The 57,671-nt window shown below is 44.9% G+C and carries 37 protein-coding genes (2 of these 37 running past the window's edge); 21 read left to right on the top strand and 16 right to left on the bottom strand.

All coding sequences use genetic code 11. The annotated features are described in order from the left end of the window. Positions 1 to 164 carry the end of a YjhT family mutarotase gene (locus GVO60_RS01235; RefSeq protein ID WP_159650754.1) on the top strand. Its footprint begins 904 nt before the window's first position, so 164 of the gene's 1,068 nt are visible here — the last part of the coding sequence; its start codon lies off the left edge, out of view; it ends in the stop codon at positions 162 to 164. Between the two features lie 72 nt (positions 165 to 236). On the opposite strand, the gene GVO60_RS01230 is transcribed toward GVO60_RS01235, so the two are convergent. Together GVO60_RS01230 and glgX are read right to left on the bottom strand one after the other, a co-directional pair. Further along, positions 237 to 1,940 (bottom strand): sensor domain-containing diguanylate cyclase, encoded by a 1,704-nt coding sequence (locus GVO60_RS01230; RefSeq protein WP_225874883.1) that lies wholly within the window; start codon positions 1,938 to 1,940, stop codon positions 237 to 239. Positions 1,941 to 2,153: 213 nt separating this feature from the next. Continuing rightward, positions 2,154 to 4,103, bottom strand: coding sequence for a glycogen debranching protein GlgX (gene glgX / locus GVO60_RS01225; protein ID WP_159650750.1), 1,950 nt, complete (start codon positions 4,101 to 4,103; stop codon positions 2,154 to 2,156). 442 nt (positions 4,104 to 4,545) lie between these two features. Between glgX and GVO60_RS01220 the strand changes: the two genes are divergently transcribed. Together GVO60_RS01220 and GVO60_RS01215 are read left to right on the top strand one after the other, a co-directional pair. Beyond that, positions 4,546 to 5,958, top strand: coding sequence for a carbohydrate porin (locus GVO60_RS01220; protein ID WP_159650749.1), 1,413 nt, complete (start codon positions 4,546 to 4,548; stop codon positions 5,956 to 5,958). Positions 5,959 to 6,039: 81 nt separating this feature from the next. Continuing rightward, positions 6,040 to 6,879 (top strand): MalM family protein, encoded by an 840-nt coding sequence (locus tag GVO60_RS01215; protein WP_159651410.1) that lies wholly within the window; start codon positions 6,040 to 6,042, stop codon positions 6,877 to 6,879. A 77-nt stretch (positions 6,880 to 6,956) separates the two neighbouring features. Here the strand turns inward: GVO60_RS01215 and GVO60_RS01210 are convergent, their stop codons facing one another. The 3 genes from GVO60_RS01210 to pulA all read right to left on the bottom strand — a co-directional run bounded on the left by GVO60_RS01210 (position 6,957) and on the right by pulA (position 16,028). After that, positions 6,957 to 9,731 carry an amylo-alpha-1,6-glucosidase gene (locus GVO60_RS01210; RefSeq protein WP_159650747.1) on the bottom strand — a complete coding sequence of 925 codons (2,775 nt, stop codon included), beginning with the start codon at positions 9,729 to 9,731 and terminating at the stop codon, positions 6,957 to 6,959. A 237-nt stretch (positions 9,732 to 9,968) separates the two neighbouring features. Further along, positions 9,969 to 11,417, bottom strand: coding sequence for an endonuclease/exonuclease/phosphatase family protein (locus GVO60_RS01205; RefSeq protein ID WP_159650745.1), 1,449 nt, complete (start codon positions 11,415 to 11,417; stop codon positions 9,969 to 9,971). 252 nt (positions 11,418 to 11,669) lie between these two features. After that, a complete protein-coding gene (gene pulA / locus GVO60_RS01200) occupies positions 11,670 to 16,028 on the bottom strand; it encodes a pullulanase-type alpha-1,6-glucosidase (protein ID WP_159650743.1) in 4,359 nt (1,452 codons plus the stop codon). A gap of 391 nt (positions 16,029 to 16,419) precedes the next feature. Here pulA and GVO60_RS01195 point away from each other — a divergent pair, with 391 nt between their 5' ends. Next, the gene (locus tag GVO60_RS01195; protein ID WP_159650741.1) at positions 16,420 to 17,034 is read left to right on the top strand and encodes a fumarylacetoacetate hydrolase family protein; all 615 of its coding nucleotides are present in this window, start codon (positions 16,420 to 16,422) and stop codon (positions 17,032 to 17,034) included. A gap of 191 nt (positions 17,035 to 17,225) precedes the next feature. Here GVO60_RS01195 and GVO60_RS01190 read toward each other — a convergent pair whose 3' ends face one another. From GVO60_RS01190 to GVO60_RS01180, 3 genes are all read right to left on the bottom strand, one after another. Next, on the bottom strand, positions 17,226 to 17,534 hold the full coding sequence (locus GVO60_RS01190) for an AzlD domain-containing protein (protein WP_159651409.1): 309 nt from the start codon (positions 17,532 to 17,534) through the stop codon (positions 17,226 to 17,228). Next, complete coding sequence (locus tag GVO60_RS01185) at positions 17,534 to 18,250, bottom strand: AzlC family ABC transporter permease (RefSeq protein WP_174855857.1); 717 nt, start codon at positions 18,248 to 18,250, stop codon at positions 17,534 to 17,536. Before GVO60_RS01185 ends, GVO60_RS01190 begins: the two co-directional genes overlap by 1 nt. Positions 18,251 to 18,344: 94 nt before the next feature. After that, positions 18,345 to 19,172, bottom strand: a complete 828-nt coding sequence (locus GVO60_RS01180) for an AraC family transcriptional regulator (protein WP_159650739.1) — start codon at positions 19,170 to 19,172, stop codon at positions 18,345 to 18,347. A gap of 235 nt (positions 19,173 to 19,407) precedes the next feature. Between GVO60_RS01180 and GVO60_RS01175 the strand changes: the two genes are divergently transcribed. The 6 genes from GVO60_RS01175 (at position 19,408) to GVO60_RS01150 (ending at position 24,405) form a co-directional block, all read left to right on the top strand. Beyond that, positions 19,408 to 20,040: a LysE family translocator gene (locus tag GVO60_RS01175; protein WP_159650737.1), complete on the top strand. Its 633-nt coding sequence runs from the start codon at positions 19,408 to 19,410 to the stop codon at positions 20,038 to 20,040. 78 nt (positions 20,041 to 20,118) lie between these two features. Beyond that, positions 20,119 to 20,538 (top strand): GNAT family N-acetyltransferase, encoded by a 420-nt coding sequence (locus GVO60_RS01170; RefSeq protein WP_159650735.1) that lies wholly within the window; start codon positions 20,119 to 20,121, stop codon positions 20,536 to 20,538. Positions 20,539 to 20,689: 151 nt separating this feature from the next. After that, positions 20,690 to 20,995: a hypothetical protein gene (locus GVO60_RS01165; RefSeq protein ID WP_225874882.1), complete on the top strand. Its 306-nt coding sequence runs from the start codon at positions 20,690 to 20,692 to the stop codon at positions 20,993 to 20,995. 90 nt (positions 20,996 to 21,085) lie between these two features. Next, complete coding sequence (locus GVO60_RS01160) at positions 21,086 to 23,185, top strand: protein-disulfide reductase DsbD family protein (protein WP_159650731.1); 2,100 nt, start codon at positions 21,086 to 21,088, stop codon at positions 23,183 to 23,185. A gap of 2 nt (positions 23,186 to 23,187) precedes the next feature. Further along, the gene (locus tag GVO60_RS01155) at positions 23,188 to 23,688 is read left to right on the top strand and encodes a protein disulfide oxidoreductase (RefSeq protein ID WP_159650729.1); all 501 of its coding nucleotides are present in this window, start codon (positions 23,188 to 23,190) and stop codon (positions 23,686 to 23,688) included. Positions 23,689 to 23,697: 9 nt separating this feature from the next. Further along, on the top strand, positions 23,698 to 24,405 hold the full coding sequence (locus tag GVO60_RS01150; protein WP_159650727.1) for a DsbA family protein: 708 nt from the start codon (positions 23,698 to 23,700) through the stop codon (positions 24,403 to 24,405). A 76-nt stretch (positions 24,406 to 24,481) separates the two neighbouring features. Here the strand turns inward: GVO60_RS01150 and GVO60_RS01145 are convergent, their stop codons facing one another. Further along, positions 24,482 to 26,185 carry a phospho-sugar mutase gene (locus GVO60_RS01145; RefSeq protein WP_159650725.1) on the bottom strand — a complete coding sequence of 568 codons (1,704 nt, stop codon included), beginning with the start codon at positions 26,183 to 26,185 and terminating at the stop codon, positions 24,482 to 24,484. 354 nt (positions 26,186 to 26,539) lie between these two features. On the opposite strand from GVO60_RS01145, the gene coxB reads away from it, so the two are divergent. From coxB to GVO60_RS01125, 4 genes are read left to right on the top strand one after another with little or no spacing between them, the layout of a single operon-like run. After that, on the top strand, positions 26,540 to 27,685 hold the full coding sequence (gene coxB, locus GVO60_RS01140) for a cytochrome c oxidase subunit II (RefSeq protein ID WP_159651407.1): 1,146 nt from the start codon (positions 26,540 to 26,542) through the stop codon (positions 27,683 to 27,685). Continuing rightward, positions 27,682 to 29,334, top strand: a complete 1,653-nt coding sequence (gene ctaD, locus GVO60_RS01135; RefSeq protein ID WP_159650723.1) for a cytochrome c oxidase subunit I — start codon at positions 27,682 to 27,684, stop codon at positions 29,332 to 29,334. The genes coxB and ctaD overlap by 4 nt, the downstream gene beginning before the upstream one ends. 9 nt (positions 29,335 to 29,343) lie before the next feature. Further along, positions 29,344 to 29,952, top strand: a complete 609-nt coding sequence (locus GVO60_RS01130) for a cytochrome c oxidase assembly protein (RefSeq protein WP_159650721.1) — start codon at positions 29,344 to 29,346, stop codon at positions 29,950 to 29,952. Beyond that, complete coding sequence (locus tag GVO60_RS01125) at positions 29,949 to 30,833, top strand: cytochrome c oxidase subunit 3 (protein ID WP_159650719.1); 885 nt, start codon at positions 29,949 to 29,951, stop codon at positions 30,831 to 30,833. The genes GVO60_RS01130 and GVO60_RS01125 overlap by 4 nt, the downstream gene beginning before the upstream one ends. 27 nt (positions 30,834 to 30,860) lie before the next feature. Here the strand turns inward: GVO60_RS01125 and GVO60_RS01120 are convergent, their stop codons facing one another. Beyond that, complete coding sequence (locus tag GVO60_RS01120) at positions 30,861 to 31,097, bottom strand: DUF2909 domain-containing protein (protein WP_159650718.1); 237 nt, start codon at positions 31,095 to 31,097, stop codon at positions 30,861 to 30,863. A gap of 67 nt (positions 31,098 to 31,164) precedes the next feature. Here GVO60_RS01120 and GVO60_RS01115 point away from each other — a divergent pair, with 67 nt between their 5' ends. From GVO60_RS01115 to GVO60_RS01095, 5 genes are read left to right on the top strand one after another with little or no spacing between them, the layout of a single operon-like run. Beyond that, a complete protein-coding gene (locus GVO60_RS01115; protein ID WP_307761760.1) occupies positions 31,165 to 31,836 on the top strand; it encodes an SURF1 family protein in 672 nt (223 codons plus the stop codon). Then, positions 31,829 to 32,377: a redox-active disulfide-containing membrane protein gene (locus GVO60_RS01110; RefSeq protein WP_159650714.1), complete on the top strand. Its 549-nt coding sequence runs from the start codon at positions 31,829 to 31,831 to the stop codon at positions 32,375 to 32,377. Before GVO60_RS01115 ends, GVO60_RS01110 begins: the two co-directional genes overlap by 8 nt. Positions 32,378 to 32,417: 40 nt before the next feature. Beyond that, a complete protein-coding gene (locus tag GVO60_RS01105) occupies positions 32,418 to 33,452 on the top strand; it encodes a COX15/CtaA family protein (protein WP_159650712.1) in 1,035 nt (344 codons plus the stop codon). After that, a complete protein-coding gene (gene cyoE, locus GVO60_RS01100; protein WP_159650710.1) occupies positions 33,449 to 34,345 on the top strand; it encodes a heme o synthase in 897 nt (298 codons plus the stop codon). The genes GVO60_RS01105 and cyoE overlap by 4 nt, the downstream gene beginning before the upstream one ends. Positions 34,346 to 34,403: 58 nt before the next feature. Further along, positions 34,404 to 34,823 (top strand): VanZ family protein, encoded by a 420-nt coding sequence (locus tag GVO60_RS01095; protein WP_225874881.1) that lies wholly within the window; start codon positions 34,404 to 34,406, stop codon positions 34,821 to 34,823. Here the strand turns inward: GVO60_RS01095 and GVO60_RS01090 are convergent. The 4 genes from GVO60_RS01090 to GVO60_RS01075 form a co-directional block, all read right to left on the bottom strand. Continuing rightward, positions 34,811 to 35,695: an amino acid ABC transporter permease gene (locus GVO60_RS01090; RefSeq protein WP_159651405.1), complete on the bottom strand. Its 885-nt coding sequence runs from the start codon at positions 35,693 to 35,695 to the stop codon at positions 34,811 to 34,813. The two genes, GVO60_RS01095 and GVO60_RS01090, sit on opposite strands and share 13 nt — an antisense overlap. 78 nt (positions 35,696 to 35,773) lie before the next feature. Then, positions 35,774 to 36,613, bottom strand: a complete 840-nt coding sequence (locus tag GVO60_RS01085) for a transporter substrate-binding domain-containing protein (RefSeq protein ID WP_159650708.1) — start codon at positions 36,611 to 36,613, stop codon at positions 35,774 to 35,776. A gap of 12 nt (positions 36,614 to 36,625) precedes the next feature. Further along, positions 36,626 to 37,420, bottom strand: a complete 795-nt coding sequence (locus tag GVO60_RS01080; RefSeq protein ID WP_159650706.1) for an amino acid ABC transporter permease — start codon at positions 37,418 to 37,420, stop codon at positions 36,626 to 36,628. A 2-nt stretch (positions 37,421 to 37,422) separates the two neighbouring features. Continuing rightward, positions 37,423 to 38,139, bottom strand: a complete 717-nt coding sequence (locus tag GVO60_RS01075) for an amino acid ABC transporter ATP-binding protein (protein ID WP_159650704.1) — start codon at positions 38,137 to 38,139, stop codon at positions 37,423 to 37,425. Positions 38,140 to 38,444: 305 nt separating this feature from the next. On the opposite strand from GVO60_RS01075, the gene aroG reads away from it, so the two are divergent. Further along, positions 38,445 to 39,500: a 3-deoxy-7-phosphoheptulonate synthase AroG gene (gene aroG / locus GVO60_RS01070; protein WP_159650702.1), complete on the top strand. Its 1,056-nt coding sequence runs from the start codon at positions 38,445 to 38,447 to the stop codon at positions 39,498 to 39,500. A gap of 57 nt (positions 39,501 to 39,557) precedes the next feature. On the opposite strand, the gene GVO60_RS01065 is transcribed toward aroG, so the two are convergent. Both GVO60_RS01065 and GVO60_RS01060 read right to left on the bottom strand, forming a co-directional pair. Further along, positions 39,558 to 41,594 carry an alpha-amylase gene (locus GVO60_RS01065; RefSeq protein WP_371862428.1) on the bottom strand — a complete coding sequence of 679 codons (2,037 nt, stop codon included), beginning with the start codon at positions 41,592 to 41,594 and terminating at the stop codon, positions 39,558 to 39,560. A gap of 299 nt (positions 41,595 to 41,893) precedes the next feature. Further along, positions 41,894 to 43,495, bottom strand: a complete 1,602-nt coding sequence (locus GVO60_RS01060) for an EAL domain-containing protein (RefSeq protein ID WP_159650698.1) — start codon at positions 43,493 to 43,495, stop codon at positions 41,894 to 41,896. Positions 43,496 to 43,853: 358 nt separating this feature from the next. Between GVO60_RS01060 and GVO60_RS01055 the strand changes: the two genes are divergently transcribed. After that, positions 43,854 to 57,671 carry the 5' portion of a retention module-containing protein gene (locus GVO60_RS01055; RefSeq protein WP_159650696.1) on the top strand. Its footprint extends 1,863 nt past the window's final position, so 13,818 of the gene's 15,681 nt are visible here — the first part of the coding sequence; its start codon is at positions 43,854 to 43,856; its stop codon lies beyond the right edge, outside the window.

Genomic DNA, 57,671 nt, shown 5'->3' with positions numbered 1-57,671 from the left:
ATGTTTGGCGATTCGATGGCAAACGTTGGCACCATGCAGGAAGGCTATCTACTGGGCTAGCTTATGGTGTCGCAATTTCAAATGGACAGAGTATCTATTTACTAGGAGGTGAAGATTCGACAGGAAACGCGCAACAAGCTTGTTATTTAATGGATTGGCAATAATCATCTTCCCCTATAGTTGGTTGGTGCAATCATGATGTGAAAAGGGAAGTGACGACTCACTTCCCTTTCTTTTTAAGCTTTAAATGTATTGAGCACCACTTGGTTTCTACCAAGCCCTTTGGCTTGATACAAGGCTTTATCTGCACGGCCAATGGTAATGTGTTGGCTGTCTTGAGCTGAAGTTATGCCAACACTCACCGTGTACTGAACTGAATACTCTTCATAGTCGACGGTTGCTTGTTCCACCATCTGTCTAAATAACTCGCATTGCTCATAAGCGTCGTTTTCATCATTAGCTTTAAACAATACACAGAACTCCTCACCGCCATATCGTGCAAGGCTCATGGCTCCTGGTTTAGGGAAACATGTTTTCATCAATTCTGCTGTATGTAAGATCACTTGGTCACCACATTCGTGCCCGCACGTGTCGTTGATTCGCTTGAAGTGGTCAATATCAAGTATGGCTAAGTAGACGCCATCTCTTCCTAGTTGAGAGTCGATTTTTTCACGTATAGTGAGTTTGTTGTCGAGATGCGTCATGACATCTTTGCTACGAAGCTTTTTATGCAGCAACAAGTTTGACAAGGCAACTTCTGAATAATCGCGAATCATTCTTAGAATACTGCGATAGGTTGGAAAATTGGCTTTCATATAAATCACAGCAATCAAACTATCTTTGTCAAACAAAGGAATCGTGTAGTGACGAGAATTGACGTGCAGTTTTTTAGCCAATGGATCGGCATAGCGCTTGCCGGTGTAGCTCAAAGAACTTGGTGAAAAGCGTGTTGCGAGCGCTTTGTCTTTTAAAATTATTTGGCTGTTGCCGTGGTAATCAATTGTCGTGAAATGGCCGTAATCGGCATCGTAAAAACAGAGTTGAATCCCTTTGTGATGGCAGAAACGATCTAAGATGGCACGTAGATTATGTTTAAAGTCCGCCAGTTCATCTTTGCTATTTAATTCCGCAAGAGACTTATTGAGCTGATAGGTGACGTAATTGAAGACCATTGCCAATAGTAATAAGGAAGCAATGACTATCGCCGTCAGAGAGAATTGGTATGTGCTAGCAAGGATATCTGAGCGGTCTGTTCCAGAAATAAAGACCCAATTGTATGGGTTGTCATTATCAAATACAGAGACTTTAAATTGCCCCTTGTAGTAGTACTCATGTTTACCAAAACGTAAGCCATTACTGATCTTTTCACTAATACCAGCATGGTAGCTGACAGATGGTGAGCCAATACGTTTTGGGTCGGGATGGAATACTAAGCGCCCTGTTGTGCTATCAACAACAAATACATAGCCATGTTCTAATGTTTTTAGGCCACGTAAGCGTTGGGTTGTGTACTTGAGATCAAATTCAATCCAGATTTCGTTTAAGTTTTCTTGGATGTATCGAACGGCAAACACCCATTGGTTTGGCAGTTTTTCGTAGATTGACGATACGCTGAACTGTGGGGCCATGCTATTGAGCGGACTCCAGATGATATCAAGACTCTGTTCAGCTCGAATAGGATTGAGCAACATTGAGCGATACTGATGAGTCTCATGGTTGACGGTGATGATATCGCTATATGCGGGAGAAAAGTCGAGAATTTTTTTTGCGGTATTGTCGAAATCTAGAAGTGAATGTGCATCATCTAAAAGGTATAGCTTACTGGTCGCGGCTTCCACTTGAGAGGAGATAAGGTCTGACGCGGTTTTTAGGTTAGCGAAAGATTGTTGATACGCTATTTTTTCTGATTTCTCGAGTTGCTGAAAAGCGGCGTATATCATGGCTATAGCCAATAGTATGATATACGGTCTCAGCGTTCGTATAAGTATTTTTGGTAACGCCATTATGTGCCAACTGATGTATATAAGGGGATATAGTAATTATGTCCGGTATACTAAACGCAATTGCAAAGCACATCAATGCATATTAATCCAGCGTATGAATCGGTTTTGTTTGAGAAATGAGCGACATGTCACCATGTCGCTTTAATTTGATTATATTTTTGCGTGGAAGATAGCAATTGAGGTTGGGGCAACCAACACTTGTTTGTGATCGATGGTCTGGTGCAACTCATGGGAGTCGGTATTACAAATCATGGTCCAATTTGTTTTGCTACTTGTCGGAAGCGTAAATCTCGCAGGGGCATTGGTTTGATTGATGCAGTAAAAAAGTTCTTCTCCCTGTTCACCTATGCCAAGGTGAAGCGCTACAGAGCTCAAGCGATTCCAATCATCGTGCTCCATATAGCTGCCATCGAGCCTGCGCCAGAAAATTCGGTTTTGATTGCGGTTCTCTCCACTGAAAGCGCGAATGAATGGAACCATATAGGTCTGTCTTGCGCTGATCATATCCGCTAGCCAAGTTTTGAAATCTTGTTTGCGAGAATCAATATGCCAATCTAGCCAACTTAGATTGTTGTCTTGGCAGTACGCGTTGTTATTCCCTTTTTGAGTGTGAGAGAGAACATCGGCTGTAAGAATATGTGGAATACCAAAGGCAAACAGCAGACTTGCCATAAAGTTACGCTTCTGCTTTTCGCGTTTTTCTACAATGGTTAGATTTTCTGTTTCACCTTCAAACCCATAGTTGTCAGAGCGATTATCGCCATGGCCATCTCGGTTGTGTTCACCGTTGGCCTCATTGTGTTTTTGCTTGTAGGAAACCAGATCCTGCATGCAGAAACCATCATGGTAGGTAATATAATTAATGGTTAGCTTATATGGCCAATTCGCTGCACTATATAGATCTCGCGATCCCATAATACGAGTAGCAAACTCTTTAAGGAAACCTTGGTCACCACGCCAGAAGCTGCGCGTAATATCACGTAGACGGTCGTTACACTCGTTCCAGCCAAATGGGAAGTTGCCGACTTGGTAGCCGTTAGGGCCAATATCCCAAGGTTCAGCAATGAGTTTAACTTCACGCAGTACAGGATCTTGAGCGACGGCTTTAAAGAAACCAGCCTCCGGGCTGAAGTTATCACCATTGCGGCCTAACGTTGCTGCCAAATCGAATCGGAAGCCATCGATCTTATATTCTGTGACCCAGTAACGTAAGGTATCCATCACTAGATTCAAACTAGGTTGGTAGGATAGGTCAACCGTATTTCCGCAGCCAGTATAGTTAGCGTAGTGCTCACCGTGTTTAATGTAGTAGCGTTTATCTAGGGTTTTCAAATTGAAAACAGGCCCATCACCACCACCCTCTGCAGTGTGGTTATACACTACATCCAAAATGACTTCGATGCCATTTCGGTGCAGTTCACGAATCGCGGTTTTCAGCTCGTTTACGGCGTCGGATTCAGCATAGCGCGGATCTGGCACCATGAAGAGGTATGGGTTGTATCCCCAGTAATTGACCTTCTCCATCTTCAGAAGATGAGGTTCGTGCATACAGGCTGCGACAGGTAACAGCTGCAGCGTGTTGATATTCTGTTCTTTATAGAAGGCCAACATCGCATCACTCACGAGCCCTAAATAGCGGCCTTGTGTTTCCGGAGCAACATTTGGGTTGAGTTTCGACACACCTTTGACGTGTGTTTCAAACAGAACCATCTCTTCTCTTGGTCTTTTAGGTTGTGTGACCCCCTGCCAATCAAAGTTATCATCCACAACGACACAGCGCGCAAGTTCAAAACTTTTTTCTGAGCTAAATGGCAATGTATAGGTGAGTGGTTTGGCAATGGCTTTGGCATAAGGGTCGGAAATGAGGTGAGACTTACCTTTAGATTCGACTATGTAGGCATAGTGAGTACCAGCACAAATATTGGGAATAAAGGTGAATTTAATTCCAGCGTATTCGCCATCAAGTGAATGAGTGGTGAATTCTCCGTTGTCATCAAATAAGGCTAACTGAATATTTTTTGCATCTGGTGCATAGATAGAAAAATTACATCCATCTTTATTTGGAGTCGCGCCTAAAGGGTATGGCTGAGAGCTCTGCATGGTCACTTCTTTTTAATATTGTGTTCTTTATCGCTTGTCGTTTAGTAAATAGTTTTGTTGAAGTTTGGTCAAGCGCCTTGGATAAAAATTGTATATGTAATTTTATTTCAAAATTATTTCAAATTTCAGTAAAAGAGTGAGCAGTTTCGCGTTTTGATCTGATGATTGTGACTAGTTCGTTGCCTACTCCTCCTAGAATGTGTGATTTAGTGCACTAATATATCATGCGGTTATTTTTCTCCTCCTTTCTCATCCCCCCAAAATTAATTTTATCTGGATGAAGTCGGTTTCCTACTCCCTATGTAATCTGTCAGCAGTTGAAACGAATGAGAGCAAGGCGTAAAGCCAAGTTCTATCTTACCTCTCTTTTTATTGCCTGTTCTGCCTTTCAGGAACTGTAAAAAGATAGATATAAGAATAAAAACCCTAAATGGAGTTAAAAATGAAAAAAGTAAGTGTAATCGCTGCTGCAGTGGCTTCTGCCCTTTTTGCTGGCTCAGTTGCGGCTGAGTCAGAAGTTGCTTTGGATGTAACGTCTGGTGATTCCGCAATGGAAGTGGAAGTAGCAAACCCAACAGAAGTTCTTTCTGATGGTTGGGAAGTCCATGGTTATGCATCTATGAATTTCCGTATGGTTGATGGTGAGTCGGTCGATACAGAATTTGGTAAACCAGATTACAAAACAGCCGGTACTCACGGTAAGAGTACTAACCAAGTTGAGTTTGTAATTAAGAAACACACAGAGCATGCCAACGGTGTGTGGTCTGACTTTGTTGTGCGCTCTGAATATGGTAACGGCAACTCATATGCTTATACGTCATCTGGTAGTCAAAAAGATAACACAACAGCTCAGTTTGAAGTAAAAGAAACGTTTGTTGAAATTGGTGGCTTGTCTTACCTAGGTGAAGATACTTCGATTTGGGGTGGTCAACGCTTTTTAAACCGTGCTGCGGGTCTGTTATCAGGTGAGTTCTGGAAGCAATCTTCAGGTGTAGGCGCTGGTCTACAAACTAAACTAGCAGGAAATACAGCAGGTATTGCTTATGTAACTGCAGATCCGGATGCTGGCGCTGCGGATTCTTACGCTCTTGATTGTAAGCAAGATGACGGTACGATTTCTAATGACCCTAACAAGTGTAAGGTTGTGAAGAATGGTGCGGATGAGCGCACTACGCTTTCGTCAATTGATCTATATTACTACGGCGTTGATGTTGGTTTTGGTAGTTTAGACTTCGATGCGAAGTACATGAAGCAGGCAAATAAAGATAGCGATTCTGACAGCGGTTTTGGTGCGGCTGTTACTCTAAACACTAGCTACTATGGTCTTGACGGCTGGACTCAAAATGCGATTGCTTACGGTAAGGGTGTTGCTCAAAACCGTGGCGTTAACTTTGGTGGTTGGTCAAACGGCAATGAAAATGCAGAATCTATCTTCATCACTTCTTACGGTGTATTAAATATTTCTGACAACTGGCAAATGGGTTCTGAATTCACTTATTTTGCTGCACTAGATGAACTATTCGGTGCAAAAGACCTGAAGCGTTACATCGCAGCCGTTCGCCCATCTTATAAAGTGAATGACAATCTACGCCTTGAAGCAACAGCATCGTTCGGTCATGAAGAAGCCGAAGAAGGTTACTGGGGTGGTCGTACAGGTGATGCTGTTGAAAGTGATATTATTAACTTAGAGCTTGCGGCAGCATTTACTGTAAATGCAGATTACTTCGGTCGCCCACAAATCAAACCTTACGTAAGCTACATTTCTGCGGATGATGAAGCGAGCGCTAGTCAAATCGGCATTAAAGATGGCAAAGCTGAAACAGTAATCGGTGTTCATACTGAAATCTGGTTCTAAATCAGCTATCGTACAAGGCAGCCAAGAGGCTGCCTTTTTGCGCTTATGCTTCCCATGTATTAATCACATTGAGATAAAATGATGAACAATAATAAATCTATCATTGCTTTAGTTTTGGGTATGGCGTTAACTGCTTGCGCATCTACGTCTCCTGTAGAAAAAACGACGATTCAACCAATTCCTTATTCGGAAGTGTGCTGCACCACTTATTCTGAGTTTCCCTGGATAAAACTATCGACGAATGAAGAGCTCGACTTTCAAATTGATGAGTCTTCTCCGATAGGACATTTTTCTGATGGTAACAGCTACTTCAATGCATTTAAGCTTTCTGAACGCTCTGGCCGAGTTCAAATTAAATTGAGCAGCATTATGAGCAATGGCTCTGTGTTTGCACCGAAATTGCTTACGCTTGATAGTAATTTCAATATTGTAAATCAAACAAGTGTTGAGAAATTTGATGTTAAAACAGCGGATGCGTTTACTCGGAGTCAGTACCAACTGAACTTTTTACTTGATGCCAAGAAAACACCGTATTTCATCATTTACACACCCGAGAGCTCACTTGGTAATTCTATCCAGATTGATCACCCTGCAAAAGTAAGAGCCAAGGAATTGGGTGAGGCAATGCCAATGGTGACGGATCCTCGCTACGTGTATGATCATTTTGGAAAGCTAGAGCTTGAGTTAAAAACACTCTCGTTGGCAAGCTACAAAGAACAAGTTTCTCCTAAGGCTGAGGTCGTTGATAAGAAACCCGCTATTCAAGTTCAGCCAGATACACAAAGTTACTACTTTACCGCGATTGAAACCGCCGTTGCTTCTGGTGATATTCCCAAAGCACTTAGTCTGCTAGATGAAGCGAAGGCGCTGAATATTAAGGGTGCTCAAGAAGTATTTGTTAAAGCGGTTAATGCTAAATAAAGTATCAAGAATTTATTAGCTGAAGATAGAAAAAGAGCGCCTGATTTTGGCGCTCTTTTGCTTTGCTCTAGATGGTTTTAGATCTTGTCCTTGTCTATATCTAGTTTTTCTTTTTCACGTTTCTTAAGTAGGAAGTCATAGGTGTTCAGCGCTGCAAAGGCTTTGTGCAAATTAGGTGTCGCAAAGTCTAATTGACGGAGTTCTGGGTATTCTTTGACGGGACGATGAGTTGAGTTCAAGACTGAGCGACTCACTGTATAGTCTGTATTCCAATCATCCAAAGTTAAGGTGATCGGCTTACTTAGGTCAAATTCAATATCTAACGCTTGTGCGCGCGCGAAGTGAGTGAACAGAACAGTTATCTCTGGTGCCGGATACTGGGGAGTTATCTCATACTGGTGTGAGTCTCCGGTACGGCTGATTGACACAATAAGCGCATTGTTTTCACCAAAAGGTAGCTGAGCGGTGGTGGTGTGCCATGAAGAGGGCAAACGAGGCTTAAGCAGGATCTGTCCTAGACTAAGTTTTGGTTTAAATCCTAAGTAGTCCTGCTGAGCGTTTCTTGCGAACTCTGAAACTGACCAAGCTTGAGCATAAGTGCCTGTTTCAACTAAACAGTCCATATCGCTTTGGAAGGCGTCTAGATTTTCACTCATGGTGCCACGATGGCCTTGGTTGAGTATTTGGTCGGCCAAGTTTTTAGACAGCTGATAAGCAAGCTCTTGCTTTCCAAACTGAGCGAGCGCAGAGACAGTAAAGCCTGAGTTCCAACCCCATATTGTGCCGTTATGATAGGCCGCGTCTTTATGGTATTCCGGACGATTATCATGATAAGGGTGAAAATCCACATGGTTCTGATCAAGTGAACAAATGCCCCACGGAAAGAGTAAATTCTCGACGCTCTGCTTGATGATGTATTGCCCAATCATTGGATCAACAAGTTGCTCTCCTTGTGGAATCGTGAGGGTAAGCAATTGATTAGGGCGAATACTGTAGTCAGGTTGGTCTTGGCTTTCTAGACGATCTGCCATTCGAGAGCGTTTGCTATCCCAGAATTTGTTGGAAAAGGCGCTTTTCACTTTATCGATCTTATTCTGAATCAAAGCTAAGTAAGCCTTATCCTGATTGAGCTTAGCCAGCTGTAGAGCCACTTGTAGGCTTTCAAACCATAGTGCTTGAATATCATTGGCTTTTGGTCCACGTGGTGACCAAGGCGTCTGGCCATTGATTTTAGCGTCCATCCAAGTGTCTGGGTGACGATGTTTGATGAGTCCATCGTCATCGAGGTAGTGTTTCTCTACTCCCGAAATAAAACGCTGAACAACTGGGTAGATAGCTTTGCCAAACGCCATATCACCACTGTAATTGATGTATTCAAGGATCTCTCTGATCATCCAAGGTGTGCCATCAGTGGTGTTGTAGATGATATTGGTTTTACTGGTCACGCGATTAGGGATACGGCCAAAATTGACGGACGTTTCGTCTTGCATCTGCATCGAGGCAAAGTTTTCAATGATCGCTTTAGATTCGGCGAACTCGCCATTGATTAGACTTGTTCCAGAAAGAGCAATAAAAGTGTCGCGTCCCCAACAGTCTTTAAACCACGGCAATCCTGCCCATATACCGGTACCAAACTCGTGGCTAACGAATACGCGGCTAGCTAATCGCGCCCACATTACCGCTCGGTTATATTCGATGTCGTTGGTCCACAAGTAGTTTTTAGTCAGGAACTGATAAATCGCTTGTTGATATGTGTTCTTGGCATTCTTTTCTGAAGCCGCTTTTGCTGCAGCTATTGCTGGCTCCTTTTCATGTTCAAAACTTAAGTAAACTGTCAAATTGTGCGTTGCATTTGCAGAGCTGATCATTAACTTGCAATTGTTCGTTCCGATGAACATTTTATCTTCGATATCAGGATATTGCGCTGACTCGACTTCTTCCACTATCACGGGCTGATTGGCACTGATAGCAATGTATTTTGGCGCACCGTCTGGGCAAAGCTCAGGGTTAATCGTTATTACAACAACATCCTGGTGCTGCTCTATTTGACAATCATCAATAGCTAGATTGAGTTCAGGAAGAATTGAGAGCTGGCCCTCTTGTTCACTAGATACTGACAGACACGCTAAACGCTGCTTCTGGATTAAGGTGAAACAGTCACTGCTGGCCGAGTATTGATGCTCAACACCGTATGGCAGTAGGCGAGCATTACTAGCCTGACACTTGTCATTGAGCTTCCCATCTACAAACGATCCAAAGCCACCCAGATACCACCCTTGGTGATGTCGGTAGCGTCCTGCTGATACAAAGCAATGGGTACGACCCTCGTAATAGCCATCGACATTGTCACCAAATACAAAAGGAAAAGATTGATTGCTCTCGATGGCCAATTGTTCAAATAGCAGTTCAGGGTTAAGCGCCCAAGCTGGGAGGGATGGTTCGTTCTGAGGTTCTTCTTGGTTGTTGAGTGAAAAGTGGGTAAGAGCTCTATTTGACTTGTCTTGGTTGTTTTTTCCGCCACGCTGAATAGTCAGAATTGGAGCTGGATTAGACAAGTCCAGTTTAAGTGAGAAGCGTCCTGTTGATGCTGGCGAGAACAGCAAATCATTGCCAATACCTTGAGTAGAGATTAGTGAGATGGATTGCACCAGCTCCATTTTGGTTGGAAGTGTTGGGTCGCCTGATAGTGTCCATTGCTCTGTGCCATCCATATCAGCAATTTTAAACTGATGATTGTCGGCGGAAAAAACCACATCAGCTTTATAGAGTTGTGGCGTTATTTGGTTAAACGGAGTGTCTAAACCCCAACCATTAAAGGTACCTTTAAGATACAAAGTGGGTCTTTGTTGCATGGGTAATTGTCTCGTTGATAATGCGATACATGAGCTGAAGTTAGCCAGAAACTAAGGAGCACTATGGCGGTTTCAACATCAGTGAGTTTGAGACAAATTTTATGTTTATCGAAAAGGTGTGGGAAATTGATTTACCCTTTCTCGATATAGATTATTTCTATATCACAGCGTTGTTTTTGAAGTTAATAAAAAACCAGCACGGAAAAGTGCTGGGTCAAAGTTAGGTAGGGTGGCAGATTAGTTTATTTCAGCTTTAATCCAAACTAATCGATGATCAGATGAGATATCCTTGCCGTTACCGTAGTTGCCTACACGCTCATCATTAACCAGCAAGCGGCCATTTTCGAATGTGGCTGGCCAGAATACGCCAGTCTCAGAGATAGTTAGCTTTGCTGATGGAATAACGTGATCTAAACGTAAACCGCTCGTGCTAGTAACTAGATTTGGGTAAGGTGTATCCCAATTCGATGCGCGGCATTCACCCAATGCAAGACACTCTGGACCGCCATTACTAGCTGGAGCCAGAGGACCGAAAGTCGCTAAACGGTTCACATCATCATGATCCATTAACGCATTAATCGCGCTTAAATCGCCATCGCCTTTCACTGGATCTGCGTTCAAGTCACCAAGTACAACGAACTTAGCATCGGCAGCCAGACTGCCAGTGTTACCCGAATCATCGGTAAATACGGTAGAAAATGTACCTGTTATGTATTGTACCCAGAAGTTGATTTCGTCAGCATTCTGGACTCGATTTTTACCTGTATCAAAGATAGGTGGCGTTGGGTGAGACATTAGTAAGTGAATGGTCTCTGTTGTGCCGTCAGCTTTCGGTACAATGATAGGAGCATCAACATGGTTTTTTGAAGATAGTCGAACTTCATTCCATTCAGCTGCCGTGTACCAGTCATCCCCACAATTCATACCATCAGGAATCTTGCTAGGGTCATCACAGATTGTGATCGTAGGCATTTCTGATCCATCAAGATCCTTCCATTTGAATTTTTGGAAAGTGCGAGTATTTGCATGGTCGATTTCATATTGAGACATTAATGCAAATGCGTATTGGCCATGATAGTTGCCAAAGCCCCAGGCATCGCCAGGCAATTGGCCAGGGATACCATTGTTATCTAAGTCAAAATTAAACTCGTTCAGAAGACCAGTATTAGTGCCGTAGTTAGCAAAGTAGTTAAATGCAATCGGTTCTAGTTTAGCGCCATCATTATCAATGCTATTTGAGTTCTGTGGGACGGCTAGATAGTTTAGACGAAAGCCAATCAGCGCGTCGTTGTTTGTGCCCGTACCGTCGTTATTGAATTCAGCCATCATAAGGGCTGCTGGTCGTTCTGTTTGAATGATTGCGGCAACGTTTCGAATTTGGATCACTTTGAGAGCCGTTGCGTTGTCTTCCTCACTAAGGCTGCCGTTTTTCCAACCAGCAATTAATTCATCTTGTTGAATCTTTGTTAGCTTCATTTCAGCAACTAAGTCTTCATACGTGTATCGGTCAAAAGATAGATTAAATACTGCAATGCGACCTTCGCGATCAACAGGTGTTGGAGTTGGGACTGGCGCTGGTGGGTTTGTTGGTTCTGCTGGTAGGTAGTTATTTACCGTTTCTTCGTTACATCCCATTAATAGAGTTGCAGAAACAGCTAATGCAAGAGAGGTTTTAAAGATTTTCATAATTAGCATTCTTAAGTGGTTAATATAGGGAGGGGGAATTTTATGGTATATCATACATAACTGTTAATGATGTGAGTCACATATATTATGTAACTACTGGCTACTATTTTATTTAACTGTGATATCTATCCACGTTTTTTAGGGAGCTTTGTTGGAGCTAAGGTTAGCTATTCATTTTTAGGTGCTATTAAACGAAATAATAAAAAGGGAAGCCGAAGCTTCCCAGTTAGTTACTATTGATATGTCGAACAACTATTTTTTCGCGATGCTGACCTGCTTAGATAGAATATCAAACGTCACGGTATACACGGCTGTTTCCGTTGGTGTGAAAGTGATATTGCTTTCGCCAGTGATTGGCAGTGAGCTTTCTGCTTGAACAACATCATTCGCGCCATGCTCGCACTTACCCCAATCGCCACACGTGAGTTTAAATTCGAAAGACTCTTGTGCCGCTAGCTCAGGTGTTTCAAAGCTAAAGGTATGGTTTTCTAACGCTGTCATCTTCTGTGCATTGCCATGGCCCCAAGCGCCTGAGATTGTTCCAGGGATGTACCACTCTTTATCAACATAGCTTTCTTTTAACTTTGATGCGAGAACAACTGGATTGTCTGAATCAGAGGCATCCAGCGTTAGTTCGTACATTCCAAGTTCAGAGAAATCAGCGACACAGTTTTCTGAGTTATCATCGCCACAGCCCCAAGTGGTCTCCCAGTTGCCAGCGGTGAACTTGTACGCGGTTGCTTTAGCTAAACCGATCTGAGCTGTGTACAAACCTTCGTTGGCGTAAACCGCTTTAGTGTCGTGGCTCCAACCGTTAAATTCACCAGCAACGCGAACCGTCTTGAACGGAGGTAAGTCCGATGCTTTTTCGCTAACCGGCAAACCTAGACCACGCTCTGCTCCTCTTGCTTGAGTAAACACAGCGACACCCCACGCAGGTACGTTGAATTGACCATTCGCGAAGGTTGCACCATTGGCAACGCCGTCAGATGAATGCCCAAGTTCAAAGCCTGCTAGGTCGATTTCCTTACTTTGATGATCAAAGAATCCGCCAACGGTTTGTGCATTTGGACTCGCGTTAATGATCACCACGACAGAATCTAGCTTCTCATCAAGGTCAGTGGTTTGCGTTGAGCCATTATCGATCGTCATGACGATCAAGCCCGGAGTTTGCTGTTTACCCGTATTACGGAAGTCGACACGGTTAATGATCTCTTGAGCGCTTGGTAGAGTCATTAATGGCGTTGATTTACGTAAGGTCAACATCTCCTTGTAGTACTCAAACATGGCATCGACATCAGTCAGAGTTGCTTGCGAGTTTACGTCTGCTACTGCGCGAGTAATCTGGTCGTAGTTGCTAAAGTCTTTGTCTTTTGTTGGTAAGCCTTTATTCCAGTTGTGCGATTGACGGGTAAAGTCGACCACATTGTACCAATCACCATAGTCATACGAGTCGCGCTGCATTGATTTAGAGCGCAGTAGCTCGCCGCCCATGTGGTTGAAAGGCATCGCTTGACCAAGCAACACGGTTGCAATGCCGACCGTTTGCATCTTCATACGTACTTCTGAGCTGGCCTCTTCAGGCACCTTGTACATATTGATATCCCAGAACGTTTGGTTATCGTGCTTGGAGACGTAGTTTTGAATTTCCCACGGTTGCTCTGCATAGCCAGCGCGTTGACCGTTGTAGTCCACGTCTTCACCCAGCAGAGTAGTGCCTTTGTAATCGATCAGTTTGAATTTCTTCAAGTTACCTGCCATACCTAGGCGAGTGAGATCTGCTTGCTCTAACGCACGTGCCATTTCGGCTTCGTTCACGCCGCCATCGGATTCGCGATTCATTTCATTTGGCATTACCGCTGCACCCGTCGCGAAACCTTGTGTTTTACGAAGAGCGTCACCACTATCAAATGGGCTACCGCCTCGAACGGCATCGCGTAGACGATCCGAGAATGATCCGATTCCGGTACCACCTAGGTTTGGTTGTGTTGCTTGGACAAAGCGTTTGTTGTTTTCAACTTCACCAAAGTTCCAACCTTCACCATAGAAGTAGACTTCTGGATTGGCTTCACGAGCGGCAGAAAGCGTTGCTTGAATCTGTGCGAGAGGGTGGTGGCCCATCAGATCCCAACGGAATGCATCGATTTTGTATGCTTCAACCCATGTTTTTACGGAATCATCAATCAGCTTGGCAAACATCGCGTTTTCTGGCGCCGTATTCTCACAGCAGGTAGAGGTTTCGACATTTCCTGTATCTGGAACCAAGCGGTGATAGTAAAGTGGAACGACTTTGTCGAGCACCGATTTATCGTTCAACCCAGAAGCGTTGGTGTGGTTGTAGACCACATCGACGACGACATTCATGCCGATCTCTTCTTTGACCGATTGAACCATTTGGCGGAACTCCAAAATGCGTTGGCTACCTTCCGCATCGGTCGCGTATGAACCCTCTGGCACTGTGTAATGGTATGGATCGTAACCCCAGTTGTAGCTATCAACTGAGCGAACGTAATCATTGAGGTCTTGAACCAGTGGATTCTCTTTGCTGTCATTAGGGACAAGGCTCGCGAACACCTCTGCAATGGTGTCACCGCTGTCACAATATGTATTGAAGTCTGCATCTGACTTGATGGCGGTGTTGAGTTCACATAGCTTGCTAAATGGTTGGTCGATATTGGCAACTTGAGTGGGATCTTCATTAATGGTGGCGATATCAAATACTGGCATCAAATGAAGGTGAGTCATCCCGGCTTCACTGAGCTCTTTGAGGTGATTCACTGGTGCGGTGCCATTTTCTATGAAAGCGAGGTATTTACCGCGGTTTTCAGTTTGAGTACTTTGATCGAGCGCCGAGAAATCACGAACATGCGATTCGTAGATCACCATGTCTGAAAGGCTACCGTCACTTTCTAGTTGTGAGTGTGGTGCGGTAACGGCATCCCAGCCCGCAGGTTTTAGGTCGTCTGATTCTAAGTCAATCGCTTGGCTGTACGTTGAGTTCATAGATAGGCTGACTGAGTAAGGGTCGGTCACTTCATACTCTTCCGCCTGCTGTGTGCGAGGCTGGAATACCTTCATTGCGTAACGGTAGAATTTGCCATCGACCGCGTCTTTTTCTAGCTCGGCACTCCAACTTCCTGACTCTTTGTCTTCTGTTAATTTATGAGTATCGGCTACGGTTTTATCCGCATTGTAGACAACCAAGCTCACTTCTTGCGCGGTAGGTGCCCATAGGCGGAATGTAACTCCGTTGTCACCGTAAATTGGGCCATACTCTAGCTCTGTCGCTTCTTCAGCAAAGATAGCATCCAGTGCGCCAGCATATTGAATTGCAGTTGATGCGCGCAGTTCACCGTAGTTTTCGCCTTGAACATTGTTAGAGGCAAGGGCTATCAGGCTAGATTTTAGAAGCTCGTTTAATGCAACGTTAGGAATTTCAAATGCAGGGTAGTCGGCTAAGTGAGGGAATTTCGCTTTTTGATCTTCGCTTAGTTTCGTTGCTTCAAGTTTGATTGAAGATCCGCTTACAACGCCATTATCATCGACATCGAATTGACCATTTTCTGAGAACATCAGTTGAACAAGATCGGCATTGGCCGCTGAATTCCAAACTAGAGTCTCGTCATCAAGCAAAATCGCGCCAACAGTATCAATACTGAATTCACTTGATGGGCCATCTAGGTTAAATGCCTCAACTCGGCTTGCGTAAGAACGTGTCTTACCCGGCATGTAAGTAACCGATGGGTTATTATCAATATCAGAAATATCTACCTTTAAATCAGCGTTGATCGCTTTATCTTTATTGCCATTGCGGATGATGACATTGAAACATTGTGTCGCATCGTCCGTCACTGGGATGTACCACACCGGACCAAATTCATCGGACTCGCTAGGTACGATGGAAACATCATCCCAACCATCATTGAATCCATCAGGGTCGCCCGCGTTACAGTCTGCGTTGTTCCATAGGTGCAAGTTGTAATTTCCGTAGCCGTTTTTATCAGCGCCTTCTTCTTGGTAATCACCTAGTGGGTCGTAAAATTGAATAGCAAAATGGCCGCTAGATGGGTTTGCAAGCTCGGTAGGTGCTGAGACTTCTTTAAGTTTTACATCAGTACCTGATTGGTCAATACCAATGCTGGTGAGATAAGTGTCGGTGCGAGAGCCTTCAATGACTTTTCCGTCACTGGTGATGCCAAGATTTTGGGTGTTGGTGGCATCCAATGTGACAGAGGCGACTTCGGTATCACCTTGAGAAATAGAGCAGCTTCCTAGTGTACTTGTTTTTGGTAATACCCAGTATGGACCAAATTTATCTTCACCTTTAGCAGCATAGCTATCTTCACCACAAGTAAGACTCCAACCACTATTCAGAGTGAGCGAGCGGGCACTATTCCCTGATGATTTAGCGATGTAGCTGACGAGTACTTCATTCGCTGCGAGCGTTGGCTCTGTTGGCATATCAGTGGGTGAGACAACAATCTTATCGTCTCTATTATCAGTGACAGGATCGGTTGCGCTATTGCTGCTGTCGTTACACGCTATCAGCATGCTGGCAGACAGTATTGGAATGATAGCTTTTGCCATCGGAGACAGAGTAAAGGTTTTCATTATTATTGTTTCCATACATTCGTTATTGAATGCCTGAAATCATAAAATGAGCGACGATCTGCCTAATGTGAGTTGAATATGCAAAGTTAATTTCGCTGAATAATTAATCGATGGTTTATATGGAAATCACAGTTTGTAGGCAAGAACGAACAATTGCTTGGAGTCGAGATCACAGCAAAATAGATAAAGGCGTATTTGAGAGGCGTATATTGTTGGTGAAAGGGTGGAGCAAACAGTCTGTTTTCAGCCTAAATAGTGTGAGTTAGATGAAGCCAATAATTTGCTAAGAAAAATATGGGGTATAGATCTTATATTGAAAAGCTACGAAGTTGCTCAAGAGAAAAACTAGATTAGAATCGACACTTTATGTCTAATTGTCAGGGAAGATAGTATGTATTCAGTCAAGCTCGGTGATGAGTGTATTTGTCCGACTAAGGTTCTATGTATTGGCCGTAATTATTTAGAACACATTCATGAGCTTAACAATGCAATCCCTGATGAAATGGTAGTATTCAATAAACCTTCGACCTCAGTCTCTTCTGTGCTGTCTGCTTTTCATCAAGAGCCGCTTCACTATGAAGGTGAAATCTGCTTTTTGGTTAAAGACGGGAAGTTTCAAGCGGTTGGGCTTGGGTTAGATTTGACCAAGCGTGGCTTGCAATCTCAGCTTAAGGGTAAGGGACTTCCGTGGGAAAGAGCAAAGGCATTCGATGGTTCTGCGGTTTTCAGCCGTTTTATTCCTGTTGCTGGCCTAGACATTAATAGTTTAGAGATTGAACTTTTTATCAACTGTGTCCGAGTTCAGAAAGGCGACGTGAGCCAAATGATCTATTCACCAAGAACGATTCTTAATGAACTAAAAAGTTATACGACTTTGTGTGATGGAGATGTGGTGATGACCGGAACACCGAAAGGCGTTGGCGAGGTGCACCAAGGAGATGTTTTTCTCGCTCGACTTAAGTCAAAAGAGAATACTCTGATTGAAATCGAGTGGGTTGCGCAGTAAATCGCGACAGAATTTTCTTTACTCTCCCCTAGGGGAACCGTTTAACCTCTGATTTATCATATAGTCAGAGGTTTTTTATTTATGGGCTGTTGCAATCAACCTCCTCAAGGAGGAATACCACAATTGGGCTTGTTGGTTAAACTGATCGCGGTAGTGGCGTTCGTGATTTTGCTTATTGCTGCACTGTTTGGCTAAAGCAGTTTCAAGCAAAGGAAAATTAGCATGCTGACAATGGTCGTCATTAATACGTTCTTTGTTTTCCACGCAATCAAAGCAGCAATGATGGCGCCGATTAGATAGGGGTTATTAGGTGCAATCCAAAGCTCTTTTTCTGGCATAAACACAATCGGAGCCCAAATTGCAGTGAGCACGGCAGGGCTTGAGTAGCTGAGTAGTCTTTGCGCTTGAGGGTTGAGTTTTAGTGGTAATTTAGGCTCAAGAAACAAATAGCGACTTAAAAAGACCAACGCAGTCATTGCCAATATAGATAGAATAACCATCATTTTGCTCCTTTTAATGTTTCAGCCAAGTATCCCGCTACCATGCCACCGACACTGGCAATCATAAGGCCAGACTCGATGCCTAAGTGACTCGACAAGACGGAGAGTACCAGAGCGACAAGTACTGAGATTAGTACAGGCGAGCTTTTGATATTGGGGATGACAATCGCAATAAAAGTGGCGGCAACGGCAAACTCCAGTCCAAGCTCATTCATTGCGGGTATATAGCTGCCCGCAACAATACCTACCAGTGTGGCTAAGTTCCAGCAGAGATAAAAGCTCAAACCTGCGCCCAATGCGTACCAGCGATCAAATTGTTTATCTGATTGCTGACCGCAAATAGCGAACAACTCGTCAGTTAACAAAAATCCAAGAGCCAGTCTCCACTTCAGAGGGAGAGGGCTGATTTTACTGCGCATTGAGACGCTGTAGAGTAGGTGGCGTGAGGTAATGAAAAAGGTTGCCAGCAGCATGGTGGCTAAACTCGCCCCTGCTTTGAGCATTCCAGTTGCGACAAGCTGAGCCGAGCCTGCAAACAAAATGGCGGAAAGGGCTTGGCTCTCCCAACTGGTTAAACCGGCTTCAATCGCAAAAGACCCAGCAAGCAACCCCCAAGGAATCACTGCAATACTGAGTGGAATCATCGCAAGTGTGCCTTGAAGGAAGAGTTGTCGACGGTGAGGTTGTGATACTGAATTCAAACTAATAGTGCTCATAGGTGTAGATAGGTCGAGAAAACATAACGATTATTAATCCATGTAATCCTCAAAGAAAATTGTACAAACTTGCGCGTAGCTTGCTTGAGTATATTTACGCTCCAGTGACGAATTGTTTTGGCGTAACACCTAGCGCACGTTTAAAGTGGCGATGAAGATGGCTTTGATCATGAAAGCCGCATTCTTGGGCCACATCTGAAATCTTCATACCTTTACGCAATAACGTCTTCGCAACCCTTAAACGCGCTTGAATTTGATAGGCGTGAGGAGGCAAACCAAACTCTTTTTGGAAGCTACGAGCAAGATAATATGGGCTTAACCCAGCGAGCTTCGAAAGATCTTCAAGGCTCACATCTGCTTGAGGGAAATCATCGAGAAACTCTTTGACCAGAACCAATTGCCTTTGGCTTTTGGTCTCGGGTGTCCAATCTGTGCGTGTTTTACTGTGTCGACTGGCCAGCTTGACTAAAGTGCCGTAGACCAAGGTTTCGCGCAGGAGTCGATTGTCTGATTGCGCAAGGGTATCAAACACTAACCTGAGTTGCTGGGCCATCTCTGGATCGTAGACAACAGGCTCAGGAAAGTACGGGGTTGATTGAGCTACATTGAGCCCTTCCATCATCTGACTAAATTGCTCAGGTAATGGGTACATGGCTTTGTATTCCCAACCACCTTCCGTTGCGGTTTGGCCGTTATGAACTTCGTCCGCATTAACCAAAATAATGCTGTCTTGCGGCGCGATATGATTGCCTCCGGTTCGGTAGAATCGTTGCGCGCCTTTTTCGATCACGCCAATGGTGTAGCCCTCATGGCTATGGCGAGAAAAGTTTTGATTAGTGTATTTCGCATCCAACAGTTCTAGCCCACCAAGTTCATTGGCGAGCTGAAAACGGGCCGACTCTTTTTCTTTGCGAGGTGCCATTGTTCATCCCTGTTGTGGTGTTTTTGCTTAGTCTAGCCTAACGAGCTTTTATTCTTTTGTACAAAATTGCTTTTTAGAGCGAAACCATTCTGAAGATTATTATTCTTTCCCTTATAACTACCGAAAACTCGTTGTGCTGATTTTTGATTGATAAGTTATAGATATTGTATGGATTGAGTTATTATGTTGGTATAAAATCCCGCGCTTTACTGCTTTTGTAAAACGATTAAATACTATGATTGATATTTCTGTGCTGCCGGTGTATTTAACCGCGGTTGTTGCGTTGCTGCTTTTACCTGGTCCTGATATGTTGCTGATTGCAAGCTCGAGCATGAGTTACGGCCGTAAAGTTGGTATTTTTGCCAGCTTAGGGAACGCGACATCAGGGATTATTCTTACCCTATTGGCAGCGTTGGGTGTCTCAGCCTTGATTGCCATGAGCCCAATTGCGCTTAAGGCGCTGCATCTATTAGGTGGTGCATACTTATTGAAAATGGGTTGGGATTGCCTTCGCGCGAGTGCTTCTGATGCTCCTGAATTACAAGGCTCAGGTAAAGTTGCCACGACTTTCTACCAACGTGCGCTTGTGAGTAACTTGCTTAACCCAAAAGCTTTGGTCTTTTTCGTGATGTTTTTGCCACAGTTTGTTTCGAGCAATATCGCGGCATCTTCAGGTGAGCAAATGCTGGCGCTTGGCTTACTACTTAATGTATTAGGTTTGGCGTTCAATTTATTGCTGGTTGGTCTAGTTGGCACACTGGGTAAACCACTACTTGAAAACGCAAAATTTAGAACCTATCAGCATAAATTTATGGGTTTAATCTTTGTCGTTCTAGCGATTTGGATGTTAAGCTCATTCGCAAGCTAAGAGTGATTTTTACGGGTTACATACCCAAGACAAAGGTCAGCGTTGCTGGCCTTTTTTGTATCTGAAAGGAAGGAATCTATGCGCGTTAATTTTATCTTGAATCCACCGAAGAATATCAAAGACAGAATCTACAACGGATTAAAGGCATTCAACCTACAACACTTTCCAGAAGCAGATATTCAGTCACTCGCTTGTATCGCTGAGGATGATGAAGGTCATTTTCTTGGTGGCCTGACCGGGGAGATATTTACCAATACCCTGTTTGTTGAGTTCCTGTGGTTGGACGAAACTAACCGCTCAGCGGGCACAGGTCGTAAACTCATGGAAACGATTGAGCAAGAAGCGAAAAACCATGGGGTGACTCATCTTTACTTGGATACTTATACTTTTCAAGCGCCAGGCTTTTACGCGAAACTGGGTTTTGAAGAAGTTGGCCGTTATACCGGTTTTCCAACCGCTGGCATTGATAAAATCTTCTTACAAAAGAAAATCGACTAGTTCTTACAGTTCACTAACATTAATACCAGCCACTTGCTCATAATAGGCTGGTTTCAGTAGACCGCTTAAGCGAATGATTAAACAACGACATCCGATAAAAACAGCGCGAATTACACTCTTGTTAGTTGGGTGGGTATGCGCGATCTGTTTTATGCAGAATTCGGCGTTTTTCAATGTTTGCGCGTTCAAAACCGCCGCACTGTCTGAACAGACTAAAGTGCTGGCGGCATCTGCTGATGTGCCTGAGAAAGCCGAGCTTGGTGAACAGTGTGACTTAACTGAAAAGCTACTCAGTAGTGCAAAGCTGAACTTAGAGCACCTAATGGTGTTTAGCTTCATTCTACTGTTAGCCATAGTCGCTTGGTTAGCTCAAACGCGTTCTCAGTTCGCTTCTTTTACTGAGCCGATTGTCCCCAAAACCCGTATCCACCTCACCCTTTGTGTTTTCCGAGAGTAACGTAATTTCTATCTGATTGACTTCAGAGGAATACATCTATCTGTTACTTTTTGCTGCGTAGGCTTTTACGCAGTGTTATTTGGAAAATACATGAAAAATATACTGAATTTACGACACTTTAGCGCCACGTTAAGTGTGATGGCGTTAATCTGCTCATTTTTCTCGACCGTAACGTTTGCTGCGAGCGACACAGGTTGGATGACCAATCCTGACCATCCGCCAGTACGAACGCGCTTTGTCTTAACTGGTCAAGCAGACCCTACTAACCAGCTTGTAGAAGGCTATTTGGAAGTTGAGCTGACTAAAGATTGGAAGACGTACTGGCGTAGCCCAGGAGAAGGAGGCATTGCGCCAAGTATTGATTGGGGCGCTTCTGAAAATCTTAAAAGTGTAGATTGGCACTGGCCTTATCCTCAGCAATTTGAACTTTTGGGTATCCATACCCTCGGTTACAAAGGCGATACGGTCATCCCAATGACACTTAATATTGAAGATTGGCAAAAGCCCGTCAATATTGACGCGAAGTTGGTTTTATCGTCGTGTACGACAATTTGTGTTCTGACGGATTACCCCATCAAGCTGAGCTTTACACCTTCAGATCTTTCCATGTCCGAACCCGATCTGTTTAAGTATGCGCAAGCGATAAGCCAAGTACCTAAAGCGTCTCCGCTTATTGAAAAAGCGACGGCAATCTGGGATGAAAATAAGCAGAGGTTAGAGATCTCTCTTGATAAAAAGCTGGGCTGGAATCACCCGGAGTTTATTCTTGATGGCAAAACAGAGCAGAGTAAAGAGTACAGTTACAAACTGATCGATAAGTCGATAAACGGACAATCAGCAACAGCCATCATCGAAGTCTCCAGTTGGCTTGGTGACATTGATTTAACAGGTGAATCGCTATTTGTATCGATAAAAGATGACAACTTCCTAGCAGAGCAAGTGATTGATGTTGAACTCGGCGTGAGCAGCGCAGAGCCTTCGTCAATTATCACTATGCTAGGAATTGCGCTACTTGGCGGGCTTATCCTCAATATCATGCCATGTGTTCTCCCTGTTTTGGGGATGAAACTCAGCAGCGTGATTTCGACTCAAGGTTTAGCACGTCGACAAGTTCGCTGGCAGTTTTTGGCATCTTCCGCTGGGATACTGACATCATTTTGGTTATTAGCTGGCTTTTTGTTGGTGTTAAAGCTGACTGGCAATGCGGTAGGTTGGGGGATTCAGTTCCAAAACCCTTGGTTCATCGGCGTGATGGTGCTAGTCACAGCCTTATTTGGCGCTAATATGTTGGGCTTATTTGAGATTCGACTCTCTTCAGGCACGAATACTTGGCTCGCTTCGAAAGGAGATAACTCTTACGCCGGTCATTTTACACAAGGGATGTTTGCAACCTTGTTGGCCACACCGTGCTCTGCGCCATTTTTGGGAACGGCTGTCGCATTTGCACTAGCGGCATCAAGTTTGGAGCTGTTTGCGATTTTTACTGCGCTGGCGCTTGGGATGGCGCTACCTTGGATTCTTGTTGCGCTGTTTCCTGTGCTTGCCACTATGCTCCCTAAACCAGGGGCGTGGATGAATAAAGTGAAGTACTTGTTTGGTGCGATGATGCTCATCACCAGTAGTTGGTTGCTTTATCTACTAAGCAATCACTTACCGCTGTTTTGGGTATTGCTTGTCGCTTTGATAGGGCTTGTCTGGCTACTTATGAAGATAAAACGAGTTCATGGTGATAAAGCGTTGGCAATTTCCGGTGGTTCGGCTTTGTTTGTGACGACAGGGGTATTTATCCTCGCGAGTATGACGACGCAACACTGGGCGAAGCCACTGCCAGCAGATCTTCTTTGGCAGCCTTTATCAAACCAGTTGATTGAAAACTCGGTGATTCAAGGCAAAACCGTGTTTGTTAATGTAACGGCAGATTGGTGCGTGACATGTAAGGCAAACAAGATAGGTGTGATTCTTCAAGATCCTGTTTATAGCACGCTTCTAGGTGATGATGTTGTGCCCATTCAAGGCGACTGGACACATCCTGATGGGGCGGTGACGGATTATCTGAGAGCCAATGGTCGTTATGGTGTGCCATTTAACATTGTCTATGGTCCAAATGCGCCTCAAGGCATTGCACTTCCGGTTATTTTGACTGAAAACGAAGTGATGGGTGCGATAGAAAAGGCAAAAGGAGAGGGTTAAGTATGGGGATGAAACTACTCCGCTTGAGTAAAGAATTCGTTATTTATCTGTTTATCGCCATTGTGATTGCCTTAGTGGTGGATTGGTATCGAAGTAAAGATATGCCGACAGAGTCCGCTCCTCCATTTGCGGCAACGTTAATGAATGGTGAGCAAGTCGATGTTATCGCTCAAAGCTATGAGTCTCCGGTGATTGTCTATTTCTGGGCGACTTGGTGTGCAGCGTGTAAATTTGTGAGCCCAACGGTTGATTGGATTAGTCAATATTATCCAGTTGTTGCGGTTTCAGGCTCTTCTGGCCCCAATGAGCGCGTTAGCCACTTTCTTGCTCAAAAAGGTTATGACTTTGCCAACATTAACGATCTTGGTGGCGATCTGTTTAGAAAGTGGGGTATCTCAGTGACTCCAACCATTGCCATCATCAAAGATGGTCAAGTAGAAACCATTACAACTGGAATTACCACTCCACCAGGTTTGTTAGTTCGCACTTGGTTGAATCAGTAGGAAAAGAATATGTTTAAGAAAATTACTTTAGTGAGTGCATTGTCATTGGTTATGTTAGCGCCTACTGCATTTGCTGAAACCCAACAACAGAAAATCGATGCGATTGTCGATATGTTGCAAGATAACCCGGAAGTGGTTGATACCTTGCATGAAAGTTTGGCCGCTTATATTGTTCAGCAGCAGCAGTTTAAAGAGGTGGTTGCCAGTAGCCAAAACTACATTAAAAATCCAAACCACACCTTTATGGGGGCAGAGAATCCAGAGCTGACCTTAATTAACGTGACAGACTACAGCTGCCCTTATTGTAAGAAGCTTGATGTGGAACTAGAGAAGCTAGTTAAAGCTTTCCCACAAATTAAAGTGGTTAACCTATATGTGCCTTTAAAAGAGGGAATTTCTGATCTTAACTCTGCATCTTTCGCATTGAATGTTTGGAAAAATGACAAAGAGAAGTATCAAAAGGTGCATGAATTGTTGGTGAAAAAGCCAGGTTCTCACAATCCGATGTCATTGGCGATGGTCGCGAAGAAAACCGGAACAGAGCAATACTTGAAAGCGGATAAAGCCATTGAGCAACAGTTAGCAGAAAACTATGCATTGTTTAATGGTTTTGGGCTTCGAGGTACGCCGGCTCTGATCATTGGTGAAGAAGTGATCCCTGGTTACGTTCCATATGATCAGCTTGAAAAGGTGCTAGAAGAAAAACTCACCCAGTAATTGAGTGAAAGGTTAGATATAAAGAAGCCTCCAATTTAGGAGGCTTCATTTCTATTGGGTGAAGAGTACGGAGTACCTAGAGCGTGTGTTGGTGCTCTGCGATCAGTAGATCCATAGCCAGCTCTGCTTTCTCGTAAGCTTCGCCAAATGTCTCTGTTTCACCAAACGCCTCTACCACCTCGTAGTAGCATTTCAGTTTCGGCTCAGTGCCTGACGGGCGAACAATCACTCTAGCGCCCCCGGAGAGGTGATAAATCAACACATCACTCGCTGGTAAGTCAATGTTTTCGGTGCGGCCATCAGCGTAAGTCTTGGTTAACGCTTTAAGATCTTCAATGCTTTCAACGTTGCGACCCGCGATTTGACTTGGTTGATCTGCACGTAGTTTGTCGCCAATTGGTGGTGCTTTAGGATCTAGTGCCGTACTGTGCTGGGCATTGATGTACATACCATGTTGGCGGTAAATCGTTTCAAGTTGATCCCAAATGGTTTTGCCTTGTGTTTTTAGTTCTGCCGTTAGTTGGGAGAACGCAACCAGAGCAGATAAACCATCTTTATCCCAGACTTTATTACCTACTGTGTAACCTAGCGCTTCTTCGTAAGCAAACAAGAATTGCTTTTCTGGCGTCTGCTTTTGCATCGCAATATTGGTTAACCATTTAAAACCCGTTAAGGTTTGGTAATACTCTGCGCCAAATGCTGCAGCAATCTTACTCAGTAGAGTAGATGACACTATGGTGTTACCAACCAAGTGTTTCGCTGACTCTGTTTTGCTCAGCAAGTAGTGACCAAATAGGGAACCGACTTGGTCACCGGTTAGCATTTGGAACTCACCATCCGCTTTTTTCACTGCCACTGCGAATCGATCTGCATCCGGATCGTTAGCACAGGCAATATCGGCATTATTTGCTTTCGCGAGAGCGACCACCATATCCATTGCGCCAGCTTCCTCTGGGTTCGGGAAGTTGACGGTAGGGAATGCACCATCGGGTTCACGTTGCTCTTTTACACTGTAAACCTTGGTAAAACCTGCGTCGGCGAGTAGGGTCTCTGCCATGTTCGCACCAACGCCATGCATTGCAGTATAAGCAACGCCGACGGCCTCAGGTTGCTGGTGGTTGCCGAGCAAAGCATTACCATTCATTGTGCTGCGATAAGTTTGGTAGTAATCCTCTTTTAGCCAAACCAACAAGCCGTGTTTTTCCGCATCATCCAGGCTCATTAGTGGCACAGGTTTCGCCGCGGCGATGTCTATCTCTTTGGCAATACCAGAGTCATGCGGCGGAATAATTTGCGCACCGTTTTCCCAGTAAACCTTAAAGCCATTGTATTCTGGTGGATTGTGGCTTGCGGTGACCACAACAGCGGCAGCGGTATTAAAGTGATGAACGCCAAAAGCAACGATAGGCGTTGCGGCTACATCATGAGTTAGATAAACCTTGATCCCCAGTGAGGTGAGAACAGACGCAGTGTCATGGGCAAACTGCATGGAATCTGGGCGGCCATCATAGCCTATGATCACACCGCGGTTAGTGGCATCTTTAACTTGTTCGATCAGGTAGTGACCAAGCCCCGTCGCCGTTTCTTGGATCACCAAACGGTTCATTCGATTAGGGCCGCAGCCAACTTTACCACGCAAGCCGGCAGTACCGAACTCTAAGCGCTGGCTAAAGCGGTCTTCTAGCTCTTCAAACTGCTTTTCATCAATTAAATGTTGGAGTTCTTCACGGGTACGTGGATCAGGATCTTTTTCTAACCAATGAGTGACTTGTTCCATCATAGTTTGTCTACCTTTCTAATTCGTTATACCAAGTGTATGACATTTGCCAGAGTATATCTGATAACGATTATCATTTGCGAGTGCGCAATCGCTAAACTACATCGACGCGGTGCAAAATCGCATTAGCACTTTCTTGCACAATCGAAAAACGCCAACTAGTTTTTATTAACATAAATATAACAAAATTAATCAAATTTGCTGTTTATACGGAGTTTTCAAAGCCCACAGACTGGATTGGACTTTTTTGCAACTGAAGTCCGCTAGGGTCTCAAAGCAACCATCACTTGATGGAAAAGGCAGAGGAGAGGTCTTTTGAAAGGATTAAAGGTTACCGTGTGGCGACTGATCAAATGGATGTGTGTTGGCTTTGTTGCTCAACTATGTTCGACATCTTTAGCGATTGCCGAAGAGAACACCTACAACATGACGAAAGGTGTAACGGACATTAGTGGCAAAGTGTATGACTTACACATGCTCATCTTTTATATCTGTTGCGCTATCGCTGTTGTGGTCTTTGGCGCGATGTTCTATTCCATGTACCACCATCGAAAGTCAAAGGGCGCTGTCGCTGCTCACTTCCATGAAAGCACCAAAGTCGAAGTCATCTGGACGGTGATTCCCATCATTATTTTGGTTTTGATGGCTATTCCTGCGACAAAAACCTTGGTGGCGATGGAAGATACCTCTCAGTCGGATCTGACGATCAAAATTACTGGCTCTCAATGGAAGTGGCATTACAGCTACTTCGACGAAGAAGTTGAGTTCTTTAGTTTGCTCGCAACAAGTCAGAAAGCGATCGATGGCATTGAAGAGAAAGGGGCGCACTATCTGCTGGAAGTGGATAACCCACTTGTGCTGCCGATCAATCGCAAAGTTCGTTTTCTTTTAACTTCAGATGATGTGATCCACTCATGGTGGGTGCCTGATTTTGCTGTGAAGAAAGACACCATTCCCGGTTTTATTAATGAAGCGTGGACTCGTATAGATAAACCCGGCGTTTATCGCGGCCAGTGTGCAGAGTTATGTGGTAGAGCCCATGGCTTTATGCCAGTGGTCGTTCATGCGATGGAAGAGGCCGATTACGAACAATGGCTCATGGATAAAAAAGCGGAGATTGCTAAGGCGAAGCAAGAAGCCGCAGCCTCATTAACCGCGACGTTATCGAAACAAGAGCTGATCGAACTAGGTACTCAGGTCTATGTTGATCGATGTGCCGTCTGTCACCAAGCAAATGGTGCAGGTATCCCTGGCGCATTTCCTGCCATTACGGGGAGTAAAATTGCGACAGGTGATATCGCAACGCATATCGATACGATCGTAAATGGTCGACCAGGAACCGCGATGCAGGCATTTGCGAATCAATTAACTGATAAAGAGATCGCCGCTGTGGTGACTTATCAACGAAATGGTTTGGGTAATGATACGGGAGATGTCATTCAAGCATCTGACGTAAACGCATTCAAAGCCGAGCAATCTGGAACATCTGAGGAGGGCCAATGAAAACGTCCAAACCTGAGTTAGCAGAAAACATTAAATCAGCTCCTGCGGCGGACGCAGATTTAAGCCGAGCAAGCAGTGCTACTTTAGTGGATGAGCATGACCATCACGAAGCTCCGCAAGGCATCACAAGATGGCTCTATTCAACCAATCATAAAGATATAGGGACGCTGTACCTTTGGTTTAGTTTTATCATGTTCTTAACCGGTGGTGCGATGGCGATGATCATTCGTGCAGAGCTGTTCCAACCGGGTCTGCAATTGGTTGAGCCGCAGTTTTTTAATCAGATGACCACGGTACACGGCTTAATCATGGTATTTGGTGCCGTGATGCCTGCGTTTACGGGCTTAGCAAATTGGATGATACCTATGATGATAGGTGCTCCTGATATGGCATTGCCACGCATGAACAATTTGAGTTTTTGGATCTTACCTTTTGCCTTTTTGATTCTGATTGCCTCACTGTTTACTGAAGGGGGCGGCCCTGATTTTGGTTGGACTTTCTACGCACCACTCTCAACGACTTATGGCCCAGATAGTACCGCGCTGTTTGTATTCTCAGTTCATATTATGGGTATTAGCTCAATCATGGGGGCGATCAACGTCATTGTAACGATCGTTAATATGCGAGCTCCGGGGATGACGTGGTTCAAGATGCCAATGTTCGTATGGACTTGGCTAATTACAGCGTTTCTGTTGATAGCTGTGATGCCGGTTTTAGCAGGGGCGGTGACCATGATTTTGACCGATAAGTACTTCGGCACGTCATTCTTTGATGCGGCAGGTGGTGGTGATCCTGTGATGTTCCAGCATATCTTCTGGTTCTTCGGTCACCCCGAAGTGTACATCATGATTTTACCTTCTTTCGGTATTGTCTCAGCGATCATTCCCGCGTTCAGTGGTAAGAAGTTATTTGGCTACCATTCAATGGTTTACGCGACATGTAGTATCGCCCTGCTTTCATTCTTAGTTTGGGCACACCACATGTTTACGACCGGTATGCCAGTCTTTGCCGAGCTTTTCTTTATGTACTGTACCATGTTGATTGCGGTGCCGACGGGGGTGAAGGTATTTAACTGGGTTGCCACCATGTGGCGGGGTGCAATGACATTTGAAACGCCCATGTTATTCGCCATTGCGTTTATTATCTTGTTTACTATCGGTGGTTTCTCTGGGCTGATGTTGGCGATTGTACCGGCTGATTTCCAATATCATGATACTTATTTTGTGGTGGCGCACTTCCATTACGTACTGGTATCAGGGGCTGTGTTCTCTATTATGGCGGCGGCCTATTATTGGTTGCCTAAGTGGACAGGGCACATGTACGACCATAAATTGAGCCTCTGGCATTTCTGGTGCTCTGTCATCTCTGTCAATGTACTGTTTTTCCCGATGCACTTTCTCGGGTTAGCCGGTATGCCGCGCCGTATTCCGGATTATGCGATCCAATTTGCCGATGTGAATCAAATCGTCTCCATTGGTGGATTTGCATTTGGTCTTTCGCAGCTTATTTTCTTATGGCTAGTGATCAAATGTATCCGCGGTGGTGAGAAAGCTAAAGCGCGCTCATGGGAAAGAGCAGAAGGCTTAGAGTGGACGGTACCAAGCCCAGCGCCTCATCATACCTTTTCAACGCCACCAAAAGTGGACTAGGGAGGCGTTATGCAGGGAAGCGCGAATCCAAATAGAAAACTGACGCTAAAACTATTGGCGGCAACCGTTGCCATGTTTGGCTTTGGTTTTGCGCTTGTCCCACTTTATGACGTGATGTGTGATGCGTTAGGAATCAACGGAAAAACCAATACAGAGTCTGCGCTACAACCACAAGGTATGGTTCCTGACACATCACGTCTCATACGCGTTGAATTTATGGCCCATCGAAACCAGGGGATCCCTTGGTCTTTTGAACCGAAACAAACATCGATGGACGTTCATCCGGGCCAAGTGATTCAAACGGCCTATTTCGCCCAAAACCTATCAGCTAATGAAATTGTCGGCCAAGCCGTGCCTTCTGTTTCTCCTGGTTTAGGCGCCACTTACTTTAATAAAATCGAATGTTTCTGCTTTAACCAACAACCATTGGCTGGGCAAGGTGAGGCAGAAATGCCTCTGATTTTCTATATCGAGCCAGATATTCCAGACTCAATACATACGCTGACCTTGTCATACACGCTTTACGACATTACTCAAAAAGCGGGTGAAAGCCTTGAAGTTGCGCAGGTGAACATGACGAAAGGTTCGAGCGATCCATTGCAAGGAGCAAAAGAATGAGCTCAAAACATCCCTCATATTATGTACCTGCGCAAAGCAGTTGGCCTATTGTTGGAGCCGTTTCACTATTCTTGATCGCCGTTGGCGCTGGGTTGACGGTGCAGAACATGGCTGAAGGCGGTGATGGCAGTGTGTTTGGTAAGTTGATCTTGCTTAGCGGATTTTTGTTTTTGTTGTACATGTTTGCCGGTTGGTTTAGCAACGTGATTACTGAGTCCATGTCTGGTAAATATTCGGCGCAGATTTCTCGATCATTTCGCCAAGGAATGAGTTGGTTTATTTTCTCAGAAGTGATGTTCTTTGGCGCGTTTTTTGGTGCGTTGTTTTATGCACGTATGATTTCTGTTCCTTGGCTAGGTGGTGCAAGTAATAATTTAATGACCCACGAAGTGCTATGGCCTACTTTTGAGGCATTGTGGCCATTGACATCGACACCAGACGGTACAACCACAGAAGCAATGAGCTGGAAAGGGATACCGCTCATCAATACGCTGCTTTTGCTTACTTCCTCAATTACGTTGCACTTAGCTCATACCGGACTTGAGAAGAATCAACGCATGGCTTTGATTGTGTGGTTAGAAATTACCATCGTGTTAGCTTGCTTCTTCCTTTATTACCAAGGAGTGGAGTATGTACACGCTTATCAAGACCTCGGGTTGACGCTGCAGTCTGGAGTGTATGGCAATACCTTTTTCTTATTGACGGGTTTCCATGGCATGCATGTGTTCTTGGGGACTACGTTTCTGATCGTACTGCTGGCGAGAGTGGCTAAGGATCACTTTACGCCGAAAGATCACTTTGCGTTTCAAGCAGGCAGTTGGTATTGGCACTTTGTTGACGTGGTTTGGTTGTGTTTGTTCGTCTTCGTTTATGTTATTTAGGGCTCAATTAAGCCGCTGCTGGGGCGGCTAATAAGGGCGAACGTTAGGATCAATAAAACCTGTCAGTAGGGCAGCAACCATAAGGACGACGGCTAATGCGGAAAGAAATACACGTCGACCGAGGTAGAAGCTCATAGGTTTGTCTTGTTCGACTTCTTCTTCGTTTTCCTGTGGGCCTTTGACCATTTCAAACATAGCGCGAGCCAAATTGAAGATGATGAATAGTAGCAATACCACGAGTAATAGTTTGAATAGAAATACCATGAGGGTGTCCTTATGTTATCTATTAAAGAGACCAAGATTTTGGCTTGGCTTGTTATTAACTGTGGTTGTGTTTTCGATATTGATCAACTTAGGTTTATGGCAGCTTTCCCGTGGTCATGAGAAAGTGCTGTTAGAGCAAAGCCTTAGCGAGCGAGAATTTTCTGCCAATATTGAGTTAGCAGAATTAGACATCAACCAGTATCGATACCTGACCGGACTACGAGCTACGGCAGAGTTAGAGCCAATTCCTGGCAAGTATTTGCTATTAGACAACCAAACCTATCAAGGCAAAGTTGGCTATCTTGCTCTTCAATTGATGCGTATAGATTCCCAGCAAAGCGTGCTATTTGAGGTCGGTTTTGTGGAAGCGGAAAAGCAGCGCAATCAGTTGCCAAATGTAATTTGGCTAGATGAGCCTGAGCGTTATGAAGTCAGAATCTACCAGCGTTCAGCCAACCCGTTGAGCAATGAACTTCATCTAGAAGCTGGAAAAGTGGGCCGAATCCAAAATTTAAATATCACTGCGCTGGAAGCTGTTTGGCAGCAATCCATTGCCCCTTATGTGGTTCAGCCTCAATTAGAAGGTTGGCGCTATCCTCAACCTTGGCAGCCCATTCCATTGAGTTCAGAAAAACACTATGGCTATGCACTTCAATGGTTTTCGATGGCTTTGGCGTTATTGCTACTCAGCTGTTGGGTGTTATGGCGAGCATTGAGAAAAGGAGATTCCAATGAGTAATTCTGTATTACGAGGTCGAATAATTTTTATCGCTTTGGTCTTGATGTTCGCTCTACCGGCCATTCTTGCCAAGACGATTCTCATCAACGATTGGTATCAATCTGGTGTGACAAATCGTGGCGTCCTTGTTGAGCCGACGGTGAGCTATCAGTCATTGGGCGTTAACAATCCCTATCAAGGTGAGCAATGGCAGCTTGCTTATATGATTCCTGAAAAGTGTGATGATTTTTGTCAGCAACAGATATATCTGTTGGGACAGAGTCACCTAGCGCTTGGTAAGTACCAGCAGCGCGTTTCACCAGTACTGATTGTGTCTAAGGGAAAATACTCTCCCGTAGAGCAAGCGCAAACATTCGATACGATTTTGGTAGATGATGAGTTTGCACCTGTGTTGTCAGAGTCTGAATTTGTGATTGTTGATCCGTTAGGTCAATTAGTGATGCGCTATCCGAAGGTTGAATCGCAAGAACAACTGGTTAGCCAGAGTAAAGATGTGCTCGCTGATCTACGTAAGCTGTTGAAGCTGTCCCGCGTAGGTTAGTTCTTTCGTCATGGAATGATAAAAGAGAGGAGTAGAGTCGATGAAAACGATCAATTTAGTGCGGCTTAGCTTAGTGTTAACCCTTGTCGTGATTATGCTTGGCGCCTATACGCGTTTAGCCGATGCGGGTTTAGGTTGTCCGGATTGGCCGGGATGTTATGGTCAACTCACTGTGCCAAATGAAAAACATGAAATCGCATTGGCTCAAGCTTTGTACCCATCATTGACGGTTGAAGCTAATAAAGCTTGGCTTGAGATGATTCATCGTTATTTTGCAGGCACATTAGGCATTGCTGTGTTTGTGATTACTTTCCGTTGTTTAAAAGAGAAAAGCTTGTCATATGGCTTACCTATAACACTCTCATTAGTGATTGTTTTCCAGGCATTACTTGGCATGTGGACGGTCACCATGATGCTGATGCCTATTGTGGTCATGGGGCATTTGCTGGGTGGATTTACGCTGTTTTGTCTGTTAAATGTGCTCTATTGGCGGCTCAAAGATCGAGAAGAGGTTGAACCTCAAAGCATATCGACATCGTGGGCTTTGAAGGTGCTCTCTATGGCAACATTAATCGTAGTGATATTGCAAATTGCTTTGGGCGGTTGGACATCATCAAACTATGCTGCCCTAATGTGTACAAGTTTACCCGTTTGCCAAGGTGACTGGATGAGTTACCTCGATTTCGCTACCGCTTTTCAATTGATTCAACCTGCGCAAGAGAGCTATGAATTTGGCACGTTAGATTATGGTGCAAGGATGACGATTCATGTCACTCACCGTTTTGGTGCTGTCGCAGTGACGTTATTTGTATTAACGCTGATCTATCAATTATTCGGTCAAAATCGTCCTCGTTTCACAGCTGCGGCATTGAAAGTCAGTGCCTTACTGCTATTGCAGCTCATGTTAGGAGTGAGCAATGTGCTGTTTAGTCTTCCGCTTGTAATTGCTGTCGCACACAATGTCGTCGCAGCGCTGCTTCTCGTTTCTATTCTACATGTTAATTACCTATTGCTAACCAGCGCTAATCAAAGCCGAACAGTAAATGATCTATTAGATAAGGAGAGCCTACGATGAGTAAAACGCTAAGCTATGCTGCAACCCCAGATAGATCCGTTTGGCGTGTATATCTGACGCTAACCAAACCCAAAGTGGTGGCGCTTATGTTGCTTACCGCTTTGGTGGGTATGTGTTTGGCTGTTCCTGGCTCACTACCGGTTCAACAAACGGTATTGGGATTACTAGGGATCGGTTTGATGGCGGGATCGGCCGCTGCATTCAATCATCTTATTGATCGACGTATCGACGCGATAATGGCGAGAACTTATAAACGCCCATTACCATCAGGCAATATCAATGCAGTTAATGTATTCGTGTTTGCGAGCGCAATTGGTGTACTTGGTTTTGTGGTGCTCTATGCATGGGTTAATTCGCTAACGGCTTGGCTCACCTTTGCAAGTTTGCTTGGCTATGCAGTCATCTACACCATGTACCTAAAAAGGGCGACACCGCAAAATATTGTGATTGCGGGAATAGCGGGTGCAATGCCGCCGCTTCTTGGTTGGACTTCTGTTACTGGAGAGCTTCACGCCAACGCTTGGTTACTCGTCATGATCATCTTCATTTGGACGCCTCCTCATTTTTGGGCGCTGGCCATACATCGAAAAGAGGATTACGCCAAAGCAGATATTCCAATGCTGCCAGTCACGCATGGCACTGAATACACCAAAACGTCAATATTGCTGTATACCGTTTTACTGGGTTTAGTTTGTTTGATGCCCGCGCTGGTGGGTATGAGCGGTGCTGTTTATTGGATCGGTTCGATTGCTCTAAGTTTAGGATTTATCGGCTATGCGTGGAAGTTAAAGTACAACCCAGATGAGAAAACGGCCATAGAGACTTTTAAGTTTTCCATCTATCATTTAATGGCGCTGTTTGTTCTACTACTTATTGACCATTATTTAACCTAGGCGACTTTTAACTGACATCGACATGGGTTAATCTTTGCGGCCCTTAGGAGTTTAGTTGATGTCTATGTTGTCTGTATCTGATTTGTTTAGTAAAAGACTATTGTTGTTAGTGAGCTTGGTTGTTATTGGTGGTGGCGCTTCACTCGCTAAGTCGTTTGATATTCATGGACAGATTATAATTGGGCTTGAGCATATGGTGGGCGGTGATTGGGCGATGCATCTTATCGTCGCGACAACGTTAGGCTTTTTTGCTTCATGGGCGACACCGAAAAGCTATTATCAATACTCTTCTATCCCTTTTTCTCCTTGGGTGGGGTTACTGCTTGTTGCCGTGAGTATTGATGAGTTCTCTCAAATGTACTTACCCCTACGACAATTCTCTTGGACTGACTTAGGTATTAATTTATCTGGCGTTTTGATGGGCAGCGTCGTCTATATGTTTTACATCAGCTGCCGTTACCCAAGTTATTTGCGTTGATGGCGTAAGGTGTTGAGTTCGAGTCTTTTGAAAAATAGCGATAAGAGCAGACAAATCGCTAAGTAGATGAAGCCGACCAGTAACCAAATCTCGAAAATTAGCCCTGATGAGTTGGCGATCTCCGTGCCTACGAATGTCATTTCTTGTATTGAAATCAACGAGACAATCGATGTGTCTTTCACTAAGGATATAGCCTGTCCTGCTAAAGCGGGTGTGATGGTAATCAATACTTGCGGTGCGATGATATAACGATATTTAACCCAAGTTGAAAGCCCGAGCGAATCTGCGGCTTCCCATTGTCCCTTCGTAATATTCGCTAGTCCTGAGCGGACAATTTCAGCGACGTACGCAGAAGAGAGAATACCGATACAAAGAACCCCTGAAACTAAGTTTTCCCAGAGCGTAGCAGGGCCAAACAAAAATGCTTGTAACGCATTGATATCGCCGGAATGACCTCGGAGTAATTCAGATAAACCAAGCAATGGAATCAATTGGTTTGAGATAAAAAAGTAGAAGATGAAAACGAATACAAGTGGTGGAATGTTCCGCACCAGCTGAATGAATGCGTTAATTGGCGCTTTGATTAGCTTCAGTCTAGATTGTCGCGCAACGCCCAAAGCGGTCCCGAGGGTAAATGCCAGAAGCATTCCCCAAACACTCAAACGAAGTGTGGCAATTAAACCCTGAAAAAAATAAGGGAGTGAGCCATCAGCACGAGAAGTAAAGACAAGTGATAGTGCATCACCCCAGCGCCAGTGATAATTGACGCCGATTGATGAGCGGTAATAAAGCCAACAGCCCACAAGGGCAATGATCACAAGAAGAATCCCATCCAACTTATTAAGTCGTAACTTGCTTTTGGGCGCTTCCATATATTCAGCTGTGTCTGTTTTGCTCACTTTAATACCGCTATACATTCGTTCTAATTTTTGAAGGGCTATTGTCTTATGTTATTGACCAGTAGCAACCTGACTCTGCCAATCTAGAGTAGAGAACCAGTACTCATAACGCTCACTTAACCAGCCATCATCGGTTCTTGCTTGGATCCAATTATCGAAGAAAGCTTGCTTGTCCGACTCACCTAAACGCACAGCAAAAGCTTCGTTACCTTTTGAAAGGCGCTCTGTGAATGGTATAAACAGTTTGTCGCTATTTTTTACCGCTTCATGCTCTGGTTTTGGGCTTGATGCAATCACCGCGTGCGCATTGCCATTGATAACTTCTTGGAAGGCTTGAGCATCGTCGTCAAACTGAAGAATTTTCGCTTTCGGGAAGGTTTCACGTGCTACCTGAACCGTAAAAGCGCCACGGCGTGCTGCAATTTTCACACGACGCGAATTGAAGTCGCTAAACTCTGAAAAGCCATCAGCTAACTCACGGTTTGCCGCAACTTGAACGCCTGAGTGGGAGTATGGAGTAGTGAAAAGTACACTTTTTGAACGCTCAGGGGTGACGCTCATTCCACCAATGATGACATCAAACTTTTGGGCTAGTAGAGCTGGAATAATACCATCCCACGCAGTCGGTACAAATTCGACTTTCCAACCAGAGTCGGCAGCCAGACGTTTGGCAACGTCTATTTCGAAGCCGATCAGTTCGCCCTGAGTATTTCGCATTGCCCATGGTACAAAAGTAGACATGCCAACACGCAGCGTTCCTCGGTCATTGATTTTATCAAGATTGGGAGTATCTGCCGCTAAACTAGGTAGAGCGATCGCCAAGCCAAGTAGAGCCGTAATAGCCCCTTTGAATCGTTTGGCAGACAGTAATTTTCGTCCTAAGTGATACATAGTGGTTCCTTTTTATTGTGTACGCCAACTTGCGCCTAGTCGATGTTCAAGCAAAGCCGACAAGGCAGATAGAGAAAGTGTTAGTAGCAAATATATCCCAGCGACGGTAAACCATATTTCAAATGGCATGGCAGTCTCAGAAACGATATTCCGTCCCTCTGTGGTGAGGTCAAAAATCGCCATGACAGAAACAATGGATGAGTTCTTTACAAGCGATATTACTTCATTGGTTAAAGCAGGTAACGTTCGCTGTAACAACTGGGGAATGATCACATCGTAATAGGTATGAAAAGGGCTTAACCCTAAAGATTTCGCCGCTTCGAATTGACCTTTAGAAATACTGTTGAGACCGCCTCTGAGGATTTCAGCCGTGTAAGCGCCTTGAAAAAGAGATAAAGCAAGCACTGCGGTAGAAAAGCGGTCTAAGCCGATGACTGGACCAAACACAAAATAGAGCAGGTAGATTTGTACCAACAAGGGCGTATTTCGAATCAGTTCAATATAGCCAGTGGCGACAGCGCGCCCAACCACCGAATCAGAAAGCTTCAGCATGGCTGTTCCTAATCCAATGACTAAGGTAAACAATAAACTGATGGCGGATATCTTAATAGTGACAAATAGCCCGTCAATTAGCTCTGCAGGCCACCATTCACCATCTTCGTAAAACGCAATGTAATCGGGCACACGATCCCATTGCCATTGGTAGCCCATTGACTGAGCACCAGATTCAAGTAGCCACCATAAACCTAAGCCGAGTAAGGTTATCTGAAGTAGGGCTGAAAAAACAGGTTTAAGAATTTTGAGCATTTCTAATGGCTAAGTATCTGGTTTAAAAACTGTTGAGTACGAGGATGTTGAGGTGCAGAAAATATCTGCTCAGGAGTCGCCATCTCTAATACTTCGCCTTGATCCATAAAGATCACTCGGTGGGCTACTTTTCTTGCAAAGCCCATTTCATGGGTCACACACATCATAGTGATACCATCGCTGGCAAGATCGACCATCACATCTAACACTTCTTGTATTGTTTCGGGATCAAGTGCTGACGTTGGTTCATCAAATAACAAAATTTCTGGCTCCATGCACAATGAACGTGCGATGGCGACACGCTGCTGCTGTCCTCCAGAGAGTTGAATCGGGTATTTGCTCGCTTGTTCGCTGATGTTTACTCGCTGTAGATAGTGCATTGCTCGATCTGTTGCTTCTTGCTTTGACAGTTTTAAGGTTCGAATTGGCGCAAGGGTAAGATTCTCTAACACCGTCAAATGAGGAAAAAGGTTGAAGTGCTGAAAGACCATGCCGACTTTACCTGCTGGCGTATCAACGATGGGCTGATTAAGGACAGATATTTCTCCTTGCGAGATGGATTCCAGTCCATTCACCGTGCGAATGAGTGTGGATTTGCCAGAGCCAGAAGGTCCACAAATAACTAGAATTTCACCTTTGTTAACCGTGAGGTTGATATTTTTTAAGGCTTGGAAGTTTCCATACCATTTGTTGACGTTTGTAAAATCGATGGCGTTCATGCCGGAGCTGCTTTCTTTTTTATATTGCTACTACCATAGCAATATCATAGAGATATTGCATCCTGTGTAGGGTTCTTCTTCACTTCTAGGAAGGGATATTTGCCGGAAAAATTGGGTGTAATGTAATTTTTACAGATCTTGTAAAATGTAAAATAACAAGAAATATTGCCTTTTGATGCAAATAGTGGTTGCAAGCATCGTTTTTGATAGATAAGTTACAAGGAACAGGAATAACAACGTTGAGCATTTATGCACCAACTTATTGGGTGCTGGCGCTCAAGCCAAGAAAATAGGAAGTAGTAGCAATGTTCCAGACAGATGATGTTCGAATCAGCAAAGTAAAAGAATTATTACCACCAGTTGCAGTTTTAGAGAAGTTTCCAGCAACAGAAACGGCTTCTTCGACGACATTTCGTTCTCGTGAAGCTATTTCAAATATCCTAAAAGGCGAAGATGATCGCTTACTTGTGATTGTCGGCCCTTGTTCGATTCACGATACTGAGGCGGCGATTGAATACGGTAAGCGTCTTAAAACGCTGCGTGATGAGTTAGGCGATCGCCTTGAAGTGGTTATGCGCGTTTATTTTGAAAAGCCACGTACTACGGTTGGTTGGAAAGGTCTAATTAACGACCCTTACCTAAACGACACCTTCAAAATCAATGATGGTCTTCGTATGGGCCGCAAGCTACTGCTTGATCTGACAGACATGGGTTTGCCAACGGCAAGTGAATTCCTTGACATGATTACACCGCAATATGTGGCAGATCTTATTAGCTGGGGTGCTATCGGCGCACGTACGACAGAGTCACAAGTACACCGCGAACTTGCTTCTGGTATCTCGTGCCCTGTTGGTTTCAAAAATGGTACAGACGGCAACATCAAAATTGCATCAGATGCGATCCGCAGTGCGAGTGCCTCACACCATTTCTTGTCCGTTACTAAGTATGGTCACTCTGCGATTGTTGAAACGGCGGGTAACCCTGACTGTCACATCATTCTTCGTGGTGGTAAAGAGCCTAACTATAGCGCGGAGCATGTTGGCGCGATTAAGAGTAAGCTAGAAGCATCAGGTCTACCACAGAAAGTCATGATTGATTTCAGCCATGCAAACAGCTCTAAACAGTACCAGCGTCAAATGGTCGTAACAGAAGACGTTGCTGGCCAAATTGCAGGCGGTGAAGATGCTATCTTCGGTGTAATGATTGAATCGCATCTTGTTGAAGGTCGTCAGGATCTGGTTGATGGTGAAGCGCCTACATACGGTCAGTCGATTACCGATGCATGTATCGGCTGGGATGATACTGAGAAAGTACTTCGTCAATTGGCGGAAGCAGTGCAAGCTCGTCGCAACAACAAGTAAATTGTTCTCTAATAGAAAAAGCTCCTTATTGGAGCTTTTTTTGTTTTGTTGGAGAGTTTATTTGCCAACGAATGCAACTACAACCTTGTCATCAGCCAATTGGCGTGAGAAGACGTAAGCAGATTCATTGTTAAGCACTTGGTGATGACCGGCACCAATTGCAGGATGGCGCTGTCTAAATTGCCCTAGTACTTGCCAGTGATCGAGCAACGTTCTACGCTCTGAATCAAGCTTCCAGTTCATATCAGAACGCGTGCCTTGATGAAAGTCATCGGCGTAAGGACCAAGTTCTCGTGCTATCTCATCCCCGTAGTACACTTGAATCGCCCCTGGGCTGAGTAGTAGAGCACTTGCCGCATCACGTTGCATTTCCATTGATTTGAATCGATCAAAAAATAGCTCTGTATCGTGTGATGACATGTAACTGACGGGCGTAAAATCCGGTGTTTCCTGCATCGAATCGGCATAGTTCTGATAGGTATCTTGCATTTGGCTTAAACATGCCGCGCCTTTATCAAGCTTTTTCTGCATATCAAAATTGATTAGCGCATCGAAGCCGTCATCGACATAAGGAGAGCGGTAAGCAGAATGCCCCCAAACCTCGCCCATCATCCAAAATGGTTCGCCTTGTTGGCCATTGCTTTCTCGCCATTGACTTAGGCTGTCACTTGCTGATTCTTTCAAGCGTTTCCAGACTTCGCCCTCGACATGCTTAACGGTATCAACTCGGAAGCCGTCGATGCCAAAACGTTTGACCCAATCCGCTTGCCATTCAATGAGATAATCCGCGACGGTATAGTTCTCTTTTGATACCACTCTTGTGCCAGGGTTGTTAAGTAGCCATTTCGGCGGCGTCACTTTTTTATCGGATTCGGTTAAAAAGTCAGGCAAACCAGCAAGTGTCATAGTGATGTCGCTAGAGCCCGGTTTTGCATAGCCTGGCAAGCCTGAACGGACCCAATCTGCGCCCCACCAATCTCTCCATTGCTGCGACTGATAATCTATCGCTTGATGGTAACTGTGCCAGGTTTCTCCAGTTTTTGGAGCCCAGTGAGCCCATTGTTCAGGTAATGTTTTGTTATCGACGACTTGAATGTTATCGAACTGTAGATCGGCTAAGGTCGAGTAACCAGAGTGGTTGATAACCGCATCGAGAAAGATCTTGATACCGCGCTTGTGAGCCTCAGATACTAGCTTTTTCAAGTCTTCATCATCGCCAAAGTTTTGGTCGATTTTGGTGAAGTCACGAGTCCAATATCCATGATACGCGTAGAATGGGAAGCTACCTTTTTCGCCCCCTCCGACAAAGCCGTGGACTTGCTCAACAATCGGTGAAAGCCAAATGACGTCAGTACCCAAGCTCTGAATATAGTCGAGCTTCTCTATTACACCTTTAAGGTCACCACCGTGAAAGGTTCCTACCTCTTGTTTACCATCTTTTTGTCTGCCATAGCTTAGGTCGTTACTCGGATCGCCGTTTTTGAATCGGTCAACCATGACGAAATAGATGTTGGCGTTGCTGTAATTAAAAGGCTGTGACTGTTGCTCGGCTTTTGCGGGCTCTAACAGGATAAGCCCTCCGCTGTCTTTCGCTGGCGTAAGGCTAACTTTGCCTTCTTTCACTATCACCATTTGGTGTGAGTATGCTTCTCTCAACTGTGTTCCATCAGGGAAGCTATTGCCAAGGTTCAGGGTGACGTCACCACCTGTATAAGCTTCACATTGGACGTTTGGAATAGGGCGCTTAAATACGGTTTTAGTGCTTTTCTTCGCTTCTCTAGCAATTGAAATCGTTTGGTTATCTGCATTGAAAGCAAATGAGTAGTCCCCAGCAAAGCGAACATTAAGGTCAAGTAAGGTTTCGGAACCACAGTTTAGAAACAGCGGCTTTCTGAATTTAACTTTTTGGCCTTCTGGTGCGGAGCAATTTCCTTCGAGATCGCTGATTTTTATTTGATATTTTTGTTTTGTCATCGGGACGACAACGGGCTCCTCAGTATTGAGAGGAAAGTTTCTGCTGGTCGTTGTCGTGGAAATGGAAAGAGTGGGTTGAGCGCTAACGAAGGTGCTCGTCAGTATTAGACCCAGGGCGATGGTAAGGTTCGAATGTTTCACGCTTCATCCTTGTTGTTATGAATTTTTATTGATCATAAAGGGAAGCGAATGGGTCGACATCATTCTCCACATCTACGCCCTAAAGCGTGCAGTGGGTCACATACAAAATAAAGTGAGTCACTGATAAGTAATTTATCGGTCTGTCGTGTTGTAAGTTTTTTATGGTGTGATATTCTATTTTTCGTAATGGTTCTCAGCGTAACGGATTACGCACTTCAGGCTTTAAATTGATTCGGGCGGTTTGCCCGATTTTTTTACCTGAATTATTCGGACATATCTTATTCACTCTCCCAGCGCGGTATTGGCTTAGAAGCAAGCAAAGCACTGTGCGTCATATTGTAAAACTCCACTAACTCTTTTGGTTGAATTGGCCTTGCATAATAGAAGCCTTGTATATATTTAACCCCAAGCATTTTTAGTATTTCGATTTGATGTTCAGTCTCTACGCCCTCCGCAATAATTTTCATGTTAAGTTCGGTGGCAAGCTGGATCATGGATTTTAATACAGGGGTGATATCCGTTTCTGGGTGAAGGCTTTTAATAAAAACTTGATCGATTTTTACTACGTCAAAATTAATCAATCTAATTAGATTTAGACCTGAGTACCCGGTTCCAAAGTCATCCATCGCGATATCAAAACCTAAAGATTGAATCATGTTTAAATGAAGCAAAGCGGTATCCAATTGCTCAGCACTTAAATCTACGTTTTCAGTGAGTTCCAGTAAGATAGAGTTAACAAAATGAGGGTAACGTTTGGCGTAGTTTTCTAGATAGAGAACAAACTCAGGCTCGACAATCTGGTAGCGGCTGACATTGATACTGATATAACTCGATTTCGAGTATTCTGGGTTGTGCTTTAAGAAACGAGTAACCTCTTTTAAGGCATATCGCGTTATTAAATTAATGACTCCCAACTTCTCGGCTAATGGAATAAATTGTTCAGGAGATATTTGGCCTTGGGTGGGATGGTTCCAACGTACGAGCGCTTCACTTCCAACCACTTTACGTGTGTTGATATCAACAATGGGTTGTAAAAATAGCTCTATTTGCTCCTGACGAATAGCATTTACTAGCGAATGTTCAATCGACCTTTTTGCCAAGGTTTGGTAGCGAAGTATCAGATAGATGAGCGACAGAACCAAAGCAATCGAAATTGTTTCACCAATATGTTTTAAGTAGTGGTATTGGTAGGACTCGCTAGTCAGGAAAATCGTTATCGTAAATGGATAAAGGTGAGACGAAAAACTGTATAGATTTTTCTTTTGTAGGTCTTGATTGTGATTACTCTGAATCACTTCGTTAAGAACTTGAATTTGATAGCCAAATTTCTGTTCTTCAAATTGTGGTGACACCAGTTCTAAAAACTGCTGAGGGTGCAGTAGGGCATTAATGCCAGTGTGTTTATCTCTGGAAGAGTAGATAAAAAATGTCTTGAACTTGCTTTTAGATTTCATCAAGGAAATGGTTATATGCTTGGGTGATGCTTCAATTCTTTGCAGTGTTGAGTTAAACAACCTGATGCTTGTACGCCCTTCGTTACTCGTGCAGTAAACCACCCCATCTTTGTAGAGCCCTATCTCTTTTATCATTCGAGAATTAAAAACTTTTGAGCGTAGTTCGAGCTTGTCTTGCTGGCTGCAATCTTCCCCTACTGATTGCTGCAAGATTTGTAGTTTGCCTGCGACATCATCGATGTAAATCTCGAGCTCTTTAATCGAGTTCTTACCATCGCTAAGTACATGTTGGCGAAGCTGATGGTGATTGAAGGCTGCGGCTAATAGAAAAACACAAGCGAAAATCCCGCCGATTGGAATAAGCACAGGAAAGTGATGACCAACCGTGTTTAGCCATTTGCGAATGTTAGAAATCGGTTGTTTCATACGTTGTATCTTTGTTACCTAGTTTTGAACACTATAGGGGTATATTCGAAAAAGATATGTGTCAAATTAGTATGATACGAATACAATCACGAATATGAGTATAATTTGCACTCTTAAATCTCACTTTTGATACAAAAAGCTCGTTATGAGTTTTTTGTTATTAACTCAATGGGTTAGCCGAAGTCTAACTTTATCATCACGTTCTATACTAATAGAGGCACTTTGTTGTGATGTTTTGTGCCTCAAAATGGTCGCAATAAATTATAAATTTGTTACCTTTGACTGATAATTTTAAAAAATAATAGAAGTCGCTTGCTTGTATTGAGACAGCATCATGACAAGTTTCAGGGGGAGAGTTATGGACGTTGAGATTTTGCGTCAAGTCGCAGATATTAAACAAGTTACCGGGGATGTGGTTATTGTAGCGCCAGATGGAAAGGCGCGAAAAGCTCAAGTTGGAGACGTGGTTCTCCCAAATGAGATAATCCTTACGTCTAAAGGTGCGTCCATCGTTCTCAATACAATCAGCTTTGAAGAGAACTGTGTGGCTTGTCAGAATGACTCAAATGGGTGGACGGCTGCGGATATCTCTGGTGATGTTGCATTAGATCTCGACCAATTGAATGGTGAGACTCTTAGCGCAATTGATATTGATGCGATTCAAGAGGCCATTCTTGCTGGCGCCGACCCAACACAAATTCTAGAAGCTACTGCGGCTGGTGGAGTTGGTGGCTCTGCCAATGCGGGCTTTGTCACCATTGATTATAACGGTGCTGAAGTTTTAGCTAGTACTTTCTTTGAGACTCAAGGGCTTGAATCCAACAATCAGGATGAAGACGATCCAGAATTACGAAGCATTGTCTTTGCTGCTGGAGGTGAAAGTGTTTCAGAAGTATTAGTGGAAGGTTCCCTCTCTCAAGGTACTTACCCGCAATCTATCTCTTCTTCGGTGATTATCTTCGCTGGCGATTTACCTCTAGATCCAGCTACATTTGAGCCAACGCCTGAATCTTTGTTTGCGCTTATCAATGAGCTAAACAGTGATATTACATCGGAAGGAAATCCCGTTTCTTTCAGTTATGACGCTGCTCAAAATGCCATCGTTGGTCTGCTTGGCGGAAATGAAGTCCTTAAAATTGATATTGATACTTCCAATATCGGCAAAGATGTGAGCTTGGAGTTAACAACTACCATATCTCAACCTATTGACCATGTTCCTAGTGTCGGAAGTGGGCTTGTTGCAATCGATAATGATCAAATAACCGTTTCGTTTGAGATTACGGGAAATGATTCTGGTGGTAACCCTATTCAGTTACCAATTTCTGCACAAGTTGGTATTGGTGATGGTGAAAACCCAGTAATTGATAACATTGCGACGACAACTGTCAGTGAATCTAAATTGGTTGATGGCTCAACGCCTATCAGTGGTGATGTTTTTGCTAAAGGGCAAATTGAATACAGTGAAGGTGGCGATCGGATCACTCGCTTCTATTTAGATGTCAATGAATTCAATTCATCGAATACGATTCGTTCTAATAACCTTGAAATAGAGCTTCGCGAGGAGCCCGCTGATTCAGGGCGCTATGTCGGTTTTACGACTGATTCTAATGGAACTGAGACTGAGGTCTTTACGCTTGCATTCGATCTGAGCAATAAAGGTGAATACACATTTACCCTTATTGAGGCGATAGATCACCCGGACGCGAGTGGAAACAACGAGTTGAGTTTCCTCTTACCTGTCTACGCGATAGACCATGACAACGATAGTTCAGTGATTAAAAACTTAGTTGTTACTGTCGGCGATGATGTTCAGCTAATGCAAGATAGTGCATGGACCATCACTGAGCCAAATACGGGCGATAACCCAACCACGGCCACCATTGATGTGATGCCAGCGCAAAGTGCCGATGGCGCGCTCATTACCGAATTCAAATTTGGTGATGAAGCTGTGCAGCAGCTCGACCCTAGTGTGGTGGGTGAGCAGAAGTTCGATTACCTTGAGGGTACGCTCTACATCACCACCCAAGGTGAGATGCGCTTTGAGCCGAACCGTGACCTTGACCATGAGAGCGGTGACATCGTTAAATCGATTGTGGTGACCTCGGGCGACTTCGACAAAGACTCCGTTTCTGCCACTGTGACCTTGACCATTCAAGATGGCCAAGACCCGGTTATTGATGTGGTGCCGCCAGTGAGCTTGTCTGAATCTCAGTTGGTCGATGGTTCAACGCCATCGGGCAGTGCAGTGGAAGCGACAGGCACCATTAGCTACACCGAAGGCAGTGACAACCTGAGCCACTTCCGCCTAGAGCCAAGCGAGTTCAACAGTGATGATTCCCTCACATCGAACGGTCTTGTTGTTGAGCTGCGTGAAGAGCCGGCCGACTCTGGCCACTACATTGGATTCACTACGTCGAACGGCGTTGAAACTACCGTCTTTACTCTGAGCTTTGATAGCACCAACAAAGGCGATTACACCTTTACTCTGATTGAAGCGCTCGACCACGCTAACGCCGATGGTAACAACGATTTAAGCTTCGAGCTGCCAGTCTACATGGTGGATACCGACGGTGATAATTCTGCCAAAGCGCCACTAAACGTCACCATCACCGATGATGTTCAGTTGATGCAAGATGGCGCGTGGACCATCACAGAGCCAAATACGGGTGATAACCCGACCACGGCCACCATTGATGTGATGCCAGCGCAAAGTGCCGATGGCGCTTTAATTACCGAATTCAAGTTTGGTGATGAAGCGGTGCAGCAGCTTGACCCAAGCGTGTCGGGTGAGCAGAAGTTCGATTACCTTGAGGGCACACTCTACATCACCACTCAAGGTGAGATGCGCTTTGAGCCGAACCGTGACCTTGACCATGAGAGCGGTGACATCGTTAAATCGATTGTGGTGACCTCGGGTGATTTTGATAAAGATACCGTCTCGGCCACTGTCACGTTGACCATTCAAGATGGTGACACTCCGGTTATTGATGTGGTGCCGCCAGTAAGCTTATCGGAGGCGAACCTAGCTGATGGTTCAACTTCATCAGGCAGTGCAGTGGAAGCGACAGGCACCATCAGTTACACCGAAGGCAGCGACAACCTGAGTCACTTCCGCCTAGAGCCAAGCGAGTTCAATAGTGATGATTCACTTAAATCGAACGGCCTCGTAGTTGAGCTTCGTGAAGAGCCGGCTGACTCTGGACACTACATTGGTTTCACCACGTCGAATGGCGTCGAAACCACCGTATTTACGCTCGATTTTGATAGCACCAACAAAGGTGATTACACCTTTACTCTGATTGAAGCTCTCGACCACGCCAATGCTGATGGCAATAACGATTTAAGCTTCGAGCTGCCGGTCTACATGGTGGATACCGACGGTGATAACTCTGCGAAAGCGCCGCTGAACGTGACCATTACAGACGATGTTCAGCTAATGCAAGATGGCGCATGGACCATCACTGAGCCAAACACGGGTGACAATCCAACTACTGCCACTATTGATGTGATGCCAGCGCAAAGTGCCGATGGTGCGCTCATTACCGAGTTCAAGTTTGGCGATGAAGCCGTGCAGCAGCTGGACCCTAGTGTAGTTGGTGAGCAAAAATTCGATTACGATGAAGGGACGCTTTATATCACCACCCAAGGTGAGATGCGCTTTGAACCAAACCGCGACCTAGACCACGAAAGCGGTGACATCGTTAAATCGATTGTCGTCACCTCGGGCGACTTCGACAAAGATTCTGTCTCTGCGACAGTAACCTTGACCATTCAAGATGGCCAAGCTCCGGTTATTGATGTGGTGCCGCCAGTGAGCTTATCGGAGGCGAATCTAGCTGATGGTTCAACGCCATCAGGCAGTGCAGTGGAAGCGACAGGCACCATTAGCTACACCGAAGGCAGTGACAACCTGAGCCACTTCCGCTTAGAGCCAAGCGAGTTCAACAGTGATGATTCCCTCACATCGAACGGTCTTGTTGTTGAGCTGCGTGAAGAGCCAGCGGACTCTGGACACTACATTGGTTTCACCACGTCGAATGGCGTCGAAACCACTGTCTTTACGCTCGATTTTGATAGTACTAACAAAGCAGATTACACCTTTACCCTGATTGAAGCACTCGACCATGCGAATGCGGATGGCAACAACGATTTAAGCTTTGAGCTGCCGGTCTACATGGTGGATACCGACGGTGATAATTCTGCCAAAGCGCCACTAAACGTCACCATCACCGATGATGTTCAGTTGATGCAAGATGGCGCGTGGACCATCACAGAGCCAAATACGGGTGATAACCCGACCACGGCCACCATTGATGTGATGCCAGCGCAAAGTGCCGATGGCGCTTTAATTACCGAATTCAAGTTTGGTGATGAAGCGGTGCAGCAGCTTGACCCAAGCGTGTCGGGTGAGCAGAAGTTCGATTACCTTGAGGGCACACTCTACATCACCACTCAAGGTGAGATGCGCTTTGAGCCGAACCGTGACCTTGACCATGAGAGCGGTGACATCGTTAAATCGATTGTGGTGACCTCGGGTGATTTTGATAAAGATACCGTCTCGGCCACTGTCACGTTGACCATTCAAGATGGTGACACTCCGGTTATTGATGTGGTGCCGCCAGTAAGCTTATCGGAGGCGAACCTAGCTGATGGTTCAACTTCATCAGGCAGTGCAGTGGAAGCGACAGGCACCATCAGTTACACCGAAGGCAGCGACAACCTGAGTCACTTCCGCCTAGAGCCAAGCGAGTTCAATAGTGATGATTCACTTAAATCGAACGGCCTCGTAGTTGAGCTTCGTGAAGAGCCGGCTGACTCTGGACACTACATTGGTTTCACCACGTCGAATGGCGTCGAAACCACCGTATTTACGCTCGATTTTGATAGCACCAACAAAGGTGATTACACCTTTACTCTGATTGAAGCTCTCGACCACGCCAATGCTGATGGCAATAACGATTTAAGCTTCGAGCTGCCGGTCTACATGGTGGATACCGACGGTGATAACTCTGCGAAAGCGCCGCTGAACGTGACCATTACAGACGATGTTCAGCTAATGCAAGATGGCGCATGGACCATCACTGAGCCAAACACGGGTGACAATCCAACTACTGCCACTATTGATGTGATGCCAGCGCAAAGTGCCGATGGTGCGCTCATTACCGAGTTCAAGTTTGGCGATGAAGCCGTGCAGCAGCTGGACCCTAGTGTAGTTGGTGAGCAAAAATTCGATTACGATGAAGGGACGCTTTATATCACCACCCAAGGTGAGATGCGCTTTGAACCAAACCGCGACCTAGACCACGAAAGCGGTGACATCGTTAAATCGATTGTCGTCACCTCGGGCGACTTCGACAAAGATTCTGTCTCTGCGACAGTAACCTTGACCATTCAAGATGGCCAAGCTCCGGTTATTGATGTGGTGCCGCCAGTGAGCTTATCGGAGGCGAATCTAGCTGATGGTTCAACGCCATCAGGCAGTGCAGTGGAAGCGACAGGCACCATTAGCTACACCGAAGGCAGTGACAACCTGAGCCACTTCCGCCTAGAGCCAAGCGAATTCAACAGTGATGATTCACTCACATCGAACGGTCTTGTTGTTGAGCTGCGTGAAGAGCCAGCGGACTCTGGTAATTACATTGGTTTCACCACGTCGAATGGCGTGGAAACCACTGTCTTTACGCTCGATTTTGATAGCACCAACAAAGGTGATTACACCTTTACCCTGATTGAAGCGCTTGACCATGCTAATGCCGATGGTAATAACGAGCTAAGCTTCGAGCTGCCGGTCTACATGGTGGATACCGACGGTGATAACTCTGCGAAAGCGCCGTTAAACGTGACCATTACAGACGATGTTCAGCTAATGCAAGATGGCGCGTGGACTATTACCGAGCCAAATACGGGAGAGAGCCCAACCACGGCCACTATTGATGTGATGCCAGCGCAAAGTGCCGATGGCGCGCTCATTACCGAGTTCAAGTTTGGTGATGAAGCGGTGCAACAGCTTGACCCTAATGTATCGGGTGAGCAGAAGTTTGAGTACGATGAAGGGACGCTTTATATCACCACCCAAGGTGAGATGCGCTTTGAACCGAACCGCGACCTTGACCATGAGAGCGGTGACATCGTTAAATCGATTGTGGTGACCTCGGGCGACTTCGATAAAGACTCTATTTCTGCGACTGTGACGCTGACCATTCAAGATGGCCAAGATCCGGTGATTGATGTCGTGCCGCCAGTGAGCTTATCGGAGGCGAATCTAGCTGATGGTTCAACCCCATCAGGCAGTGCAGTGGAAGCGACAGGCAGCATCAGCTACACCGAAGGTAGTGACAATTTGAGTCACTTCCGCCTAGAGCCAAGCGAGTTCAACAGCGATGATTCACTCAAATCGAACGGTTTGACGGTTGAGCTGCGTGAAGAGCCAGCGGACTCTGGCCACTACATTGGCTTCACCACGTCGAATGGCGTGGAAACCACTGTCTTTACACTCGAATTTGATAGTACTAACAAAGCAGATTACACCTTTACCCTGATTGAAGCGCTCGATCATGCCAATGCGGATGGTAACAACGATTTAAGCTTCGAGCTGCCGGTCTACATGGTGGATACCGACGGTGATAACTCCGCTAAAGCACCACTGAACGTCACCATCACCGATGATGTTCAGTTGATGCAAGATGGTGCGTGGACCATCACTGAGCCAAATACGGGCGATAACCCAACCACTGCCACTATTGACGTGATGCCTGCGCAAAGTGCCGATGGCGCTTTAATTTCCGAATTTAAGTTTGGTGATGAAGCGGTGCAGCAGCTTGACCCAAGCGTGTCGGGTGAGCAGAAGTTTGAGTACGATGAAGGCACGCTTTACATCACCACTCAAGGTGAGATGCGCTTTGAACCAAACCGCGACTTAGACCATGAGAGTGGCGACATCGTTAAATCGATTGTGGTGACCTCGGGTGATTTCGACAAAGACTCCGTCTCGGCGACTGTTACCTTGACCATTCAAGATGGCCAAGATCCGGTGATTGATGTGGTGCCGCCAGTGAGCTTGTCTGAATCTCAGTTGGCGGATGGTTCAACGCCATCAGGCAGCCCAGTAGAAGCGACGGGCACCATCAGTTATACCGAAGGCAGTGACAACCTGAGTCACTTCCGCTTAGAGCCAAGCGAGTTCAACAGTGATGATTCACTCACATCGAACGGTCTTGTTGTTGAGCTGCGTGAAGAGCCAGCGGACTCTGGACACTACATTGGTTTCACCACGTCGAATGGCGTGGAAACTACCGTCTTTACGCTCGATTTTGATAGCACCAACAAAGGCGATTACACCTTTACTTTGTTGGAGGCAATTGATCACGCTGAGTCTGGCTCGAAAGACGAAGTTCTTAGTTTTAATTTGCCAGTGTATGCGGTTGATACGGACAAAGATAACTCCGCAATGAAGCCTTTGGTTGTCACCATTCAAGATGACAATCCAATTATTAATAACACCACGGGCGGCAGTCACTTCAGTGTTGATGAAAATGATCTCACTAGTTCTGCATCAGCTTCAGGATCGTTCGTTGTAACGCCGGGAGCAGACAGTATTGATAGTTTCGCCTTGAGTAACCTAGATGAAGTCGCTGATGGTTTGAAGTCGGGCGGCGTACCCATCGTGGTATCTGAAGTCCCTGGTGCAGCGAATACAACGACTTACCAGGGAGTGGCTGGCGGAAAGGCAATCTTTACTCTGGAATTGGGGGATGATGGTTCTTATCAATTTACGCTGCTAGGAGCTGTTGATCATGCTTCGAATTCGGATAGTTTATCAATACCATTTGAAGTCGTCGCGGTAGATGGTGATGGAGACTCTTCGATCGGTTACGAATTGCCGATTGAGATTAAAGATGACAAGCCGATTATTAGTGCGACAACGGGCGAAAAAATTATCGATGAAGATGATCTTTCTGCGGTCGGCTCTGATCAAAGTGTGGATACCTTAATTAATGGTCATTTCACGATTGATGAGGGCGCAGATACGGTTGTCAAATATCAGCTTGTCGATGCAAGTGATGTTTTGTCTGGCTTAGAAAGTGGTGGTGAGTCATTAGAGTGGCTACCCGTTTCTCAAAACGGTACAGAATTCAGCTATACCGCGCAAACCGCGACGAGTAACCAAGCAGTATTCACCATTACTTTTGATGCTTCAGATAACAGCTACAAATTCGAGTTACATCAGCCTATAGACCATCCTGATGGCAATAGTGACAATACTGTGCTGCTTGATTTTAAAGTTGCAGCAACTGACTTTGATGGTGATGTTTCAAATGCAATAGGACTGCCGATCACAGTTAAAGATGACGTACCTTTATTAACTGGGGAAGATATCTCTCGTGTTGAAGGACAAGGTTTTAATGGTTCCAAAGTTAATATGTTCGATGTGGCGACGGATAAGGGAGCTGATGGCGCTGAGCTGACTAGAATTGAAGGGACGACCTCTGGCACATCAGAAATTCTCTTTAAACAGGGTAGCATCTATGTCGATACTGTGGATCTTAACTCTGGAAGTCAGAGAATTGTTGTTGCTGAGGAGTTTGAAAATAGCTTAGGCCAGCGTGAAACAAGAGAGTTAGGTGAACTGCGTATAAACTCGAATGGTGAAGTTGAATTTAGAGCCTTTGATAATCTTGAACACGATGGGGACGATTTTGTTTTCTCGATCAATATTACTGCGACAGATGGCGACAAGGATACAAGCACAGCACCATTAGAGATCACAATTGATGATCGCAAGGCAACACCAATTGCTCTGAAAGTAACTGCGTTTGAAGATTCAGGCCGTGACAGCAATATCAATTACGATGCGAATAACCCTAACGCTGTTGATAGAGCCAACGTAGAAGATAACCAACACGATATTCCAGGTGTCGGCACACCAACTCAAATTCAGCTTCAAGCTAATTTGTATGACCCTGATAATAATGAATCTATCGGTGGTATGACGATTAAAGCGGGGGACCACCACGGTACCTTCTATTACTTCGACGGTTCAGAATATGTTGAGCTAGTGGCTGATAACTCTGGAAAAATCTATTTTGATGGTGCATTGATTGAGCAAAGCTCCGTAGTGAACGGTAATGGTGACCAAATCACGACGATCGACAATCTGTTCTTTGTGCCAGATCGTCATTACTCCACGTCGGATGCTGGCTTCAATATCAAGTATCAGCTTGAAATCCATAACAATGGCACTTTGGATCACAAGATCAATTCTCGTTTCACGATTGAAGTCGAAAGTGTTGCGGATATTGCGACATGGGATGATAGCAATAGCACTTACCACTACACCTTAGATGAAGATGGTGCAAATGGTGTTATCCATTTAAATGCCGTAACTCAAGATGACAGTGCGCCGGAAACCATTACTTATCAGTTAACAATTACTGAAGGCATGGGACAGTTTGAGCTCTTAGGAACAAACGGGACAGCTTTGACACCTAACGCGGATGGTAATTACATTGTTTCAGCGGCAGATATCAACACGATTCAGGTGAACCCAATTGATAACTTCTCAGGTACGATTCGAATTGATGCCGTCGCGATAACGACAGAATTGAGCAACGCTTTGTCAGGTAAAGACACTGCTGAATCTGTTACGCAAGAGTTGGTGTTTGACGTTCGTCCAGATGCTGATTTAGGTAGCTTTAGCGTGAATCGAATCAGTATATTTGAGGACAATGCAAAAACTCAAAATACGTTAGATCCTGCGACAGACAAAGACCCGTTCACACTTGATGAAGTGATTCATATGAATCCGTCAGTGGATACGGATGGCTCTGAAGTGCTTTATGTTCGTATCTCTAACATAACAGAAGGTGCGACTCTATCTTGGGAGGGGGCTGCGCCAAGCCAGATCACGACAGTGACGGTTAATGGTGTGACCTATCAAGAATTGCCTTATGACCAGCTTCATAATGTTGAAGTGATCCCTGAGTTACATAGCAACGCTGACTTCAAGTTCGATGTGACTGGTGTGGTTAAAGATAGTGCGACGTTATCGACGACAACTCAGGTTGATGAGGCAATTCTAGGTACCAAGACAGTTAATGTTAGCGTTAAAGGGGTTGCGGATACGCCAGAGGGTGTTGCATTAGGGAGTCACTGGAAAGAGTTTACTGACGGCGCAGTATCAGGCTTAGAAACGACTATTACTGAAAGTCAAAATGGTGATAGCTATGCTGAGCTCGATTTTTCTATCATTTCAGGTGAGAGAGGTGACAAGCCACTTGATGGTTCAGAATCTCTTACCGTTTTACTTTCTAACATCCCTGATGGTGTGGTCATTGAAGACAGTGATGGTGCACAGCTTGACCTAAACTTCGTTGGTTACGACAACAATGGCCAGCCGATCTATGAAGCGAATATTACTGGCTTCAACACAAGCTCTGGAATCATCATTCGCCCTGTTGATTCATCAACGGAGAACATTCACATCACGGGTACGGTTATCGTAACGGAAAATGATGGCCACAGTAGAGAGTTTCAACAAGAGATACGCATTAACGTAGCGCCTGAAATTGATACTTCTTTGACTTATACCAATGGCTCGATTGGTGATGAAGACAAACCGATTAATATCGATTGGCATCCTAAGGGTGCGGATTACATTGATAGTGATGAACATTTTACTTCCATAACGATTACAGGGATTCCTACTGGATCTGTAGTGGATGTGAATAATAGCGATGTTTCTGCTGTTTATGATGCTGCAACAGGGACTCTAGTGATTACACCGGGGGCTGGACAGTCTTCCGCAGATTTCACACAAGATTCACTGGCGACAAACTTCATTCAAATTACGCCTCCAAAAGACTCAAGTACCGACTTTAAACTCAACACGGTCGTTGATGTCGAAGAGCGCGATCATGTATACACTAGCGATAGCATCGTCGGTGAGGGAGGTCGTGTTACTGCTACTATCACAGGTGAGATTTCTGTGGTTGTACGTCCTATCGTTGAGCCACAAGACAGCAACAACAAACTGGTTGTGACAGATGAATCTGGTGCGAGTGAAGTGAGTTTGATTACTGCGAATGCGCAGGGCGTGATTCGTTTCACGACGAACAGTGACAACACGGCGACAGATAGCAGTGGCGCTGAAGCTTGGGATGGTGAATATGTCGTGCAGTATCAGGAGACAGATTCGTCTTCTGAAGAAATTGTGCAAGAAGTGATCGTTTCTCTGACCAATACCGATGGCTCAGCACTTAGTGACGACGTACTAGGTCAACTGCTTGTGACGGGGGCGGCTTATGAAGGTAATGGCCGTTGGGTGATCACCAATGAAGATGCCTTTAGCATTAATGCGCCACATGGTTTAGATCTTACGCCAAATAACTCTAATGATGATAATGCCGCGGCATTTAATAACATCAACATGAACATCCAAACTTTGGTTATTGACCAAGGTGAAGATAGCAATGAAAACTCGAAACCTTCTATGCGCGAAACCTCAGTGACACTCTCGTTCCCTGAAGAAGTGATTTCAGGAAATGAGGTCGCAGCGGATATTGCAATCATTGCCGACAGCGAAATTGTTGCGACTGAAGACAATCAAGTCGATCTTGGTAAGCAGCTTGATAGTGTTATCAATTTCTCTGGTGCGGATGGTTCCGCTGACGAGGTGACAATTGTCATTGGTAATTCCATAACAGTAGGTGGCGTGACGTATCCGATTTCAGTCTCTGGTGGTGAAGTTGACTTCGTAAATGGTCAGTACATTTTCCAAACCGGTATCTCGGCGTCGGGTCAGGTTGAGAGCTTTGATGGTTTAATGCTTAATTTACCTGAGGATTACTCAGGTGACTTTAGATTGCCAATTACAGTGATTACTAAGGATACAACTTCTGGTGACGAGAACGTGCTCAATGGGGACGTGATTGTTAAGGTTGACCCAATCGCTGATGTAACGGGCAGCGAGCCTGATATTACTTTAGTAGTGAAAGGTTCTCTTGATGCGAACCAAAACCCAATAGATCAAGATGGCAATCTAGGCCCGGATAAAGTTGGCTATGAAGATAGCTATATTCAATTGGATTTTGGCTATCAAATTGCTGATCAAGTGACGGGTGTTGAAGGTGGTGAAGAAGTTCTTTCATCAATTACCTTGTCTCTTGATGATACAAACATTGGTTCCTTCTACCAAATCGTTGATAACGGCGATGGGACTTTCTCTTACCAAGACTTAGGTACCAGCTTAACGTTTAACCAAGCTGAAGTCGCGGCTGGGGCTTTAGATAATGTTTTGTTTAAACCGAAAGAGAATTACCCAACGGGAAATAGTGACAATACCGTTAATATTAATGTAAGCGGTACGGTAACAGATACTGCAACCTTCAATGAATTGTCACCAAGTCAAACCGCCACTGATTCGAAGAGCTTTACTACATCGGTGAATTTTGATGTTGTGCCTGTCGTAGACCCAGTTCAAGTGACGGGCCCAGGTGTAGATCCTAGTCAGACGATTGAAATTACCGGTGATGAAGACACGGCGATATCTCTGGGTAGCTCCGGAGGCGTAACGGTTTCATTGACGGATCTAGATGGTTCAGAGCAGTTTGTTTCTATTAAGTTCACCGATGTTCCGGAAGGGTTCTTACTGTCGGCTGATCCTGCTAGCGGTTACGTGGTTAAGAATAACGGTGGCGGAGAATGGAGTGTTCAATTACCTGCTGGCTCAGGGGATACGCTAAACCTCGGTGCAATAACAGTACAACCGCCAAAACACTTCAGTGGTAGTGCTGAGTTTGGTTTAACTGTATTCACTCAAGAGTCTCTGCTTGGGGTACCGACAGAAGCAGGTAACTTACCTAACTTTAAGCTCAACATCACGCCAGTTGGGGACGTTATTGATACTGATGCGACAGATGCTGTTTCTGGGAATGAAGGCGAAAACATAGACATTGAGATCAACGCGTTTGTTGTTGATAAAGCGATGTCTGCTTCGGGTTCAGGTGTTTACTCAGAGAATGCGCCAGAGACTATCCGAGTTGAAGTGCGTGATGCTCCAGCGGACGCGAAGCTTTACGATGCGGATGGTAATTTGGGCGTTTATGATACCAATACAGGCGTTTGGACCCTAGATGTCAATACTCAAGAGTTAGATAAAATTATCTTCAATTCAGGGCAACATAATAGTGATGCCGGTAATGTGGACGGCATTACTGGGCCATTGAAAGTCACGATTCAAGCAGTAGATAAAGACGCGTTGGGTAATGAGTTCTTAGGACCTGCGGTTGATTTTGACGTTGCACTCACCGTTGAGCCAGTTAATGACCAACCGACATTTATTAACGTCGTTGATATTGAAACCCAAGAAGATACATCGATTGCGCTCAATAGCTTTGAAATTGCCGATATTGATGCTCAGTATGACGACCCTAACGCGACTTACACGCTGACGCTGCAAGTTGATAAAGGAACGTTGAGTTTCGACCCTGACACAGCTAACGATTACAACTTAACGCTAAGTTATGATGTGAACGACAACCTGATTATTGCGGGGACGGTGGGTAATATCAATGCCGCTTTGGCCGCAGGGAATATCTTATTTAATCCAGATTTGAATAGTAATGATCTGAATTCAGGAGGCTCAGTTAGCGTCACTGCTATTGTGAATGATGGAGGTAATAATGGGGCTATTAATCCAGGCGATTTAACGACGTCATCAACCAATCAGGCAACGTTTGAAATCAGTGTTACTGAAGTGAATGATGCACCTGTGGCAACGAACCTTGATTTAGGCGCAATCATCGAAGAAGGTCAGATAGTCATTACAGCTCAGCAACTAATCGATGCGACGAGTGATGTTGAGAGCGACACTCTTCATGTAGTGAACTTGACCATTGCAGAAGGGCAAGGCCAATTGGTACAGAGTGCTGATGGTCTGTCATGGACATTCACTGCCGCTGATAACTTTAATGGTACAGTTAAGTTTGACTACACCATTGAAGATGACGGTAAAACAAATGGTGTGAATGACTTCAAACAAGGCAGTGCGCAACTGACACTAGATGTTCAAAGTGTTAACGATGCGCCAGTCGCAGCGGATATCGACTTAACGCCAATTGCTGAAGAAGGGCAAGTTGTGATTACCGCACAGCAATTAATTGCGGCAACGACAGACGAA

The sequence above is a fragment of the Vibrio atypicus genome (genome assembly GCF_009811315.1).
GTDB lineage: Bacteria > Pseudomonadota > Gammaproteobacteria > Enterobacterales > Vibrionaceae > Vibrio > Vibrio atypicus.
The sequence above is the reverse complement of the archived record's forward strand: the minus strand, read 5'-3'. Positions and strand labels throughout refer to the sequence as shown.

What these genes read in the sequence shown, in the direction of transcription:
- GVO60_RS01190 (WP_159651409.1), bottom strand. Translation starts at nt 17,534, where the DNA reads ATGGTTATTCTATCTATATTGGCAATGACTGCGTTGGTCTTTTTAAGT.
- coxB (WP_159651407.1), top strand. Translation starts at nt 26,540, where the DNA reads ATGTGTGTTGGCTTTGTTGCTCAACTATGTTCGACATCTTTAGCGATT.
- GVO60_RS01185 (WP_174855857.1), bottom strand. Translation starts at nt 18,250, where the DNA reads ATGAGCACTATTAGTTTGAATTCAGTATCACAACCTCACCGTCGACAA.
- GVO60_RS01120 (WP_159650718.1), bottom strand. Translation starts at nt 31,097, where the DNA reads ATGGTATTTCTATTCAAACTATTACTCGTGGTATTGCTACTATTCATC.
- GVO60_RS01085 (WP_159650708.1), bottom strand. Translation starts at nt 36,613, where the DNA reads ATGTATCACTTAGGACGAAAATTACTGTCTGCCAAACGATTCAAAGGG.
- GVO60_RS01150 (WP_159650727.1), top strand. Translation starts at nt 23,698, where the DNA reads ATGTTTAAGAAAATTACTTTAGTGAGTGCATTGTCATTGGTTATGTTA.
- GVO60_RS01230 (WP_225874883.1), bottom strand. Translation starts at nt 1,940, where the DNA reads ATGATATACGCCGCTTTTCAGCAACTCGAGAAATCAGAAAAAATAGCG.
- GVO60_RS01180 (WP_159650739.1), bottom strand. Translation starts at nt 19,172, where the DNA reads ATGGCACCTCGCAAAGAAAAAGAGTCGGCCCGTTTTCAGCTCGCCAAT.
- GVO60_RS01205 (WP_159650745.1), bottom strand. Translation starts at nt 11,417, where the DNA reads ATGAAAATCTTTAAAACCTCTCTTGCATTAGCTGTTTCTGCAACTCTA.
- aroG (WP_159650702.1), top strand. Translation starts at nt 38,445, where the DNA reads ATGTTCCAGACAGATGATGTTCGAATCAGCAAAGTAAAAGAATTATTA.
- cyoE (WP_159650710.1), top strand. Translation starts at nt 33,449, where the DNA reads ATGAGTAAAACGCTAAGCTATGCTGCAACCCCAGATAGATCCGTTTGG.
- glgX (WP_159650750.1), bottom strand. Translation starts at nt 4,103, where the DNA reads ATGCAGAGCTCTCAGCCATACCCTTTAGGCGCGACTCCAAATAAAGAT.
- GVO60_RS01215 (WP_159651410.1), top strand. Translation starts at nt 6,040, where the DNA reads ATGAACAATAATAAATCTATCATTGCTTTAGTTTTGGGTATGGCGTTA.
- GVO60_RS01110 (WP_159650714.1), top strand. Translation starts at nt 31,829, where the DNA reads ATGAGTAATTCTGTATTACGAGGTCGAATAATTTTTATCGCTTTGGTC.
- GVO60_RS01105 (WP_159650712.1), top strand. Translation starts at nt 32,418, where the DNA reads ATGAAAACGATCAATTTAGTGCGGCTTAGCTTAGTGTTAACCCTTGTC.
- GVO60_RS01170 (WP_159650735.1), top strand. Translation starts at nt 20,119, where the DNA reads ATGCGCGTTAATTTTATCTTGAATCCACCGAAGAATATCAAAGACAGA.
- GVO60_RS01145 (WP_159650725.1), bottom strand. Translation starts at nt 26,185, where the DNA reads ATGATGGAACAAGTCACTCATTGGTTAGAAAAAGATCCTGATCCACGT.
- GVO60_RS01160 (WP_159650731.1), top strand. Translation starts at nt 21,086, where the DNA reads ATGAAAAATATACTGAATTTACGACACTTTAGCGCCACGTTAAGTGTG.
- GVO60_RS01095 (WP_225874881.1), top strand. Translation starts at nt 34,404, where the DNA reads ATGTCTATGTTGTCTGTATCTGATTTGTTTAGTAAAAGACTATTGTTG.
- GVO60_RS01195 (WP_159650741.1), top strand. Translation starts at nt 16,420, where the DNA reads ATGTATTCAGTCAAGCTCGGTGATGAGTGTATTTGTCCGACTAAGGTT.
- GVO60_RS01060 (WP_159650698.1), bottom strand. Translation starts at nt 43,495, where the DNA reads ATGAAACAACCGATTTCTAACATTCGCAAATGGCTAAACACGGTTGGT.
- GVO60_RS01175 (WP_159650737.1), top strand. Translation starts at nt 19,408, where the DNA reads ATGATTGATATTTCTGTGCTGCCGGTGTATTTAACCGCGGTTGTTGCG.
- GVO60_RS01210 (WP_159650747.1), bottom strand. Translation starts at nt 9,731, where the DNA reads ATGCAACAAAGACCCACTTTGTATCTTAAAGGTACCTTTAATGGTTGG.
- GVO60_RS01130 (WP_159650721.1), top strand. Translation starts at nt 29,344, where the DNA reads ATGCAGGGAAGCGCGAATCCAAATAGAAAACTGACGCTAAAACTATTG.
- GVO60_RS01165 (WP_225874882.1), top strand. Translation starts at nt 20,690, where the DNA reads ATGCAGAATTCGGCGTTTTTCAATGTTTGCGCGTTCAAAACCGCCGCA.
- GVO60_RS01075 (WP_159650704.1), bottom strand. Translation starts at nt 38,139, where the DNA reads ATGAACGCCATCGATTTTACAAACGTCAACAAATGGTATGGAAACTTC.
- ctaD (WP_159650723.1), top strand. Translation starts at nt 27,682, where the DNA reads ATGAAAACGTCCAAACCTGAGTTAGCAGAAAACATTAAATCAGCTCCT.
- GVO60_RS01125 (WP_159650719.1), top strand. Translation starts at nt 29,949, where the DNA reads ATGAGCTCAAAACATCCCTCATATTATGTACCTGCGCAAAGCAGTTGG.
- GVO60_RS01080 (WP_159650706.1), bottom strand. Translation starts at nt 37,420, where the DNA reads ATGCTCAAAATTCTTAAACCTGTTTTTTCAGCCCTACTTCAGATAACC.
- pulA (WP_159650743.1), bottom strand. Translation starts at nt 16,028, where the DNA reads ATGAAAACCTTTACTCTGTCTCCGATGGCAAAAGCTATCATTCCAATA.
- GVO60_RS01155 (WP_159650729.1), top strand. Translation starts at nt 23,188, where the DNA reads ATGGGGATGAAACTACTCCGCTTGAGTAAAGAATTCGTTATTTATCTG.
- GVO60_RS01220 (WP_159650749.1), top strand. Translation starts at nt 4,546, where the DNA reads ATGAAAAAAGTAAGTGTAATCGCTGCTGCAGTGGCTTCTGCCCTTTTT.
- GVO60_RS01090 (WP_159651405.1), bottom strand. Translation starts at nt 35,695, where the DNA reads ATGGAAGCGCCCAAAAGCAAGTTACGACTTAATAAGTTGGATGGGATT.